Origin of the sequence: Vibrio salinus (assembly GCF_021272385.1) — a bacterium.
Lineage (GTDB): Bacteria > Pseudomonadota > Gammaproteobacteria > Enterobacterales > Vibrionaceae > Vibrio > Vibrio salinus.
Genome location: NZ_JAJSDZ010000010.1, coordinates 345,769 through 403,439, shown reverse-complemented (window position 1 = coordinate 403,439; position 57,671 = coordinate 345,769). Strand labels below are relative to the sequence as shown.

Annotated in this window: 52 protein-coding genes and 1 pseudogene (2 of these 53 only partly in view); 32 read left to right on the top strand and 21 right to left on the bottom strand. The window is 44.0% G+C overall.

Annotated features, from left to right (window positions below):
• The 3 genes from LRQ06_RS15250 to pta all read left to right on the top strand — a co-directional run.
• A protein-coding gene (locus LRQ06_RS15250; RefSeq protein WP_232767913.1) for an acetaldehyde dehydrogenase (acetylating) crosses the window boundary here: on the top strand, window positions 1–1,258 show its 3' portion. Its footprint begins 116 nt before the window's first position; only the last 1,258 of its 1,374 coding nucleotides appear in the window; the start codon falls outside the window, past its left edge; its stop codon occupies window positions 1,256–1,258.
• 314 nt (window positions 1,259–1,572) lie between these two features.
• The gene (locus LRQ06_RS15245) at window positions 1,573–2,814 is read left to right on the top strand and encodes an acetate kinase (RefSeq protein WP_232767912.1); all 1,242 of its coding nucleotides are present in this window, start codon (window positions 1,573–1,575) and stop codon (window positions 2,812–2,814) included.
• A gap of 25 nt (window positions 2,815–2,839) precedes the next feature.
• Window positions 2,840–5,017, top strand: coding sequence for a phosphate acetyltransferase (pta, locus tag LRQ06_RS15240; RefSeq protein WP_232767911.1), 2,178 nt, complete (start codon window positions 2,840–2,842; stop codon window positions 5,015–5,017).
• A gap of 52 nt (window positions 5,018–5,069) precedes the next feature.
• Here pta and LRQ06_RS15235 read toward each other — a convergent pair whose 3' ends face one another.
• The 4 genes from LRQ06_RS15235 to LRQ06_RS15220 form a co-directional block, all read right to left on the bottom strand.
• Window positions 5,070–5,939, bottom strand: a complete 870-nt coding sequence (locus LRQ06_RS15235; RefSeq protein ID WP_232767910.1) for an AraC family transcriptional regulator — start codon at window positions 5,937–5,939, stop codon at window positions 5,070–5,072.
• Between the two features lie 315 nt (window positions 5,940–6,254).
• Window positions 6,255–6,443 carry a hypothetical protein gene (locus LRQ06_RS15230; RefSeq protein ID WP_232767909.1) on the bottom strand — a complete coding sequence of 63 codons (189 nt, stop codon included), beginning with the start codon at window positions 6,441–6,443 and terminating at the stop codon, window positions 6,255–6,257.
• Window positions 6,444–6,627: 184 nt separating this feature from the next.
• On the bottom strand, window positions 6,628–7,446 hold the full coding sequence (locus LRQ06_RS15225) for a hypothetical protein (protein WP_373054855.1): 819 nt from the start codon (window positions 7,444–7,446) through the stop codon (window positions 6,628–6,630).
• A 102-nt stretch (window positions 7,447–7,548) separates the two neighbouring features.
• A complete protein-coding gene (locus LRQ06_RS15220) occupies window positions 7,549–8,310 on the bottom strand; it encodes an SDR family oxidoreductase (protein WP_232767907.1) in 762 nt (253 codons plus the stop codon).
• A 420-nt stretch (window positions 8,311–8,730) separates the two neighbouring features.
• On the opposite strand from LRQ06_RS15220, the gene LRQ06_RS15215 reads away from it, so the two are divergent.
• From LRQ06_RS15215 to LRQ06_RS15195, 5 genes are all read left to right on the top strand, one after another.
• Window positions 8,731–10,122: an NAD-dependent succinate-semialdehyde dehydrogenase gene (locus tag LRQ06_RS15215; protein WP_232767906.1), complete on the top strand. Its 1,392-nt coding sequence runs from the start codon at window positions 8,731–8,733 to the stop codon at window positions 10,120–10,122.
• Window positions 10,123–10,354: 232 nt separating this feature from the next.
• On the top strand, window positions 10,355–11,755 hold the full coding sequence (locus LRQ06_RS15210) for a glycoside-pentoside-hexuronide (GPH):cation symporter (protein WP_232767905.1): 1,401 nt from the start codon (window positions 10,355–10,357) through the stop codon (window positions 11,753–11,755).
• A gap of 5 nt (window positions 11,756–11,760) precedes the next feature.
• Window positions 11,761–12,882, top strand: coding sequence for a substrate-binding domain-containing protein (locus LRQ06_RS15205; RefSeq protein ID WP_232767904.1), 1,122 nt, complete (start codon window positions 11,761–11,763; stop codon window positions 12,880–12,882).
• 105 nt (window positions 12,883–12,987) lie between these two features.
• Window positions 12,988–15,345, top strand: a complete 2,358-nt coding sequence (locus LRQ06_RS15200; RefSeq protein WP_232767903.1) for a glycoside hydrolase family 3 N-terminal domain-containing protein — start codon at window positions 12,988–12,990, stop codon at window positions 15,343–15,345.
• Between the two features lie 74 nt (window positions 15,346–15,419).
• A complete protein-coding gene (locus LRQ06_RS15195) occupies window positions 15,420–16,145 on the top strand; it encodes a hypothetical protein (protein ID WP_232767902.1) in 726 nt (241 codons plus the stop codon).
• A 64-nt stretch (window positions 16,146–16,209) separates the two neighbouring features.
• Here LRQ06_RS15195 and LRQ06_RS15190 read toward each other — a convergent pair whose 3' ends face one another.
• Entirely contained in the window at window positions 16,210–16,758 is a 549-nt protein-coding gene (locus LRQ06_RS15190) for a carboxymuconolactone decarboxylase family protein (RefSeq protein ID WP_232767901.1), read from the bottom strand.
• Window positions 16,759–16,866: 108 nt separating this feature from the next.
• Here LRQ06_RS15190 and LRQ06_RS15185 point away from each other — a divergent pair, with 108 nt between their 5' ends.
• The gene (locus LRQ06_RS15185; RefSeq protein ID WP_232767900.1) at window positions 16,867–17,736 is read left to right on the top strand and encodes an AraC family transcriptional regulator; all 870 of its coding nucleotides are present in this window, start codon (window positions 16,867–16,869) and stop codon (window positions 17,734–17,736) included.
• 91 nt (window positions 17,737–17,827) lie between these two features.
• On the opposite strand, the gene msrB is transcribed toward LRQ06_RS15185, so the two are convergent.
• Entirely contained in the window at window positions 17,828–18,898 is a 1,071-nt protein-coding gene (gene msrB, locus LRQ06_RS15180; RefSeq protein WP_232768991.1) for a peptide-methionine (R)-S-oxide reductase MsrB, read from the bottom strand.
• A 345-nt stretch (window positions 18,899–19,243) separates the two neighbouring features.
• On the opposite strand from msrB, the gene glpT reads away from it, so the two are divergent.
• The 3 genes from glpT to LRQ06_RS15165 all read left to right on the top strand — a co-directional run bounded on the left by glpT (window position 19,244) and on the right by LRQ06_RS15165 (window position 22,435).
• Entirely contained in the window at window positions 19,244–20,608 is a 1,365-nt protein-coding gene (gene glpT / locus LRQ06_RS15175) for a glycerol-3-phosphate transporter (protein ID WP_232767899.1), read from the top strand.
• A 251-nt stretch (window positions 20,609–20,859) separates the two neighbouring features.
• Window positions 20,860–21,399 (top strand): putative periplasmic lipoprotein, encoded by a 540-nt coding sequence (locus tag LRQ06_RS15170; protein WP_232767898.1) that lies wholly within the window; start codon window positions 20,860–20,862, stop codon window positions 21,397–21,399.
• A 148-nt stretch (window positions 21,400–21,547) separates the two neighbouring features.
• The gene (locus LRQ06_RS15165) at window positions 21,548–22,435 is read left to right on the top strand and encodes a DAPG hydrolase family protein (RefSeq protein WP_232767897.1); all 888 of its coding nucleotides are present in this window, start codon (window positions 21,548–21,550) and stop codon (window positions 22,433–22,435) included.
• 80 nt (window positions 22,436–22,515) lie between these two features.
• Here LRQ06_RS15165 and LRQ06_RS15160 read toward each other — a convergent pair whose 3' ends face one another.
• Window positions 22,516–23,463, bottom strand: a complete 948-nt coding sequence (locus LRQ06_RS15160) for a LysR family transcriptional regulator (RefSeq protein ID WP_232767896.1) — start codon at window positions 23,461–23,463, stop codon at window positions 22,516–22,518.
• Between the two features lie 210 nt (window positions 23,464–23,673).
• Between LRQ06_RS15160 and nhaC the strand changes: the two genes are divergently transcribed.
• Complete coding sequence (gene nhaC, locus LRQ06_RS15155; protein ID WP_232767894.1) at window positions 23,674–25,137, top strand: Na+/H+ antiporter NhaC; 1,464 nt, start codon at window positions 23,674–23,676, stop codon at window positions 25,135–25,137.
• 96 nt (window positions 25,138–25,233) lie between these two features.
• Window positions 25,234–26,385 (top strand): beta-aspartyl-peptidase, encoded by a 1,152-nt coding sequence (iadA, locus tag LRQ06_RS15150; protein ID WP_232767892.1) that lies wholly within the window; start codon window positions 25,234–25,236, stop codon window positions 26,383–26,385.
• Between the two features lie 80 nt (window positions 26,386–26,465).
• Here iadA and LRQ06_RS15145 read toward each other — a convergent pair whose 3' ends face one another.
• Window positions 26,466–26,975, bottom strand: coding sequence for a hypothetical protein (locus LRQ06_RS15145; RefSeq protein ID WP_232767890.1), 510 nt, complete (start codon window positions 26,973–26,975; stop codon window positions 26,466–26,468).
• A 535-nt stretch (window positions 26,976–27,510) separates the two neighbouring features.
• Between LRQ06_RS15145 and LRQ06_RS15140 the strand changes: the two genes are divergently transcribed.
• Together LRQ06_RS15140 and LRQ06_RS15135 are read left to right on the top strand one after the other, a co-directional pair.
• Window positions 27,511–29,451 (top strand): methyl-accepting chemotaxis protein, encoded by a 1,941-nt coding sequence (locus tag LRQ06_RS15140; RefSeq protein ID WP_232767888.1) that lies wholly within the window; start codon window positions 27,511–27,513, stop codon window positions 29,449–29,451.
• Window positions 29,452–29,629: 178 nt separating this feature from the next.
• Window positions 29,630–30,109 carry an NUDIX domain-containing protein gene (locus LRQ06_RS15135; protein WP_232767886.1) on the top strand — a complete coding sequence of 160 codons (480 nt, stop codon included), beginning with the start codon at window positions 29,630–29,632 and terminating at the stop codon, window positions 30,107–30,109.
• On the opposite strand, the gene LRQ06_RS15130 is transcribed toward LRQ06_RS15135, so the two are convergent.
• Window positions 30,106–30,336 carry a hypothetical protein gene (locus tag LRQ06_RS15130; RefSeq protein WP_232767884.1) on the bottom strand — a complete coding sequence of 77 codons (231 nt, stop codon included), beginning with the start codon at window positions 30,334–30,336 and terminating at the stop codon, window positions 30,106–30,108. The two genes, LRQ06_RS15135 and LRQ06_RS15130, sit on opposite strands and share 4 nt — an antisense overlap.
• Window positions 30,337–30,605: 269 nt before the next feature.
• On the opposite strand from LRQ06_RS15130, the gene malZ reads away from it, so the two are divergent.
• From malZ to LRQ06_RS21065, 5 genes and pseudogenes are all read left to right on the top strand, one after another.
• The gene (malZ, locus tag LRQ06_RS15125) at window positions 30,606–32,501 is read left to right on the top strand and encodes a maltodextrin glucosidase (RefSeq protein WP_232767882.1); all 1,896 of its coding nucleotides are present in this window, start codon (window positions 30,606–30,608) and stop codon (window positions 32,499–32,501) included.
• 112 nt (window positions 32,502–32,613) lie between these two features.
• Complete coding sequence (gene pnuC / locus LRQ06_RS15120; RefSeq protein WP_232767880.1) at window positions 32,614–33,360, top strand: nicotinamide riboside transporter PnuC; 747 nt, start codon at window positions 32,614–32,616, stop codon at window positions 33,358–33,360.
• Window positions 33,357–34,088, top strand: a complete 732-nt coding sequence (locus tag LRQ06_RS15115) for a nucleoside phosphorylase (RefSeq protein WP_232767879.1) — start codon at window positions 33,357–33,359, stop codon at window positions 34,086–34,088. The genes pnuC and LRQ06_RS15115 overlap by 4 nt, the downstream gene beginning before the upstream one ends.
• A 183-nt stretch (window positions 34,089–34,271) precedes the next feature.
• Window positions 34,272–34,952 (top strand): Crp/Fnr family transcriptional regulator, encoded by a 681-nt coding sequence (locus tag LRQ06_RS15110; RefSeq protein ID WP_232768990.1) that lies wholly within the window; start codon window positions 34,272–34,274, stop codon window positions 34,950–34,952.
• A gap of 63 nt (window positions 34,953–35,015) precedes the next feature.
• Window positions 35,016–35,126 (top strand): annotated as a pseudogene (locus tag LRQ06_RS21065) (MerR family DNA-binding transcriptional regulator); the annotation flags it as partial.
• Here LRQ06_RS21065 and LRQ06_RS15100 read toward each other — a convergent pair.
• Window positions 35,126–35,446: a tyrosine-type recombinase/integrase gene (locus LRQ06_RS15100; protein WP_232768989.1), complete on the bottom strand. Its 321-nt coding sequence runs from the start codon at window positions 35,444–35,446 to the stop codon at window positions 35,126–35,128. The pseudogene LRQ06_RS21065 and the gene LRQ06_RS15100 sit on opposite strands and share 1 nt — an antisense overlap.
• Before the next feature lie 152 nt (window positions 35,447–35,598).
• Complete coding sequence (locus LRQ06_RS15095) at window positions 35,599–35,814, bottom strand: phage integrase N-terminal SAM-like domain-containing protein (RefSeq protein WP_232767877.1); 216 nt, start codon at window positions 35,812–35,814, stop codon at window positions 35,599–35,601.
• A gap of 337 nt (window positions 35,815–36,151) precedes the next feature.
• Here LRQ06_RS15095 and LRQ06_RS15090 point away from each other — a divergent pair, with 337 nt between their 5' ends.
• On the top strand, window positions 36,152–37,030 hold the full coding sequence (locus tag LRQ06_RS15090) for a hypothetical protein (protein WP_232767875.1): 879 nt from the start codon (window positions 36,152–36,154) through the stop codon (window positions 37,028–37,030).
• A gap of 328 nt (window positions 37,031–37,358) precedes the next feature.
• Here the strand turns inward: LRQ06_RS15090 and LRQ06_RS15085 are convergent, their stop codons facing one another.
• The gene (locus tag LRQ06_RS15085; RefSeq protein ID WP_232767874.1) at window positions 37,359–38,384 is read right to left on the bottom strand and encodes an IS110 family RNA-guided transposase; all 1,026 of its coding nucleotides are present in this window, start codon (window positions 38,382–38,384) and stop codon (window positions 37,359–37,361) included.
• A gap of 93 nt (window positions 38,385–38,477) precedes the next feature.
• On the opposite strand from LRQ06_RS15085, the gene LRQ06_RS15080 reads away from it, so the two are divergent.
• The 5 genes from LRQ06_RS15080 (at window position 38,478) to LRQ06_RS15060 (ending at window position 40,351) form a co-directional block, all read left to right on the top strand.
• Entirely contained in the window at window positions 38,478–38,693 is a 216-nt protein-coding gene (locus LRQ06_RS15080; RefSeq protein WP_232767873.1) for a hypothetical protein, read from the top strand.
• A gap of 162 nt (window positions 38,694–38,855) precedes the next feature.
• The gene (locus LRQ06_RS15075) at window positions 38,856–39,131 is read left to right on the top strand and encodes a putative quinol monooxygenase (RefSeq protein ID WP_232767872.1); all 276 of its coding nucleotides are present in this window, start codon (window positions 38,856–38,858) and stop codon (window positions 39,129–39,131) included.
• 34 nt (window positions 39,132–39,165) lie between these two features.
• On the top strand, window positions 39,166–39,471 hold the full coding sequence (locus LRQ06_RS15070) for a hypothetical protein (RefSeq protein ID WP_232767870.1): 306 nt from the start codon (window positions 39,166–39,168) through the stop codon (window positions 39,469–39,471).
• 342 nt (window positions 39,472–39,813) lie between these two features.
• Complete coding sequence (locus LRQ06_RS15065; RefSeq protein WP_148546934.1) at window positions 39,814–40,119, top strand: NIPSNAP family protein; 306 nt, start codon at window positions 39,814–39,816, stop codon at window positions 40,117–40,119.
• Window positions 40,085–40,351, top strand: a complete 267-nt coding sequence (locus LRQ06_RS15060) for a hypothetical protein (RefSeq protein WP_232767868.1) — start codon at window positions 40,085–40,087, stop codon at window positions 40,349–40,351. Before LRQ06_RS15065 ends, LRQ06_RS15060 begins: the two co-directional genes overlap by 35 nt.
• A 696-nt stretch (window positions 40,352–41,047) precedes the next feature.
• On the opposite strand, the gene LRQ06_RS15055 is transcribed toward LRQ06_RS15060, so the two are convergent.
• The 3 genes from LRQ06_RS15055 to LRQ06_RS15045 form a co-directional block, all read right to left on the bottom strand.
• Window positions 41,048–42,016, bottom strand: a complete 969-nt coding sequence (locus LRQ06_RS15055) for a TRAP transporter substrate-binding protein (RefSeq protein ID WP_232767866.1) — start codon at window positions 42,014–42,016, stop codon at window positions 41,048–41,050.
• A gap of 18 nt (window positions 42,017–42,034) precedes the next feature.
• Window positions 42,035–43,351 (bottom strand): TRAP transporter large permease, encoded by a 1,317-nt coding sequence (locus LRQ06_RS15050; protein ID WP_232768988.1) that lies wholly within the window; start codon window positions 43,349–43,351, stop codon window positions 42,035–42,037.
• A 63-nt stretch (window positions 43,352–43,414) separates the two neighbouring features.
• Complete coding sequence (locus LRQ06_RS15045; protein ID WP_232767864.1) at window positions 43,415–43,933, bottom strand: TRAP transporter small permease; 519 nt, start codon at window positions 43,931–43,933, stop codon at window positions 43,415–43,417.
• A 342-nt stretch (window positions 43,934–44,275) separates the two neighbouring features.
• Between LRQ06_RS15045 and uxaC the strand changes: the two genes are divergently transcribed.
• The 4 genes from uxaC to LRQ06_RS15025 all read left to right on the top strand — a co-directional run bounded on the left by uxaC (window position 44,276) and on the right by LRQ06_RS15025 (window position 49,858).
• Window positions 44,276–45,691: a glucuronate isomerase gene (uxaC, locus tag LRQ06_RS15040; RefSeq protein WP_232768987.1), complete on the top strand. Its 1,416-nt coding sequence runs from the start codon at window positions 44,276–44,278 to the stop codon at window positions 45,689–45,691.
• A gap of 76 nt (window positions 45,692–45,767) precedes the next feature.
• On the top strand, window positions 45,768–47,228 hold the full coding sequence (locus tag LRQ06_RS15035; protein WP_232767856.1) for a tagaturonate reductase: 1,461 nt from the start codon (window positions 45,768–45,770) through the stop codon (window positions 47,226–47,228).
• Between the two features lie 15 nt (window positions 47,229–47,243).
• Entirely contained in the window at window positions 47,244–48,731 is a 1,488-nt protein-coding gene (locus LRQ06_RS15030) for a UxaA family hydrolase (RefSeq protein WP_232767854.1), read from the top strand.
• Between the two features lie 383 nt (window positions 48,732–49,114).
• The gene (locus LRQ06_RS15025) at window positions 49,115–49,858 is read left to right on the top strand and encodes an FCD domain-containing protein (protein ID WP_232767852.1); all 744 of its coding nucleotides are present in this window, start codon (window positions 49,115–49,117) and stop codon (window positions 49,856–49,858) included.
• Between the two features lie 175 nt (window positions 49,859–50,033).
• On the opposite strand, the gene LRQ06_RS15020 is transcribed toward LRQ06_RS15025, so the two are convergent.
• The 5 genes from LRQ06_RS15020 to LRQ06_RS15000 form a co-directional block, all read right to left on the bottom strand.
• Window positions 50,034–50,894 (bottom strand): glycerophosphodiester phosphodiesterase family protein, encoded by an 861-nt coding sequence (locus LRQ06_RS15020; protein WP_232767839.1) that lies wholly within the window; start codon window positions 50,892–50,894, stop codon window positions 50,034–50,036.
• 140 nt (window positions 50,895–51,034) lie between these two features.
• Window positions 51,035–52,147, bottom strand: coding sequence for an extracellular solute-binding protein (locus tag LRQ06_RS15015; protein WP_232767831.1), 1,113 nt, complete (start codon window positions 52,145–52,147; stop codon window positions 51,035–51,037).
• 36 nt (window positions 52,148–52,183) lie between these two features.
• Window positions 52,184–53,008, bottom strand: a complete 825-nt coding sequence (locus LRQ06_RS15010; RefSeq protein WP_232767829.1) for an ABC transporter permease — start codon at window positions 53,006–53,008, stop codon at window positions 52,184–52,186.
• The gene (locus LRQ06_RS15005) at window positions 53,005–53,883 is read right to left on the bottom strand and encodes an ABC transporter permease (RefSeq protein ID WP_232767826.1); all 879 of its coding nucleotides are present in this window, start codon (window positions 53,881–53,883) and stop codon (window positions 53,005–53,007) included. Before LRQ06_RS15005 ends, LRQ06_RS15010 begins: the two co-directional genes overlap by 4 nt.
• Window positions 53,880–54,941, bottom strand: a complete 1,062-nt coding sequence (locus tag LRQ06_RS15000) for an ABC transporter ATP-binding protein (RefSeq protein ID WP_232767824.1) — start codon at window positions 54,939–54,941, stop codon at window positions 53,880–53,882. The genes LRQ06_RS15005 and LRQ06_RS15000 overlap by 4 nt, the downstream gene beginning before the upstream one ends.
• A 188-nt stretch (window positions 54,942–55,129) precedes the next feature.
• On the opposite strand from LRQ06_RS15000, the gene LRQ06_RS14995 reads away from it, so the two are divergent.
• On the top strand, window positions 55,130–56,257 hold the full coding sequence (locus LRQ06_RS14995; protein WP_232767823.1) for an ROK family transcriptional regulator: 1,128 nt from the start codon (window positions 55,130–55,132) through the stop codon (window positions 56,255–56,257).
• Window positions 56,258–56,380: 123 nt separating this feature from the next.
• Here LRQ06_RS14995 and glpK read toward each other — a convergent pair whose 3' ends face one another.
• Window positions 56,381–57,671 carry the 3' portion of a glycerol kinase GlpK gene (gene glpK / locus LRQ06_RS14990; RefSeq protein WP_232767821.1) on the bottom strand. Its footprint extends 224 nt past the window's final position, so 1,291 of the gene's 1,515 nt are visible here — the last part of the coding sequence; its start codon lies off the right edge, out of view; its stop codon occupies window positions 56,381–56,383.

Below are 57,671 nucleotides of genomic sequence, written 5' to 3'. Positions count from 1 at the left end.
TGTATATAGCATGGCAGAAGCAGTCCGAAGAGAGACAATTCAACTGGCACAAATGGCCGTATCTGAAACCGGATTTGGTAATGTAAAAGATAAAATAACAAAGAACGAATTTGCAACGAACGCTCTGTACCAATATATAAAAGATTTAAAAACTGTAGGGATTTTACGTAAAGATACCGAAACAAAAACTATGGATATTGCGGTACCTTTGGGCGTGCTGGGTGCATTAATTCCTTCAACTAACCCAACATCAACAGCCATATTCAAAACACTGGTAGCAATTAAATCCGGTAACGGCATTGTTATTTCTCCTCACCCTTCAGCAAAAAACTGCATTCAGGAAACCGTTAGAATTATCCATGAAGCCGCTGTGGATGCCGGCGCTCCGGCAGGTATTATCGGCTGCATGACCGAACTGTCTCTGGAAGGCACACAGGAGCTAATGCATAACAAAGATACCGCTTTGATTCTGGCAACTGGTGGAGAAGCCATGGTAAGAGCAGCATACAGCTCAGGTAACCCAGCTATTGGCGTTGGTCCCGGAAACTGCCCGGCCTTTATCGATAAAACAGCTAATATAAAAAATGCGGTGAAAAAAATTATATCGAGCAAAACATTTGATAATGGTGTGATTTGTGCGTCTGAGCAATCCATAGTCATTGAAGAAGCCATCGAATCTCAGGTCAGACAGGAAATTACAGCTCAGGGTGGCTATTTCCTATCCGAAGAAGAATCAGAAAAACTCAGTCATTTCATCCTGCGCGAAAATGGCACAATGAATCCGGCTATTGTTGGTAAAACTGCAGGCTATGTTGCCGAAATGGCAGGATTAGTAATTCCGGATAATGTTAAGTTGCTGGTTTCCAAACAATCTACAGTTAGTAAAACCAATCCGTATTCAAGAGAAAAACTGACACCGATTCTGGCTATGTACGTTGAGAACGACAGTAAATCAGCTATAAAACGCTGTGTCGAACTTCTTGAAAATGAAGGCAGTGGCCATACAGCATCGATTCACTCTGAAAACGAAAAAATCATTCAGGATTTTTCTGTTCAGGTCCCTGTATCCCGTTGTCTGGTTAATACACCAAGTGCATTAGGTGCTATCGGTGCAACCACGGAATTAATTCCTTCTATGACGTTAGGATGTGGTGCAGTCGGAGGAAGTTCAGTTTCTGATAATGTGGGACCAGAACATTTAATTAATATAAAGCGTGTCGTTTACGATTTTGATTGTTGTGTAAGTAAAGTTGCCTAAAACAATAAACTAATTTCAGCAGTAAATATGTATCATGTGTTTTTAAACAAGCCATTATTTGGCAAAAAATAAGGAAATACCCCTATCCATATTATGTATAAATATGAGAACACATGACATATTTACCGCTGAAGCTTTTATATTTTTATTATGTAAATTTTATTTCAAAACCACTTAACACTATTTAAAACTCAAAAATAAATGCGTTTGATAAAATTAAAATCAAACGATTAAATATACCTCTCAAAATACGGGACCTCAGAGAAAATAAAAAGCGAGTTGCTCCGTATTTTATTCATAGGTGATTACACGCTATGTCTGATTTAATATTAGTTCTTAATTGTGGCAGCTCATCACTTAAATTTGCTGTCGTAGACCCCATCTCCGGACATACTTGCCTGAGTGGCTTAGCAGAATGTCTCTCTTTACCACAAGCCCGTATTAGTTGGATACTCAATAACAGAAAATTCAGTCAACCTTTATGTAATGATGCAGATCACGAAATAGCACTGACCTATATGGCAGATAGCATTCTTGCCTCATCCAAAGCCATCACTGAAAAAATTTCCGCCATCGGACATAGAGTGGTACACGGAGGGGAACAGTTTGCAAACTCTGTTTTAATTAACGACAACGTTATTGACGGTATCCAGGCTTGTGCAACACTGGCTCCCTTACACAATCCAGCACATGTTATTGGAATCCGCGCTGCGCAAAAAGCATTCCCGGCAATGAAAAATGTAGCGGTGTTTGATACTGCATTTCATCAAAGTATGCCTGAATCCGCTTATCTGTACGCACTCCCATACAGTCTGTATGAAAAACATAAAATTCGTCGGTATGGCATGCATGGTACATCCCATCGATATATTACCCGCCGGACAGCCATACTACTGAACAAATCAGAACATAAAACCAGCCTGATTAGCTGCCATTTAGGCAACGGAGCTTCGGTTTGTGCCATAAAAAATGGCCGTTCCGTTGATACCTCAATGGGGCTGACACCATTAGAAGGATTAGTCATGGGAACACGGTGTGGTGATATTGACCCAGCCATTATTTTTCATCTTCACGATACCCTCGGCTATTCCGTCCAACAAATCAATACAATATTAACCAAACAATCCGGTCTGGCTGGATTAACGGAAGAAACTTCGGATTGTCGTTTTGTGACGGAACATTATGGTCATAAAGCATCCGCCACCCGTGCAATGGAAGTATTTTGTCATCGACTGGCAAAATACATCGCTGGCTATATTACGACTTTGGACGGAATACCCGACGCCATCGTCTTTACAGGTGGTATTGGTGAAAATGCATCACTGATAAGACGGCTGGTTTTAAATCGTCTGGCTTTCTTAGGTATCTATGAAAACCCGGCAGCGAATAACGATGCCCGGTCAGGTACCGAAAGCTCGATTACAACTCAGGACAGCCAGATCGCCGCATGGGTTATACCGACCAATGAAGAGCAAATCATCGCGGAAGATACCGCCCGTCTGACAGGAATATTAAAAACGGTACCCGACACAGAATATCAATGTTTAACCGACTAAATTTAAAAGAGCGGAGGAGTCTATTATGTCCCGAATCATTATGCTGATTCCAATCGGCACACAGGTTGGACTGACCAGTGTCAGTCTCGGTGTGCTGAGAGCAGTGGAACGCCAAAGACTGAGTGTTTCCTTCTTTAAGCCTATTGCCCAACCCCGCCTTGATTTCCGGCAACCGGATCTGACAACATCCATAATAGAAAGAAACAGTTCAGTTCAGGTTTCAGAACCGTTTTCAATGACATACGCAGAAAACCTGATACGTAATGAACAGACCGATGTGTTACTTGAGCAAATTGTTGCCCGCAGTAAAGATATGACAAAAAATTCGGATATTACTCTTATTGAAGGATTATTATCCACCCGCCAGCATCCATTTGCCGATCAACTGAATTTACGGGTTGCTGAAACACTGGACGCTGAAATTGTATTTGTTACGGCTCAGGGAGGTGAGAGTCCGGCGCAAATTAAGGAACACATTGAGGTAGCCTGCTCAGGATTCGGTGGCGCCAGAAATCAAAAAATATCTGGTGTTATCGTTAATAAATTAAATGAACCGGTTGATGAACAGGGTCATAGCCGACCTGATCTATCAGATCTGTTTGACGATGCTGAAGCAACCGTCCGGTCAAGAGTTAGGGTACTGCAAGTTCTGAATTCAAGTCCTATCCCCGTACTGGGATGCATCCCATGGTGTGACAAACTGATTGCTCCCAGAATGACAGACATCGCGGAACATTTAAACGCAACAATTATTCATAGAGGCGAATTGGAAAAACGGCGCATACACCGGATTGTTTTTTGTGCCCGTTCAGTGCCAAATATGATTGAACACTATCAACCCGGAGCCTTATTAGTTACAACGGCAGACCGGCCGGAAATCATTGTCTCCGCCTGCCTTGCTGCAATGAACGGGATTGAAATCGGAGCTTTGTTACTGACCGGTGGTTCAAGCCTGCCGGTTTCCATTATTGAATTATGCCAGCAGGCTCTGGCAACCGGCCTCCCAATACTCGGCGTAAATAGCAACACATGGCAAACCTCTCTGGATCTTCAAAGCTTTACACCGGAAATATCAGCAGATGATCACGCACAGTTCGATCTGGTTAGTGAGTTCATTGCTGATTATATGGACGAGCCATGGGTCGCATCACTAAAAAATGACTTGAATCTCCGCCGTCATCTTAGTCCGGCCGCTTTTCGCTATGAATTAACAGAAATGGCCCGTAAAGCGGCCAAGAGAATCGTTTTACCTGAAGGCGATGAACCCCGAACCGTAAAAGCAGCAGCAATGTGTGCAGAACGAAAAATCGCAGAATGCGTTTTACTGGGTAATCCGGATAAAATAGCCAAAGTTGCTGAACAACAGGGGGTAACTCTTGGACCGGGAGTCACCATTATAGATGAAGACGAAATACGGGATCGATATGTCTCCCGTTTAGTGGAGCTGCGCCAGAAAAAAGGAATGACTGATATCATCGCCCGGGAAAAACTGCAGGATTCTGTTTTTCTCGCCACAATGATGCTTGAAAATAACGAAGTGGATGGCCTGGTTTCCGGTGCCGTCCATACCACTGCAAACACCATCGTTCCGCCGCTTCAAATCATAAAAACAGCACCAGGAGTTTCGATTGTTTCATCAGTATTTTTCATGCTTTTACCGGATCAGGTTCTGGTTTATGGTGATTGTGCAGTTAATCCGGATCCAACAGCAGAACAACTGGCAGAAATAGCTATCCAATCAGCCGATTCTGCACAGGCATTTGGGATCGAACCCAAAGTGGCCATGATCTCATACTCAACCGGTACATCGGGTCAGGGAGCAGACGTAGACAAAGTCCGCGAAGCAACCCACATTGCCAGAAAGAAACGTCCGGATTTAATCATTGATGGTCCACTTCAATACGATGCTGCCGTCATGGAGAATGTTGCGGCATCTAAAGCTCCGGACTCTCCTGTTGCGGGGAAAGCAACAGTATTTGTATTTCCGGATTTAAATACAGGAAATACGACCTATAAAGCCGTGCAACGCTCCGCAAATCTGGTCTCTATCGGGCCGATGTTGCAGGGAATGAATAAGCCCGTAAATGATTTATCCCGGGGTGCCTTAGTCGATGACATCATCTACACCATTGCTTTAACAGCAATACAAGCCAAACAAACAGAAGAACAAACCTGCCTTGTTTCTTCAGTTAATGCTGCATAAAAAGACTGAGCCTGGTTATGTATATACCCAAATCACTCTGAGCAAATAACAACTAAAGTGATTTGGGTATATCTGATTCAGAATGCATCTGATACTGTTTAGGCGTCACACCATACTCTTTCTTAAATAAACGGATATAGTGAGAAATATTTTCAAATCCGACTTCATACGCCGTATCGGTTACTGACATGTTATTTAAATACTGCCTGGATTTATTTAATCGTAATTTCGTCAAATAATCTTTCGGGGTTTGATCAGTTATCAATTTAAATTTCTGGCTGAAACCGGAAAGAGACATGCTGACTTCTTCTGCAATTTGGGAAATCGTCATAGCATGGCCTTTTGAGGAGTTCATCAGCCTGATGGCCTGATTGATAGGATGATTCTGGTGATGGTAAATAATGTCGTAACAACCTTTGATCTTCATCAGCTCATATACGATCTCCTGACAAGTGATATCCAGCAGAAAATGAATATTAACATCATCTTCAATCAATATATCCTGAACTCGTTGATGCAGAGCACTTAAACGATTTGTAACACTTTCCAGCAGGAACGTGGTGTATTCAATGTCTTTCGTCACTGAAATATCCAGTTTATCTGCGACTTTCTGACTCACCTGGTCAATAAGAACATCACTGAATTCATATACTAAAGCACGGGTATACTCAGCCATCGACATATAAACGTTAGCGTGTGGTGGCAGCAATATAAACTCATTTTTGTTGTATACAAAATGTTCTGACCGGTTAATACTGACTTCTTTCATACCTTCAATAATGGTACAAAATCTCGGAGCATCGTACGATCGGTACTCATCACTGAAAAGTTTCGGCAAGTCATAGTACAACAAGTTAAGATTATCAGTCGGAAATGAAAACTCCGTTTCATCCACTCTGCTAAAGTTATGAATTTTATGCACACTTCCCCTCATTTCTATGATTGAAAAAATAAAAACACTGTGATCTTAAGCTGGTAATTTTTGATACAAGAACACAAGCTTTGGCACAACATCATCAACTTATACTGATGGTTATGTTATCAAGGCTTACTCTGAGGAAAGTAGATCTAGGTTATGAAACCCCAAAATACTGTATATAGAGTCCAGTTATTGTGGGCAATGACTCTTTTTGGCTATGGCTATTTATGGTAAGGAACCACGATAAATATTTAGATAAAATAAAACAGAGAGGTAGGTAAAGGAAAACATAACATCTTTTTGAATTTCCTGAATACCCTATTTTTCATCATCATCCTCAGAAGATAACAAACGAAATTCCATCACAGCGCCTGCGCATTTTAATTTAATCAAGGGGTCTTTGTTCTGTTCAAGCTGTTCTCTGAATGCCTCAGAAAGAGATTTCATGAGTTCGTCAACGGACAGTTCCAAGTCATCCATAGTCAAAAAATAATCATCTTGTTTCATATTAAGCCTACTTAGTATCAATTATCTTCGGTTTCTTTATTAATAAAAAAACCAGATGCATCTTGTAATCAGAACCAACGACGATGCAACATGGCTTATTCTCAAATTTATAGCCTCTCCAATCAACTTAAAACTATGTGCATTTCATGCTAGCAACATACACTCATGGGATAACATTCACATTTTATTTATACATTTCTGATAATTTTATCAAAATGTGAGTCATGTATTTTCTATCCTTTTCGTTTAACATCCTCAACGCTTCTACGACCAGTAAATCTCTGACATGCTGAATTTTCCTGAGTTTGTAAAAATCTGAAAACTGTTTCATTTCGCTGGAAAAATACACATGGTCTTCAAGCTTAAACCCTAGTTTAATTCTAAACCCAATGGAAACAGAAAAATGGTTAATTTTATTTGGATTTTCCAAAACAGAATACTGATATTCAGACAACCCCAGAACTCTTGATATCGTATCAATTGGTATCTGATTTTTTTCTCTGAATCTTTTTGCGGTAATCGCGACAGATCGGTAATAATCAATAGCAAACTCATTGATATCCAGGACTTCCGGGGGGAAATAATCGCTATGATCTTCAAGTTTACCGTATTGCAACTCCACTCTTTCTCTGAATGAAAAAAACGCTTCCTTTGAGTCCTCAGTTAAAATATGGCAAATCATCGTCAAAAATGTATTCAACATGTTAGCGGGCAAGCGTCCCAGACAAACCAGTGCTTCGACAGCATGATCATCCATTCCCCGGTAAAACTCTTTGATTCTAAAGCCGTAATAAAAGGCCGTCATCGGTACCATTGTTATCCAGGAAAATGCGGCAACAGTATGAATCGGACGCATAGAAGGATAACTTTGCTGCATATACCGCTTAAATGTATCACTGCTGATGCCAGTAATTCTTTTTCCCAGCTCCTGAAAAGTTAACCCTTGCGCCCGCCTGACATAGGACATTGAACCAGAAATATCAGCATTAATATTTCTTAGCATGTCATCTAAACGGGCAATCTCCTGATTGGAAACTAACCAATCATTTTTACCAACAACTTGCGACACTCAGTATCCTTATTTTTGAATTGTACAGTTTCTCATTTAATAGCCTTTAAAAAAGCCACCATCAATAAGCAAGTTTTGCCCTGTCATATGGTTAGATAAAGGCCCTAGTAATGAAACGATCGCATCTGCAACTTCATCAACTGCCGCATATTTTTTCAAAGGAATATTTGACACTTCATTACGCATCAATTCATCATAACTAATACCCTGCTGTTCTGCTTTAACTTTCATTTTCTGGATATAGGCATCAGTCATGACTCCACCTAGCGATAGGGTATTTACCGAAATTCTCCGTTCAGCTAATGAAAGAGCCATGGTCTTAGCCTGACCAAGCCATGCATGACGAAGACAATTGTTGGTCGAGTAATGTGTCAATGCAGATTTAGAGCTGAGACCGGAAATCATGACAATTTTACATCCCGGATTTAATAACTGTTGATTGATGATATTTTTTAAAAAACGGAGAGGAGTTATAAAATAATTCTTATACAACTGAAGCCATGTCTCATCATCAGGAAACACAGAATCTGAAACAGGAAATCTAGGTAAAATAAAAACCAATCCATCAAAAGTAAAATTCTTCTGTTTCAGATAGAACGTAGATTGGTCAACCGACTCTGCATTAAAAAAATCTAAATACGTTGTCTCTACCATATTACGGGTATTCAAACTTGATAAATTCTGAGCCATTTTTTCCGTATTACGGCAGGTAAGAACAAGTTCATGATCTTTTGAAAGTAACCTGGTAACAGCAGAACCAATATGGCTGGTTGCACATGACACTAAAATTCTGTTCATTTATTTTCTCAGCAAAATCTATCTATAAATAAAAATTATAATAAATTTATATTGCATATTTAAAAAATATGTTTTCTTTAAATAGTACTACGTCATTTCCCAATAAGGTTTAAACGTACTAGTAGCACGTCAAAAAATTAAAAAAATCAATTATAACAACATGATATAGATAATATGATTGAATTCATAGTTTTTACCAATTGTATATATAGATAATATTGATTTAGTCGGGCTGGATTTCTTTTTTCAGAAAACTTAAAGTAAATCCACATAATTCATAGTTATTTACCCCATTACTTTTAATAAAGAACGAGCATTTTTCTCATTCCTTACTTAAAAATTTGTTGGAAAGTAAATATATAAAAACAAAGTCGGCAAAATAATAAAACATACAAAAATACTTAAAAGGAGTGCTTATCCATGGCCTATTCAACGATCAATCCTTACACCAGTGAACTGATTCAAACCTATCCAGAAGCAACCAATGAAGAAATAGAACAAGCGATTACTCAGGCTCATGATGCTTTCATGAACTGGAGTGAAACCAGCTTTGAGAAAAAAGCAACCATTTTACAAAAAGCAGCCGACCTACTTCGGGAAAATAAAAGAAAATACGCAAAAGTATTAACTCTTGAAATGGGAAAACTCATTTCAGAAGCTGAAGCTGAAGTCGAAATTTCCGCTCAAATAATGGAATATTATGTTAAACACGCAGAATCTCTATTAGCACCAAAAATCATTGAATCTGAAGATCCGGCGGTTAAAAAAGCGTCGATTGTAAATGAACCTCTTGGCGTATTACTTGCCATCGAGCCCTGGAACTTTCCATACTATCAGATAGCCCGAATTCTTGCTCCACAGCTTTCTGCCGGTAATACCCTACTTCTTAAACATGCCTCAAATGTTCCTCAATGTGCAGCAACATTTGAACAACTAATGCTGGATGCCGGTCTTCCTGAAGGAGCCTTTACCAATCTTTATGCTACCCGTGATCAGGTTGAAATGATCATCAATGATAAACGGATACATGGTGTGGCTCTAACTGGCTCAGAAGGAGCCGGTGCTATCGTGGCTTCTCAGGCAGGCAGAGCAATGAAAAAATCCACACTGGAACTTGGTGGAGCCGATGCATTCGTTGTTTTGAGAGATGCGGATTTGGAAAAAACAGTCAAATGGGCGGTTTTCGGACGCCACTGGAATGCCGGACAAGTCTGTGTTTCATCAAAACGGATGATCATTGAAGATGAAATTTACGATAAATTTCTTGAACGTTATACCAGGGGTGTAGCCAATTTAGTCGCCGGCGATCCAATGTCACCAGATACAACCCTTGCTCCCTTGTCTTCGCAGGGAGCAGCCGATGAAGTAAAAGAAAAAATCAAACAAGCCGTTAGGTTTGGAGCCGTCGCCATCGAAGTCGGTCCGGAAATCCCGAAACAGGGAGCATTTGTACAGCCGACGATTCTAACCAACGTAACTCCGGATAATCCTGCCTATTATTGGGAATTCTTTGGTCCTGTATCTATGATTTTCAGAGCTAAAGATGAGGATGATGCAGTACGGATAGCAAATGATACCCCATTCGGTCTGGGCGGATCCGTGTTCGGTCAAGACGAGGATCACGCAGAGCAGGTTGCCCACCGTATTTCAACCGGGATGGTGTATGTCAATCACCCGACAGCAGTCAAAGCTGATTTACCATTTGGAGGAATCAAACATTCAGGCTATGGCCGGGAACTGTTAGATTTGGGGCTGAAAGAATTTGTTAACCATAAGCTGGTTGCCGTCACAGATATTGACGGTAACTTCTGATTTCTGAATAAGTCAAACAATCGAAAGGGTAGTATTATGCTACCCTTTTCTTACAGTGAAACCCTTCTCACAACGTGATTTACTTAATATAAACATTAATGCATATATTATATATTTCGTAATCACCATTTCATATTTGGTAATAGCGCTCTGGCAATCAGAACTTTTTCATTAGCTTCGCCATAGTATTTTTGTCCAATAACTGTGACTAAATGTATCCTGGAGAAAAATAATGAATACGATCAAGCTGTCAGTGAAAGAGAAGATCGCATACGGAACAGGTGATACCGGCTGTAACTTTGTCTGGCAAACCGTCATGCTGTTTCTGGCTTACTTTTATACAGATATATATGGTTTATCGCCGGCTCATATGGGCACCATGTTTTTACTGGTACGATGTATTGATGCCATCACCGACCCCATAATGGGAGCTATCGTTGACCGTACCCGTTCAAAGCACGGGCGCTATCGACCCTGGCTTTTATGGATTGCTGTTCCGTTCGGCATCGCCTGCATGGTGACATTTTACACCCCTGATTTTACGGAAACAGGCAAAATAGTGTACGCGTATTCCTCATACATTTTTCTGACTCTGATGTACACCGCAATTAACGTCCCATACTGCGCAATGGCAAATACTTTAACCAATGATTCTCAGGAACGGACATCTCTTCAGTCCTATCGTTTCGCCCTCAGTACTTCCGGAGGACTGGTTGTGGCTATGGTTGCACTGCCTTTAGTTGATATCATCGGCCAGGGTAATGTACAGAAAGGTTATTTAGGTGCTATGGCCATAATGGGACTTGGCGCTATTTTCCTGTTCTTCTTTAGTTTTGCTAATACAAAAGAACGCTGTATTCCCGAGGAAGAATCCACTGAATCCGTCTGGCAGGATTTAAAACGGTTAATGAGAAACGACCAGTGGCGAATTTTGTTTACCCTCAATGTTGTACTGTTAACCGGAGTCGTCCTGAAAGGTGCTTCGACAATGTACTATGTTAATACCGTCATGGGTCGCCCCGGATTAGCAACCGCATTAATGGTAACGGGTATGGTTGCTAATATTCTGGGTGCCATTATTTCTGCTCCTTTGTTTGGTAGCATGGATAAACCCAAAATTTACCGGATCCTCATCGTTATTTCCGGTCTTTTGTCTGCCGCTCTGTTTTGGGTCTCTCCAGACAATATATTCATGATTTTTACTCTGGTTGCACTACTTGGCCTGGTTCAGATGAGTACAACCCCGATCCTTTGGAGTATGATGTCTGACATTGTCGACTATGAAAAAACCCGTAGCCACCGTTCTTTAAGTGGCATGGTTTTCTCAACGAATTTATTTGCCATTAAACTGGGTATCGCAATCGGAGGGGCAGGTGTCGGATGGATACTGGCAGCGGCAGGCTATGTCGGAGGTGCGGCTCAACAAAACAGTGCATCAATTACCGCCATCAATCTTCTGTTTACAGTGATTCCGGGAATCATTTTTGTTTCACTTGCCTTTCTCATGTTGTTCTACCGACTGGATAATCAGCAACTCGATCATATTAAAGCAACACTGGCTATGGAAGACAAACAAACATCAGGACAGACAGAAACCGACGGTTTATTACCAAGTCACGCAGAGCAAAGTTGACATACATGAAACGGTTACTGCTTTTACTCGACAGTATGATTTACTTTGATCGCCAGGTTTTGAAAGGCATCAAAGCCAGGTTAGATGAAACCAATTTAAAAGTTCGCCTGTATCTTGAATCGGGTTCGGCGCTGGATGAGTTAAAGCAGGAACCATGGGATTATGTTATTGCCGATTACGATAAAGCGGTGTTCCGAAACATTGTGCAGACATGTAATGCAAAAGTACTGGCATACTCTAACCATCACCGAAATGACTTCACTCCCAATGCTTCGACTATTGTCATCGATAATGAGAGTTTATCCGAAGCTGCTCTGAGATGGTTTCTGGATGCCGGCTTAACGCATGTCAGTTTTTTCTCTAATGAGCAGGATGCTGAACAGCCATGGGGAAAAGAACGAAAAGAGGCATTTATCCGACAATCACGGCATATCGGTCTGGATTATACTGAGTCAGTATTCGGAGCAATAGAAACCAGACTGTTCCCTCTTGGGGTCTATTGCTCCTCTGATCGTTCAGCCCGGAAACTCGCTCAATATTGTGAACAAAACCATATCGATGTCCCGACACAGCTTTCCATTATCGGTACTGATAGTGACAATACGGAAAGAATGCTGTCACCTTTACCTCTGAGTTCTCTGGAATTAAATCCATACGAGCTGGGACGTTACTGTGTTGATACATTAATTAAAACCATCCGCTTTAAACGGCGTTTTCACTATACTTACGCCCCAACTCAGCTCTATGAGGCCGCGACAACCCGCAGTCAGGAACAATTTGACGATTTAGTTAGCCGGGCCAGTTTGTACATAAGAAATAACTTTCATATTAATATTAAAATTAAACAGGTAACCGATTTCTGTAAAACATCCAGAAAAACACTGGACTCCCGTTTTTTATCCATTCACGGAGTTACCGCTCATCAATATTTAACCAATATCCGGCTCCGGCGGGCTCAATATCTGTTACGCCATTCCACAGACAAACTGGATATTATTGCTCAACAGTGTGGTTACCCCAATCAGTCTTATCTGACTCAGGTTTTTGGTAAACAAATCGGGATCTCACCAAGCCAGTACCGGAACCACCATCAAAGCCCCCTCGTCTCGCCTGTTTCAGAAGATTAGATATTTGGTAAAGCACGGTTGATATTTGGTAATTTGGTAGTAATTACCAGAACTTAACCTTTGTTTGCGGGATATTGAAAAAAACATCAGAATGTGGTGAACATTATGCAAACCTATAAAAATCCAGCCGCCAGCATTGAAGATCGGGTTACAGACTTACTTTCCCGGATGACTCTGCAGGAAAAAATAGCTCAAATGGGCGCACAGTGGCTGATCCTGGATAAAAATGGAAATCACCGGGAACGGGATCTGGAAATGGCAACGGAACACAATAAACCGTCATTCAGAGAAAAAGTAAGCTCCGGACTCGGGCAAATTACCCGTCCACTGGGAACCCATCCGGTTCCGGCATCTCAGGGGGTGGCCGCTCTGAATGAATTACAACGATATTTAGTCGAAGAAACCCGGCTCGGTATCCCCGCCATGCCACATGAAGAATGTCTGGTCGGTCTGATGGCGAAAGGCGCCACACTTTTCCCTTCTTCTTTGAATTATGGACACACCTGGAACCCTGATTTAATTGAATCGGTCGGAAAAGAAATTGCTATTCAGTTGAAACGGGTTGGAGCCCGTCAGGGGCTGGCTCCGGTCCTGGATGTATCCAGAGATGTACGCTGGGGAAGAACAGAAGAGACACTTGGGGAAGACCCTTATCTGGTTGGCGTTCTTGCAACCCATTATGTAAAAGGACTTCAGGGAAAGGATCGTTCCATCTACGCAACACTCAAACATTATGTCGGACATTCCTTTAGTGAAGGAGCACGAAACCATGCCCCTGTCCATATTGGCTTTAAAGAGCTGAATGATCTTTTTCTTCTGCCTTTTGAGATGGCAGTCAAACTTGGTCATGCCGGCTCTGTTATGCCTGCCTATCATGATATCGACAATGAACCCTGCCATGCTTCTTACCACTTACTCACAGAAATTCTTCGCCAGCAATGGGGATTTGATGGCTTAATCGTGGCTGATTATGGCGGTGTTGAATTACTGTTTTCTCACCATGCTATTGCTTCTGATCGGGCTCATGCTGCCGCATTAGCGTTTAATGCCGGACTGGATATTGAGCTGCCAGACGATGCCTGTGCAGCCACACTTAATGAAGCTCTGGAAAAGAATCTGATTAGCGAAAACAAAATCGACGAGATCGTAAACCGGATTCTTACACATAAATTCAGACTGGGGTTATTTGAACACCCTTACACACCGATACCGGAAAACGACCTTCCATCGGAAAAAGCACGTAACCTCGCATATCAGGTTGCGGCTGAATCCATTGTTTTACTGAAAAATAACGGAATATTACCATTAAATAAGACAATCAGACTGGCCCTTATAGGAGCTACCGCCGATGACCAGCTTGCCATGCTGGGGGGATACAGTTTTCCGGTTCATTTAATTTTGAGTAGCCTGAGCAGCAAAGACAAAGTTGCCACTACAGTAAAAGAGGCACTGGAAACTCATTTCAGTCATATCAAATATAGAAAAGGATGTGACATTCTGACCAAACGTCAGGCTGGTGCGCCGGTATTCCCGGGTGATGTCGATTTAGCCATATCTCAGACCCAGACGTCACCTATTTCTCAGGACACATCCGGTATCGCTGAAACCGACAGCATCTTAAATGACTGCGAAGCTGCCATTGTATGCGTTGGCGATCTTGCCGGTTTATTTCAGACCGGAACCGTCGGTGAGGGTTCCGATACCGATTCACTAACGCTTCCTGGCGTACAACAAATTTTGCTCGACCATGCACTGGACAGCGGTAAACCGGTTATTGTGCTGGTTACCGGAGGACGGCCTTATCATCTGGGACGGGCGGAAGAAGAAGCCGCAGCGATCCTCTATGGATGGGCTCCGGGACAAGAAGGTGCCCGGGCGGTTGCCGACATACTGTGCGGTGAACTGAACCCCAGTGGCAAACTGACGCTTTCTTTCCCTAAAAGTGCCGGTGCGGTACCTTATTACTACAACCATAAACTGAAAAGTGGCGGCACGCCCATCGCCTATCATTTCGGTTCCCGCTACAATTTTGGTTTTGGGCTAAGCTATACTTCGTTTGATTACAGCGATTTCAGTATTACTGAAACTGACGTTGCCCAGACGGATACCATCAATATCACCATGACCATCAGCAACACCGGTCATTATCAGGGCGCTGATGTTGTGCAGTTATATGTGCGGGACCAGCATGCCACATTAGTCAGACCCATCCGGGAATTAAAAGGGTTTGCTAAAGTCACCCTAAAACCGGGAGAACAACGCCGGCTTCACTTTGCTTTGCCTGTTGATATGCTGAATTTTACTAACCATCAGCACCAGAGAATTGTTGAACCGGGAAGCTTTGAACTGATGATTGGCCGCTCGTCTGCCGACATCGTATTCAGAGATGTGGTTAAGGTCACCGGCAAACCCCGAATCCTACCTGAAAACTGGCGGATGATATGCCACACCCGTTGTGATTAATATCCGGTTCAAATCGGCAAAAGAGAATTATCGTATAAACGGTAATTCTCTGAAAAGTAAAGAACATCAACCAGATGAATATTGCAGTGAATACTGGTAAAGTGGCTTCCTCTTTTTATTTTATTGATATAATTGTTTCTATGAAAAATCCTTTTTTATGGCAACTACTGTCTGTCGCATTACTCAGCGGATGCACAGTCAATCCGAATGATGGAAAGCCCGAATTTCTGACCAATGCCCCCCGGTTAACTCTGGAAGGCCGACAGGGTTTTATGCCAGGTCAAAAACTACGGTTTGGTCAGTATCACGGAGGTGTCAACAAGTCATGGGTTAATGCTGCCGGTCTCGGCTTTTTAGTCAGTACTCTTGCCGATGATAAACTGCAAAGTGTAAAAGTCAGAATACAAAATGCAGACAATCAGTCCGTTTCTATTAATTATCTGCAAAGCTGTTCATGGGATCTGGCATCCGTATTAATTGACGGCATTAGCCGCCCGACGGACTTTAAGGGAAAAATACATGTAAATAATACGCTAACCTCATTTTCTGAGCCAACAAAAATCCCATATAAAAAACAGTGGTTTAACGTTGATATTAGTTATTTACAAAGCGACCACAGATATACCGTCACACTAGCTAATAAAGTGGTTGCTGAGGCCCGGTTACAGGTATATGTCGGAGGTATGTCAAATGAAGATTACGTATGGATAGACCAGACACAGCCTGAAGATATTAAACTAATGGCGGCCACTTTAATCGCCTACGCCGTAACTTATGAAACACCAGACTGCAAATCATAAAATAAACCGGAAACACCAATAAACAGAGTTAAGGCAGATAGCCCTAACTCTGTAAAATTCCTTTCTATTGATTCTTACCCATTGCCAGCAGCTCAGGGTTCACTTCCGGCTTTGTCAGGTGGTTACTGTAATTGGAGAGTGTCTTAATTGCGGCAATCAAAATGACTTCAAATACATGTTTCTGTTCAAATCCTGCCTCAAAAAATGCCCGTAAGTCCTGCTCATCAAGCCAGCCTCTTTTCTCTGTAAGAACGCGGGCAAACTGAACCAAAGCACGATCAGAATCGTCTGTTATTTTTTGATCTGCCAGTATTTCGTCAATCGTAATGTCAGAAGCGCCTTTTATTTTCCCCATAGTGCTATGTGCTACCGTACAAAAATCGCAACCATTTTCTTTGCTGATAGCCAATAATGCGAGTTGCGACTGTTGAGGGGAAAGCGATAATTTATCGAGCATTCTGGTCAGAGTCAGATAAGCTTCAACTGTAACCGGTGCTTCTGCCATAAAAGCAAAAAGATTAGGGACGAACCCATAATTATTCCTAACCTGACTTAAAATGGCTTTACCTGTTTCTGATGAATCCGATACGGTGTGAAATTTGAAATTGTGCATCCTTAACTCCTTGCGTTGCCATATATATGGAAAGTTCAGGTACACTTTATCGCTCAATAATTGTATGATGAATGCTCAATCGTTCTGATTCTTTGCTCATTCGTTCATATGGAAGCGTTCTCAAGTCTTATACAACAATTTCAGTTTCATACCGAGGTTTATCATAATGCCCGGCTTTGCGGAAACTGGAAATTAGAACAACACCGGACAGATCAAACCTGTTTCCACCTGATAACAGGAGGGCATTGTTATTTAAGTATTCCTGATTACGGAGACACTGTACTGGAATATGGCGATCTGATACTTTTTCCTAAAGAACCCCAACACTCCTTATTTAACACAGAGTTACAAACATCACAGGAGGGAACACAGGATACCGACTTATTATGTGCCAAAGTTGACTTCGGGCACTCTGGTGTCGAAGCTTTGCTTAAATCACTGCCACACGTACTCATTCTCAAAAATCAGGAGACCAATTTCTGGTTAAAGCCCATACTAAACCTGATTATTGCAGAAAATACGCTCCGGCACAGAGGAAGTGACGCCATATTAAACCGTCTGTCAGAATTGATTTTTATCTATTCCCTGAGACATTACCTCAACCAAAATCCAACCGAAGTATCTCTGCTTGCCCTCTACGCAGATACCCGCTTGTCTTTGGCTGTTGATGCCATCCACACGCACCCCGGAACAAACTGGACTATCGATAAACTGGCGCAAATTTCTGCCATGTCCCGAACCCGGTTCGCAGTGTATTTTAAATCCCGATCCGGGTGGACGGTAATGCAATATATAACCTGGTGGAGAATGCAGGTGGCACTTGGACTCTTAAAACAGGGAGAAAGCGTCAGCACGGTTTCTTATCAGGTCGGATACCAGTCAGAGTCCGCATTTTCAAGAGTATTTGCCAAACACTTCGGCTGTAATCCCGGAAAAGCCAGCAGACAATTCCGTTCGGGGACTAAATCAGACATCTGATTAAATTATCCGGATGACTTTAATCAGACCCGGACAACAAACCTCACTTTTCAATTTTCCATGCAAACTGAGAATCATCAGACTGATTAGTTCAGTTTACCCGGTTAAACAAATACAAATAATTACTGTACCCTTCTTGTTGCATGTTTTCTTTTGCGATAAAACGCATCGCGGCAGAATTCATACAATAACGCAATCCGGTTGGGGCCGGCCCGTCGTCAAATACATGACCTAAATGGGAGTCACCAAAACGACTCCGAACTTCTGTCCGGGGATAAAAAAGATGGTGATCGGTTTTCAGTTTGATATATGCCTCGTTAATTGGCTTGGTAAAACTCGGCCATCCGGTACCGGATTTATACTTATCCGTCGAAGAAAAAAGAGGCTCTCCGGTCACAACGTCAACATAGATTCCATCCTTTTTATTATCCCAATATTCATTATGGAAGGCCCGCTCTGTTCCTTCTTCCTGCGTAACATGATATTGAAGGCTGGTCAGTTTCTCACGTATTGTTGCCTCTGAAGGCTTCACATAGACTTTAACCTCAGAGAGCGTTTTCTTTTTATCTATCATTTCCCGTAACGTCACCGGGTTCTCTTCGCGCTCTTCGCCAAAAATGGTATCCAGATACTGGTCACGACCTGAACGGTAGCGATAGTAGGTATAACGAATTTTATTTTTTTTATAATAATCCTGATGATATTGTTCTGCCGGCCAGAATTTTTCAAAACGTATCAATTCCGTCTTCAATGGTTTTTTATAAATTCCCAATTCATTAATTTCACGGATAAAATTCTCCGCTACCGTTTTCTGCTCATTATTACGATAAAAAATAACAGGCCGGTACTGACTTCCACGATCCACAAATGATCCCTGATCATCCGTCGGGTCAATATGGCGGAAAAACTGATCCAATACCTGTTCATAACTCACCAGTTTAGGGTCATAAGTCACATTAATGGTTTCAACATGACCGGTTTTTCCTGATGACACCTGCTTATAGGTAGGATTATCAATCTGACCTCCGGAATAACCCGAAACAACCTCAACAACACCATTCAGTTTTTCCATATCAGATTCCGTACACCAGAAACAACCGCCGGCAAGCGTCGCAATAGCGTAACGACCGGATTCCGGATTCGCCCGTACCGATGTCATCATAGCGAGAATTATCAGGAGTACCGGGCCAACACCTGTCAATATCGAACGAACTTTCATACTAACCTCTGAACTCATTATGCGTTATTCAGTTAGACGTTTGAGCCGCAAAAAAATTACACCTTATTTTGCAAATAAACAAAAATTTTCTTTCGAAACAAAAAACCTGATCTTGATAATAAAATCAGTCGAAAACACTATATAAAACGTGCCTTAACTCATATTTAAGACAAAACAAAGAATAAATCAGATGAATATCTCATTCATATTTTCATTTATGAACCATAATAATTTCGTTCGAGCAAAAATAGAAAAAATACGATAACAAATAAAATTACAGGTGAATGTATGTATAGTATATTTAAGCCTAAGGCTCATATTTCACGTCTCCCCGGCGACAAAATAGACCCAACCTATAAACATCTGAGAATTCAGTTATTCTTTGGCATTTTCTTTGGCTATGCCGGTTATTACCTGGTGCGCAAAAATTTTAGCCTTGCGATGCCGTTTCTGATTGATCAGGGATTTTCACGAGGCGAACTGGGAGTCGCCCTGTCGGCAGTTTCCATCGCATATGGTCTGTCAAAATTCCTTATGGGCAGTGTTTCTGATCGATCAAATCCAAGATATTTTCTCAGTTTCGGCCTAATGATGTCTGCGGCTGTCATGTTTTGTTTCGGGTTTATTCCATGGGCAACAAGCAGCGTCACAATGATGTTTATTTTACTGTTTCTTAATGGCTGGTTTCAGGGAATGGGATGGCCGGCCTGCGGCCGTACAATGGTTCACTGGTGGTCCCGCAAAGAACGTGGCGGACTGGTTTCCGTATGGAACGTTGCTCATAATGTCGGAGGTGGACTGATTGGTCCGATTTTCTTGCTGGGCCTGTGGCTGTTTAATGATGACTGGCACACCGCATTCTACGTTCCTGCATTTTTTGCTGTTATGGTCGCCATTTTTATCTGGGCAACATTACGTGACACACCTCAGTCCTGTGGTCTTCCTCCAATTGAAGAATACAAAGATGATTATCCCGATAACTACAGCGCCGAAAACGAAAAAGAAATCTCAGCCAAAGACATTTTTTTCAAATACATTTTCAATAACAAATTATTATGGTCAATTGCTATTGCTAACGCTTTCGTTTATCTGATCCGTTACGGTGTGCTCGACTGGGCACCAACTTATCTGTCAGAAGCAAAACAATTTAGTGTCGACAAATCCTCATGGGCCTATTTCCTGTACGAATGGGCAGGTATTCCCGGAACACTTTTATGTGGCTGGATTTCAGATAAATGGTTCAAAGGACGCCGGGCACCTGCCGGTATTCTATTCATGCTGCTCGTCACCGTTGCGGTCATGGTTTACTGGTTCAATCCGGCCGGGAATCCGGCAATAGATATGGCAGCATTGATATCTATTGGCTTTCTTATCTACGGACCGGTCATGCTGATTGGCCTGTACGCACTGGAATTAGCCCCCAAAAAAGCAGCAGGCACCGCAGCAGGTCTGACTGGATTATTTGGATACCTCGGAGGGGCTGTCGCAGCAAATGCAATCTTAGGTTATACCGTCGATAATTTTGGCTGGGATGGCGGTTTTACATTGTTAACGTCTGCCTGCATCATTGCCATTTTGTGTCTCTTATATGCCTATTTCGGTGAGAAAAAATATCACGAAAACAAACTATCGAATGCAGAAACCATTGCCTAGGATCTCAATGATATAACTTTGAGCCGTAACATGAGCAATCCGTTACGGCTCAAAACGACTAAACCCTCAAAAATAAAGAGACTCCCCAAAAGCATTCTCAGTATAACTGATTAACATAAATGCCTTTTTTATGCTCATATTGTATTTAAACTTGCATGCAAAATACATCACACTATATGATTTGTAGCCATTATGATTTTTCCTGATAAACAGAAGATGATAGTGGAATTACTATTGTTTTTGAGGTACTTATGAAAAAAAACATTATTCTGGCTATTACTTTTTCTTTGATATTTTTGTTATCCGGTTGTTCATCTGCACCAACAAGAACCGTTCCTGTACCAGCAGTACCTCTCACTCCTCAACTAAAAATGGGAACATTAAATTTTTCTCTGAGCGAAAATCACAAAGCAAACATCACTTACCACACGCAGCAGGAGATGCACGCTTTTATCCTGTCTCAGATAAAAGCAGATCTGAATGAAAAGTATATCCTCACAGACAGTCCCGAAGCAGATATTATCAATATAAACATTGAATATGTCCGTCAGTTTATTGGTCGTAAACTGACGGACTCTCTGGGTTATCCGACATTAAACTACTCTATTGAAATCGTACGTAAAACCAAAGTTATTTACCGTCTGGAGAAAAAGCATCAAGCCTTTAACGCAGGGATAATGCCGAATATAGAAGTTCTATTTGGCGTTATGCGGAAAAAATCACATGAAAAGATCTTTATGAAAAGTATTGCCAACACCATTTCTTCACAAATAGCACAACTTTTAAAATGACAATAATGATACTAACGGGTACAGTAATAAAAAGGTACCCAATAACCTGTCGGTCTCTTATCCATTAGAAAATGTTTGCGAGAAGACAATAGTACCGAAGCGACATAAGAAAGGGCCTTTTACCAAATCAACCTAAACAGAGGTAATTATGGACTCCAACGATTTACATAATGGCAATGACGACCATTTGCAATATGCGCTAGAAAGAACCGCAAAACAGATTTTGTCTGAGGATGAAAAAGAACGTCCGTATGCAAAATATTTTTTCGACAAAATACCTCAACCCGATCCACACCATTATCAACTTATGGATACACCATGCGACCCGGCACAAGCCCTTTACCCAGAAGATATGAATGATCTTCTGAATCCGGGAGATCTTGCTATTGAAACAGGCTGGTGTAACCTGCCAAATGGCACCGGTTTTATTGCAAACCGAAATATTTACTCCGACATTACCGCTGAAATGATCGACTGGTGGTTTGCCTGGCACCCATTAGATGATCTGCGTTACCGAATCTGGTATCCACCTCAACATGCTGGAATATCCGTTAGCCCGGAACATCAAATAAAATTACTCGATTCATCCATTCCAATGCAAGAAAGAAACTGGGGAATTACTCATCATGCAATTGAAGATACCAACAATGGCATGGAACAAGTTGATATTCACTTTATGTCACCTCAAAGTTTCGGTTTTGATATGACTCGTTGGAAGTCACCAGATGTAGAAACTTTTGCTGGGGGACAAGGCTGGTCTGTCCCAGCAGGCCAGGCGGATAAGGCCCGGAAATCACCCTCCCTGATGTGCCATATTTTTCGCCAGACTGACTCAGGGCTGGAGCACAGAACCCGTTTCTGGATTGGATACCACTTTGTTGATGGAAAGCCAAAATCTATATTACCTCCAGGCCAGGCCATTCCAGAAAAAGTGATAAAAGGACTTGCACAACATAATGTGTGTGAATTTACTCGTTTTAAAACTTTCTTACCAAGAATATATAAAGAATTCGGAGAAAAAATCATCACAACGTAAGATTAACAGACATACTTTCCATTGGTTCTCTTGAATAAAACAGAGAACCAATTTCTGTTTCTTGCTAAAACTGGTTTAATTCACCCATAAGCACAAATTTCTTCCGGCGACAAACTGACAATTCCCGGTGTTTCATCAATAAAGCTGAACAACTCAGAAATAATGTATCTCAACCGCTCAGTAATGTACTCACGATCCCGGTAGGCTATATAGATATTCTGCTCTTTGTACACTTTTCCTTCAAACAATACAGTACACTTGTCGGCCTGTAACAGACGGATACTTTCAGCCGGAAGCAAAGAGATGCAACGCCCCTTTTCTGTTAAAGTGGCAGCCAGATCAAACGAATCAACAGAAACACGGCATCCAACCTGACAGTGTCCATCCTGCCCGTTTTCAGTCGTCCAGGAGCAATTACTTTCTACCTCATAATGACGGGAAGAATTATTGTTAATACCGGCATATTGCCCGAGTTGTCCGGGATGAGCCGGTATTCCGCCATTGGCAGACAAATACGCCCTCGATGAAACAAAATATTTTCTTAGCGTAACGAGTTTTCTGGCAATTAACGACTGATCCTGGATCTCCATCGGAGTAATTAAAATATCAAAATCCCCCATGGTATAGGTCAGACTTGGATTAATAGTAATCACATCAATTTCAATGTCTGGTTGCTCATCCAGAATACGGGGAATCACACTAGCGCAAAGAGTGCGGGAAAAGGAATGGGAAACACCAAGCTTTACTGTTCCTTTAAGTTCTGTTCGCTTACAGCTTAGTTGCTCAATAGAATATTCCAGTTTATTCACGATTTGTCTGGCAGTTGACTTAAACGATACACCATCCGGAGTAATCCGAATCACACTACCAGCCTTCTGAATCAATTTAATTCCTAAATCTTTCTCCAAAACTTTCACTCTGCGACTAACCGTTGAGGGACTGGTATCACAAACAACCGCCGCCTGAGTTATGCTGCGTGTTTTACAAACAGACAGAAAAATTTTCAAATCATTGATATTTACATTCACATCAGTATCTCCGGGTGCAATTAATCAGAGGTATTGCATAATCTGCAATCGGGTATTGCAGTTAATGTGTAGCTAAGTTACAGCCAATGGATAGACTGATATGCAAAGTTGCTGACAATCTGCTCAGTCAAAAATATCAGGGATAGGCAACTTCATAAAGACCAATATTGGTAAAATTACAAAAACAGGAATCCAAGGAAGACTAAAGCAATGACGCAAACACAACACAAAATGTCCAAACTGGCAGCATTTACTCCGGTAGTCGCTATGCTGATTTTACTGGGAGTCGGCTACGGTCACTTTCACTGGAGGCCAGAACCTCTGTTAATTATTGCAACCGTCATAGCAGGCCTTATTGCTAAATCAGCAGGCTATACATGGGATGAACTTCATGAAAGTATTCTGGAAAAAATTCATCAGGGAATGTCTGCCACACTTATTCTGATTTCCGTCGGTGTTTTGATCGCAACCTGGATGTTCTCCGGAACCATCCCAATGGTGATCTACTTCGGAATGCAGTATATATCACCGGAACATATACTGGTTATTGCCTGCATTGGATCGGCCATTATTGCGACAATGACCGGTACCAGTTGGGGGGCTGTCGGTACAGTAGGAGTCGCCTTTATGGGTATCGCAACCGGTTTGGGTGTTTCACTTCCTGCAACAGCTGGGGCGGTTGTTGCCGGCGCATTTTTTGGTGATAAGATTTCACCATTGTCGGATACGACCAATCTGGCACCTCTGGCAGCCGGCTCCACCCTTTATGAACATATCGGACACATGCTATATACCACTATTCCAGCGCTTTTCCTTTCACTGATTGTTTACTTCTTTGCCGGCAACAGCAGCATGGTCGGCGCAGAAATTGCGACTCCGGAAAAAATGGAAACCATGCTATCAACCCTGAACCTCATGTTTACCTGGCATATTGCTTTGTTGATCCCGGTTCTGATTGTTCTGGTTGGTGCCATTCGCAAATGGCCATCCCTTCTGGTTATGCTGGGTGCATCAGCGGTTGCTTTTATTATGGGGATGACGATTCAGGGATTTGATGCAAAATCAGGCTTTACTGCGATAGTCAAAGGCTTTAATGTTGCAATGGTACACAGAGAAGGTTTTGACAGCGGCAACGTCATCTGGGAAGTCACCCGCCTGATTAACCGGGGTGGAATGATGAGTATGATGGGAACCTGTCTGATCGCATTTTGTGCCTTCGCTTTTGCAGGTGTTATGTCAAAATCAGGCGCGCTGGATGTCATTCTGGACACTATGCTGAAAGGTGTTAAATCAAATGGCGGTTTAATCTTAACAACCGTTATTTCCTGCATCACAATGGCAATTGTTACTGGTTCATCCTATCTTTCTATTTTAGTTCCGGGCGAAATGTACCGGGATGAATTTAAACGCAGAAAACTGGCCGCCAAAAACCTATCACGAACTCTGGAAGATTCAGGTACTGTCACCGTACCATTGGTTCCCTGGTCAATGGCCGGTGTCTATATGGCGTCCACTCTAGGGGTATCGGTTCTGGACTTCGCACCATGGGCGGTATTCTGCTATGTCGGCTGGGTTTTTGCTCTTATCTATGGCTATACCGGCATTGGTATTGCAAAAGATGAAACGTCCATCGCTGATGAAGAAACGCAAAAACACCCGGCAATGGCAAAATAAAATCTGTCCGGATATTTTTTAACCTGCCGGCTCAATATCTGAGGCTTTCCTGAGTAACAATGTAGCTGGCATGACTGGTTCAACGGTAATTATTTGATGTTTACACTTTTAAAAAACGCCCGTCTCTACGCTCCGGAATCTCTGGGAGTCGCGGACATTCTGATTGCGGGGAAAAAAATAGCAGCAATAGGAAAACTGGCAGACAGTGTTCAATTGCCTGATCTGTCCGTTACCGATCTGGATGGGCGTATTGTAACACCGGGTTTAATTGACCAACATGTCCACCTGATTGGCGGCGGAGGTGAAGCTGGGTTTTCCAGCCGCACGCCAGAAATTCAGGTATCCACAATTGTAAAACATGGCGTTACCTCAGTCCTTGGTTTACTGGGCACAGATAGTGACACCCGTCAGCCGGCAACCCTGTTTGCTAAAACTCAGGCGCTCAATGAAGAAGGGATCAGTGCATGGATGTTAACAGGGGGATATAACTTCCCGTCACCGACCATGACCGGAACCGTTCGTAATGACATTCTTTATACCGAACATTGTATCGGCGCCAAGCTGGCCATTTCTGATCACCGGGCCCCACATATTAGCTATGAGGAATTAATCCGGCTGGCGTCAGACTGTCGTATTGCCGGTATGCTCTCGGGCAAATCGGGAACAATGACCATTCACCTGGGTAATGCTCCCTCTCGTTTGGATCTATTATTCAGAGCCAGCAAAGAATCAGCCATTCCACCCCAGCAATTTATTCCGACACATACAAACCGGCATAAAGATCTCTTTGAACATGCATTAATCTGGGCTGAACAAGGCGGCCGAATCGACATTACGACCGGGTTTGCTACCGGTAATCAGGCCGTCAATACGCTGAATGCTTTGATTGCGGCCCGGGAAAAGGGCATTGCGGAAGAATCCATCGCTGTGTCTTCCGATGCTCAGGGCTCCAAACCTGTATTTAATGAACGCGGGGAACTGTCCGGAATCGGAGTCGCTGAACAGAATGAGTTACTGGAAATCATACAGGAACAGGTAAAATATGGTTATACCTTATCCGAAGCACTAAAACCTGTGACCAGCACTGTTGCAAACTGGCTTAAACTACCAGGTAAAGGCCAGATTCAGACCGGATATGATGCTGATTTACTAGTTCTGGATGACGAACTGACTCTCCAGCAAACATGGGCGAAAGGCCAATGTGTTTTCCGGGATAAGAAGTCTCTGATTCACGGCATGTTTGAGTAATAGGAAAAACGTTGCAACCAACCACAGACCCTAGCCATCTGATCATCCGGATGACTAGGGTGCAGCGATAACAAGTTACATTATTTATCCGGAAATACCGTATCTCTCCGGCTTACAGAACTCAGATACCGATAGTATCTGAAAGACTGAATAGCCCGGTAACCAAAAGCACCGCTGATTAAGCCACTCATAAAGACACTTAACAATCCCCATACCGGCAGGGAACTTATCGAACTCATCACAGCAAGCACATAATGAATGAAAAAGCTGGCCATCATAAGAATCAGTAAATTAGGCGATCCCGAAAAATACAGCTGATTTTCCGAATCCAGATAGCATTTTTTTATCTGGGCACTGAAAAACACATATCCAACGCTCAGCCCCAGTAGTATTGCAACAAGCCATAAGAAAATCATAACCGGCTCTGCACTCATCGAGTCCATGGACAAAAAGAGAAACAAAACCGGTAATAAAATCAGCCGCTCTGGTTTAACCGAATAATCGGATAAAGCGGTATACCCAGTTCTTAATAAATAATAAAAAATCAACCAAACCCAAAAAGGCGTATGAGAAATAATAGAACTCAGCATAAAATAATTCCCCCACTTCGTATCTCCATATCCTATGAGATAATCATGAAGTCCCACGCTTAAAAATGCTACGACAGGAACCAGACAGACACCTGACACAACGAATTAAATAATTGATTTTATTAAATAAAAACATCGATCCAGTTTTTCGGTATTTCCCATCGAAATAACGATTGTTTTCAAAAGCACCTTCCCACCAACTTTAAACTTTTTCCTCAAAAGAATCAGACAAATCACAAATGCAACCCAACCGGAAAACAATACCCACCAGATTGCATAAAAATTGAACTCTTCAGGCGATTTAAAAGATCTGAAACATTCGAAAAAGAAAAGTTTCTACTGGTATCAGAAACTGATCCGGCATAGCGAATTGAGTACGTAAAACCCAACGACATTCTGATCTTATCTGCCACTGTTCACAGCGGCGTCATGTAAGAATTTAAATCAAATACTCAACTTGTTGATAATACTCTTAGTTGCACATATAATCCCCACCCAAATTTATCATATTAATTGCTTGGGGAAGCTGAAGCATATGCTAGATGCAGACAGAGGGAAAAAAACAACCACAGCCGTTAGAAAACACATTTTAACCGCAAAAGCAAAGCTTGCCTTACTTATTGGCGGATTGTTTTCCATCGTTTTAATTTCTATTTCGACGATCTCATACCATAATTTTAATGTTGCCTCCGTTAATAACTACACTCACAAACTTAGGTCTCAGGCATTCTTAATTTCCAATGCTGTTGAACAAAAAATTACAGGGTATTTTTCATCATTATCTGTACTGCAAGACAGCCTGCCAATCGACCATTCCGGCATTACCGATCAGGATCTGCTACTAAAAAAATTATTAAAATTCAAGAACGACTTTAATGTAATCAGTGCTTATGTCGGACTGAAAGACGGACGGGTTTTTGCCTCAAAAAACAGAGGGTTTATAAATGGACTTAATGCTCGTAAGCTAAACCGGGAATGGTTTCTACGCGGTTTTAATGGCGATAACAATATCATTACAAAACCTTATATTAATAACAACGGCAACTATGTCATGGCTGTCGCCGTCCCTGTCCGCCGAGATGGACAGGTCGTTGCCATTCTTTCCACGAATATTCCGTTAAATACCATTACCAAATTTGTGGAGCAGCTAACCTCAAGGAATCAGTTATTTGTATCCCGGAACGATGGCTTTGTTCTGGCCTCAAAATATCCGGAATACATTGGGAAAAATATTTTTACAGTCCGCCCTTCTTATAAAGATTATAAAGATCAGCCATCCAGCTCCCATTCTTATGTTTTCAAAGGTGAAAAATACTTTGTCAGTTCGGTTAAACTTAAAAAGCTTGGATGGAATGTCTGGCTTTGGGATAAATGGGACAATATTGAACAGGCATCCCACAGCAATTTAAATATATCCCTATTGCTGGCCGGGGGGTTCCTCATCATTTCTCTTATTGCTATTTATACACTGGTCCATAAGTTAATGTACGTCCCTATCGGAGGTGAACCCAGAGAAATCGAATCTCTGGTCAACCAAATTGCGAATGGTGACTTGACACATATACCGCCAGAAAATTCTCACCGGGTTGGCATATACAAAGCGATCATAACCATGGCAGAAAACCTGAAGCAGGTTATCTCAGATATCAACAACGATTCTGAGCAGTTAAACGACATATCACAACAACTAGGCAATTCGTCAGGCAAAGTGGATGAATCTTCCAAATCTCAGATAGAAAGAATGGAGCAAATTGCTACCGCGATGAATGAAATGACGGCAACAGTTGCTGATGTCGCCCAAAACGCCATCGAAACATCAACCTCATCAGACGATGCTAACGACAGTACAACATCCGGACTAACGGCCGTAAACAACGTCAATAATGAGATAGCTCAACTCGCTTCTGATATTTCAGATGTTCATGACGTGATAGCAGAACTTGAAGAAAAAAGTAACAACGTTGGTAACATACTGGATGTTATTCGTAGCATTGCCGATCAAACCAACCTTCTGGCTTTAAATGCGGCCATTGAAGCTGCCCGGGCAGGAGAAGCGGGCCGGGGATTTGCCGTTGTTGCCGACGAAGTCCGTGATTTGGCCAGTAAAACCGCGAATAGTACCAACGAAATACAGGAAATGATCGAAGCACTACAACAACAATCTTCCCGTTCATTGAAACTCATGATCAAAAATGCGGAAAATGCAATAAAAACGCAGGGAACATCAAAAGAAGCGCAAGATTCACTACTGACAATAGAGCAAAAAATTTCGGCCATTAAAGATATGAACAATCAGATTGCGACCGCAGCGCAACAACAATCTCAGGTGGCTTCGGATATCAACCAAAGTATCGTTCATGTTAACGACTTAACAGTCAGTAATTCGGAAGTCATTCAGGAAAACATTGCGATTGCAGATAAATTAAATCAAATGGCAAACCGTTTAAGTGATACAGTAGATCAATTTACAATATAAACAAATATCAATAACCTGCCGTATTGGCGGGTTATTGATATTCCAATCATAATAAAAAGGATTTATATAGGTTTTCAACCTTCATCGGTAACCCTCTATTGAAAATGATCTTGTGAATTTCTGTTAGAACACCCAATATAAATCATCTTATTATTGAATCTTTTTTAGGAAATAAATCATGGAGCATCGTATTCGAGCCGCAGGAATTCTTCTTTCTGAATCTGCTGTGCTACTGGTTAAGGTTAAAGATTCAACCGGAGAATACTGGATTCCGCCAGGTGGCGGATTTGAAAATGGTGATATGAGCACAAAACAGTGCCTGAAGCGGGAATTTAGGGAAGAAGCCGGTATCAATATTGAAGTCGGTGAACTCATTTGTGTCAGAGAATTCCTGGAGACCTCGCCAGAACGTTACAATGCTGAATTCTTTTACCACGTCAATCAATTTTCAGGCCACCCCCACACCGACAACCTAAAAGGCCTAAACGATGAAGAATTTATTCAGAAAGTTGAATGGATACCTTTCAGTTGCTTAACAAAAATCAGAACTTATCCGGCAGATATAGGAAAATTAGTTTCTTTAATCAGTGACAAGCAGTTTTCTGTCCATCTGGGCAGTTACCGGCAGGGAAAAGATGAAATAACAAATCACCTTTAATCTGTCAGTGAAAATGGCCGACACTTTTCATTAAAAGGAAATTTTGCTCTTAAAACCGTAATTCTAAAAACACTGATTATCCTCAAAAAAGTACCACGTCTGGCAAAGGCAAACGCATCCAGAATAAACTGCCCCCAATGCAACGTGCTTAATGCTCTGAAATCACCGCACTCAGGACAGGCTGGTCTGACATAAACGTAGAGAGTCAAATCAAACTCCCAGTCCATACAACGCCCAAATACGGTCAATATTGTTTAAAATACGGTACACATCAGATTGTGTCTCCTTACACCGCTTATCTATTTGTGTCTGTAACATTAAAACTCGTTATCATTAAGATAGTTACATTAAATTACAGGAATACTATCTTTGACTACGCCCTGAATTTTGGTACTAAGGATGAGTTCGTTACTCATGTAATGATCTAGTCTGAACGTAAGCACCGGACAAACTCTATCCGGTTTATTTAACGATTCAGCATTGGGAGAGTATCACTATGTGTCTGCCGTTTCTTTACCACGGACAATCCACAGATTGGGTTTCACAAACAGATCATAAACTTACCGTCAGGCTCGCAGTGGAAAAAGCATGGTTATTTCAAAAGATACTGGTACGCCATGAACCCGATAATGAAGAGACACTGACAGAGATGCATCCTCAGGGCTCAACCGAACACCTGACTTTCTGGGAAGCCAGCTTTGAAATAAATACCGACCGGGATATCACCCATTACGCCTTTAAGTTGCTGACCGGGAAAGAACAATTCTGGCTGGATGCGAAGGGCGTGAGCCGGCGCATTTCGCCAAAAGAAACCCACTTCAAATACAATGCCGTCAACAGGCCACCGGAATGGATCAACCAACAGGTGTTTTATCAGATTTTACCGGACCGGTTTTGCAACGGGAAACCGGAGATCAGTGTCAGAAACGGAGAATCCAGCCCGGTATTAGGAGGCAAAAAGCCGGTCGCCAAGCAATGGGGGGAACCGGTCAGTTCCTATGATACTAGTGGTGGTTGTGAATTTTATGGTGGCGATCTTTATGGGGTAGGACAAAAAATAGATTACCTTCAGTCTCTGGGCATTACCGCCATCTATCTCAACCCGATTTTTACGGCCCCGAGCAATCATAAATACGATACTTCGGATTATATGACCATTGATCCGCACCTGGGAACAAATGAAGACTTCGCCTTGCTTTGTAAGGATCTTCATCACCGGAAAATGAAAATCATATTAGATGCTGTATTCAACCATACCTCTGCAGAACATCCCTGGTTTAACAAAAGCGGACAGCATCCAATGTCAGGAGCCTATCAGTCAACCGAATCCCCTTACCGAAACTTTTACTCTTTTGACGGAAACAGTCAACGTTACCATAGCTGGAAAGGGGTGGACTCATTAGCTGTGCTGAATTACAAAAATAAGCAGCTACGAAAATACATTTATCAGGATGATGATGCTGTCATTAAACATTGGTTGAAACCGCCTTATTCCATTGATGGTTGGCGATTTGATGTTATTCATATGCTGGGAGAGGGGAAAGGCGCTAAAAATAATGCTCACTACGTCAAAGCATTCAGAAAATCGGCCAAGCAGGTAAATCCGGACTGTTATATTCTCGGTGAACACTTCTATGAAGCCACCCAATGGTTGCAAGGCGATCAGGAGGATGGCTCGATGAATTACTATGGCTTTGCTCACCCAGTCGGGGCGCTGCTCACCGGGCTCGACATCGCCGGTCACCCGGTTCACATCAGCGTTACCAACTTTCTGGACTGGCAGACCGAAGCGAGGGCGAAGATTCCCTGGCCCAATCAACTGGCTCAGCTCAATCAACTGGACAGTCACGATACTGCCCGCTTTATGGAACGGGTGAAACACAACGCCGGACTTTTCAAACTGGCAGCCGTGTTGTTATTCACGTCCGTCGGTACACCCTGCCTGTATTATGGTACAGAGCTGGGAATGTCTGGCGGAAGAGATCCGGATAACCGTCGCTGTATGCCATGGGATGAAGTAGAACAGTCAGAATATATCTCGTTTTTCAGACAATTAATTCAACTGCGCACCGATAACATTGCGCTCCAGAAGGGAGATTACGTTCCCCTTTACCGGGATGACAACGGTTTTGCCTTCGCCCGGCAGTTTCAGCGCCATTGCGTCATTTGCGTGTTCAATGTCAGCCAGAAAACCCGGTCTTTCACCATTCCGGTCTGGCGGCTCGGACACCTGAATCACCGGTATCGTTCACCGCTGACCCGGAAAACCTTCCTCTCGGCTCAGGGCGTGCTCACCGTCAAAATCACCCCCATGTCGGGCGACATTCTCATAGTCTGTTCCCAGCAGAATGAACAGGCATCATTATCTGGCGGCGGGAAAACAGACCAGTAAAATGACAAAAATATGATCCTGTTCCTGTCAGGGAGGACAAATGTCCTTATCCGGATTTGAAGACAAACTTTATGATCAACATACCTGAAACGTCATCTTAAAGGACATCATTATGGATCTGATATCATTATTCGATATTAATAACACGCTCGTGACGATCCCGATTGGCAGTGGCTACGCCATGAGCTGGATTGAAGCGTTTGGAACCGTATTCGGTTTACTCTGCATCTGGTTTGCCAGTCAGGAAAAAACCATCAACTACTTTTTTGGCCTACTGAATGTCACGCTGTTTGCCATGATTTTCTTTCAGATTCAGTTGTACGGTTTATTAATTCTCCAGCTTTTCTTTTTCTGCGCGAACATTTATGGCTGGTACGCCTGGACGAAACCCAATGCCGAAGGCGACACACTCGAAGTCCGCTGGCTCAGCAAACAAAAACTGCTGCTCACGACCGTGATTAGCCTGATTGCCATTGGCTTACTCACCCTCTATATCGATCCGGTGTTTGTCGCGCTCGCCAATCTGGTGGTTGAAGGGATGAATCTGTTCGGTGCAGGCTTATCTCACGCCGCGCTCGAACCGGATGCCTTCCCTTTCTGGGATTCTGCAATGACGGTTCTGTCCATCGTGGCTCAGATTCTGATGACCCGAAAATACGTCGAAAACTGGGTACTTTGGGTGGCGATCAATATCATCAGTGTCGGCGTGTATGCCGCTCAGGGTGTGTATGCGATGTCGGTTCAGTACGCCATTCTGATGTTTATTGCCGCGAATGGTACCCGTGAATGGGCACGCACAGCAAAAAGCAATCATGAGAAACAGACCGGTGAAACCGAGCTTAACGAGGTGAAAGCATGAGTAAACAGCCCCACATCTGCGTTGATGAGACCCAGGTTGCCTCTCATGTTATCGTCTGTGGTGAACCGGACCGGGCGAACCGGATTGCAGCTCTGCTCGATAACGCCGAAATGATATCCGAAAACCGCGAATACCGGCTGTTTACCGGGCAGTACAAAGGCAAGCCCGTTACCGTCTGCAGCACCGGTATCGGCGCACCATCGCTGATCATCGCGCTGGAAGAGCTCAGACAATGTGGCGTCACTCATATCATACGTGTCGGATCCGCCGGTGCTTTGCAGGCCGACATTCAACTCGGTGAGCTGATCATCGCTGAAGGTGCAGTCAGAGACGAAGGTGGTTCAAAAGCGTACATTCAGCCGACGTATCCGGCCTGCGCCAGTTTTTCCCTGTTAAAAGCGTTGGATAGCCACTTAATGAGTCAGGCAACGCCCTGTTACCGTGGCATTGTGCGCTCGCACGACAGTTTCTACACCGATGAGGAAGACGAGATTTGTCAGTACTGGAGCCGCAAAGGCGTGTTAGGCGCCGATATGGAAACGTCCGCGCTGCTGACCGTCGGCCGTTTGCGCGGGCTTGAAGTGGCATCGGTCCTGAATAATGTGGTGCTATTTCAGCAGGACGTCAAAGAAGGGGTGGATCAATACGTGAACCATGCTCAGGCGATGATGGAAGGCGAAAAACGGGCGGCCATCGCCGCACTGGAAGCGTTGCATCAGCAAGGCTGAGCGAACACAAAGAAACACGCTCATCTAACCATGCGGTCTGCTTCGTTTTGAAGCGAAGCAAGCCGCATGGTTTCTTCAGGCACCATCCACCGTCGCGTCAGCCGCGACACTGACGGAAATATTTGCTATGTTCAGCCTGATGATGCACCTGCATTTCTGATATCACTGAAGAGCGAGTTTTCTATGAAAGTCAGTCCCTACACCACCGGCCGCTTCGGGTCTTTTTTATCGGCTAAAAGCCAGGCATTCAGCGACCTCATCTACCAATGTCAGATTCGCAGCGGGTACGTGGACGCCGGGTATGAAATACTGCGTCAGGGTGAAAAGCTGGAGTATCTTTATGTTGTGCCAGGGGGCCGGGTATCCATGAGCATCGTGGCGGCCAACGGGCGGCGTTTTCAACTCGGCGAAGCCAACTGCGATGATCACATTTTCGGTGAAATGGAGTATTTCACCCAAACGCCTTGCCAATGGACCGTCACGGCCGATGAACATCTTCAGATGGACACCATTTGTCTGACCAAACTGACTCAGGCGCTGCACCAACATCCGGAGATGATGTTCTTTTTTGCCGCAGCACTGGCAGAAGACTATCAGGATTCGCTGGACATCTACACCAACCGCCTGCTGCACCCCATCACCTACAACATTGCTTACGATTTATTAATGCAAAAGACCACGACCGCCGCGCTGGGCGGGTTTGATCGGGTCAACCGGGAAGCCGAACGCTTCGGCACCTCCGGTCGCGTGTACCGCCGTGCCGTCAAAGAGCTTCTGGATAAAGGGCTGGTCGAAAAAAGTGCGCAGGGGCTGGTGATCGCGGATGAAAAGAAACTCATCGAATTTTTAGAAAACGATGAATAAAGAGACAATAATGTCCGTCATGAATTGGTAAACTGTTACGCACACGGACTGTCGTAGGGAATCATGATGAACATAAAGGCGTTTGCAAAGCTGACCGGGCTGAATGCGCATACTATGCGCTACTATGAAAAAATGGGGTTTCGTGTAGCCAGAGATGCCAACGGACATCGTTCCTATACGAAGAAAGATCTTAAATGGATCAAATACTTAATCCGCCTGAAGGTGTTCGGGTACTTTTTACCAAGAGCATTAGGGAGGGAAGGGCCAATGCCTTGCTTGTTATCATTTTTCTGTATTGATGATGCCTTTTTAATCTGTAATTTAAGCGGGGTAATTACCGCAGGACTGAGTAAAGTCATCCGATCTTTTTTGCCTTTTTCATCTCTCACTGTTAAAGATAAATTATTCAAAGTAAGATCTTGCACTCTGATCCTCAAGCACTCATTGACTCTAAGCCAAGAACCATACAGTAATGAAAATATCGTGTGATTCACCCCCGATAGATGCGAGAGAATCCGTTGTATTTCGGTAGGCGTTAGTACGCTTGGTAGTTTGCGTGTTTTTTTGCGTAGGTAAAACCTAAATTCCCTAGCGGCGTTTGTAAAAATTGATTGTAAAGATAAGCAATTGTGTTGAGCGCTACTTTTTAAGTGTTGATTGCTACGTACTGCTCGTTAGCAAGATAAGAAAGAAAACCCGTTACTTCTTTTTCTCCTATATCTTTTGGATGTTTTAGTTTGTTGAAGCGAATAAAGTATTTAATCCAATATAAGTGAGCCTTTTCTGTTTTGAGACTGTTCCCCGCATTCGCATATATCGTCGAATTTCTTCTAAAAATTTGCTTGCCATCTCTACGCCCCATAGCTGTATATTTATACAATTTATTGAATTTAAATTCGATTTGAGTATGAAAAATGGCTTATTTTGTTGAGAGTTCAGTCTCGCTATTGTCAATAGAAGATTTAATAAGTTATTGTTAATAAAAGGATTGACACTACCCCTTCCTGGGATAACGCGCATTGTTAAAAAATGATAACGCGCAGTCTCGTTTTTATGTGATGGCAGAATGTACAATATGATGTATATTCTATAGTTTTTAATGAGTTATGGTCAGTTGATTAAAAGTCAGGCAGACAGAAAAACGAGACTGCCTGTTATTAAGAATGTTAGGTGAAAGAAGATAGGAACATCATAGAAAAATGATAAATAAAATAATCTCCAATTTTTATAGCAATACGAGATTCAGCTCTGATAACGAAGTAGCGTTATTTCGAAAGTTTGCATTAGCTATACAAGCCGAATCCAGTGCGACGTTCATCGATGAGACTCATGGTGGCGGTGTGTGCAATGTAAATTTTACGAGTCCTACAAATAAAAGCGAAACTTGTGAAATCTCGGACTTATTGATTCTTTCGTATTCTCAACTTAGTAACGAGTGGAGAGCGACATTTTGGCAAGCTAAAAAACAAGGCGTATCAAAATGGATAAATGTTGCACAAGATGGTTCTCAACTCGACTTTAAAGGTCAGTTTAATCAATGGGATTTACTTAGTCGTCGACCCGACGTAACAGGTGTTAAAGGTTTTCATCCACCAAAAGATATTCTTAGTGGCTTTAGTTCTCCTTCTATTGGGACATATGGTGTTTTCTATGAAAAAGGTGGTTGTATAGAACTAGCACACTCAATAGCCGAGTTTATATCCTGTCCATCTCCAGCAACTAAAAGCCCAACTTTAGCGATTAATGGTTATCTCTCAAAATATTCGATGTATGAACATGAAATGATCAACACATTAACCTTAAAAGGATTTCTTGAGGGCTTGTTTGATTTTAAAATTGGAGCAAAGCTAAATAGTAAAGATAGTACACATCGATGGCTATTAGAGCGTGTCCGTGGAAAGTTAAAATCACAAGAAAAGCTACCTTTCGTAAACCATTTAGACCACATTGAAGAATTTCTAAACCATGATGTATCAGACATAATTGAGTTTGATGACTTTAGTGCTGGCTTATCTATTTTGTTGGTGAATACGGATGGTGAAAAATCACCTAACAAAGCATTTAAGAGTGATTCGTAACGCTTGGCATTTTCGCTTCGCTCAAGTATAGCCAAGCGTCACTCACACCTTAATGCGGCTACATGGATTCCCCCGGTTGTCAAACATCCGCTAAATTTCAAGTGATGGTTTTGGACTGCCGCTCTACATTCGGTCTTTATATCGATGATTCGCAACATCGTGACCCTGATGACTTTGCGCGACTGCGGTGCCTTATTCGTTAGATGACATCTAATGTGTCCGCCGCATTAACAGGCTCTCCGCAAGTGGTCTTAACCTATCTCCATCCATTGCGTCTGCTATGACCCGGTTGGTGTTCTCTTGTTACTTTGCTTGAGTTAATGGTTATTTAAGCTACGTAATTTTCATATTCTGTTTGGTTGTGTAGTAGAGACCATATTATTCGAGCATTTTTTGCCGCGAGTGCCACAATCGCCCGATTCATTCCTCGCCGCTCTAACACTCCACGGCACCATTGACTGAGCCTATCTTGTTTGTCACCTAAATTTGCAATTACAGTTCGCGCACCATGGACAAGTAAAGTACGTAAATACTTGTCGCCATGCTTGGTTATTCTCCCTAATCTAGTTTTGCCACCTGTGGAATATTGTTTGGGAACCAATCCAAGCCAAGCAGAAAAATCTCGGCTTTTATCAAATTGAGAGCCATTACCAATAGAGGCCATAATAGCTGTTGCAGTTTGTGGGCCAATTCCTCTGACCTTCATAATACGTTGAACGTTATCACTTACCTTTGAAAAGGCATCGAAGACTTGCTCAGTATCCGCAATACGTTGGTTGAGTTGTTCAAGATGGTAGTAAGCATCTGCAATAACGGTTCTAGCTAGGTGTGGAAGTTCGTTTTCTGCGTCTTCCAGTATGGTAGGGACTTGCTTCATTAATGAAGAGCGTCCAACCGGAATGATGAGACCAAATTCAGAAAGTAAGGCGCGAATACGGTTCATTAGAGCAGTACGTTCGCGAACCCAATGCTCGCGCATTCGATGAACGGACAGTATGGCTTGTTGCTCAGGAGATTTTACTGGGACGAATCGTGTAGATGAGTGTTGGACAGCTTGGCAAATAGAAACAGCATCATTAAGGTCATTTTTACCTTTAGTACGATGTGGGATGACATATTTAACCGCCATAATACGAGCATCATGTCCTAATTTATTAAGCGTTCTCGCCCAATAATGTGCACCGCCACACGCTTCAAGTCCTATACGTATAGGTGGCATATTTGCTATGGTAGTGAGTAATTTAGAGCGAGTAACAGATTTATGAAGAACTACTTTACCTTTCACGTCAACGACATGAATACTGAAATGATTTTTCGCTAAGTCTATACCGCAAAAATAAGAATGATCAGACATGGTGCCTCCAGTGTTAATAATTACCACCTAAGTGTGGTAGATCCTCGGGAGGGGGAATCCATGTCATTCGTTATGTGTTTATGGAATATCATAATGAAAGTCGAAAATACGAAAGATCGGGTAAAGGTTGAAGCAATAAGAAAATGGTCTATTCAACTTGTCAGTGAGGGGCGAGTTGAAGAGGTTAAAAATTGGGATGCTAAGTCACCTTGGCACAATTCAAAGTTTTCTAATTTGTCAAATAATATTGAATGGGTTGTATATTGGGCAGATCAAGCTTGGCCTGGTGAAGTAAAATTACTTAAGTAGCGACAAAGTCATAGTGCCGTAGGAGCACACATAACTACACGCACTATTCGACCCGATTCCTTGGCAGTTTTGGTATCAATTGACTGCGGTGTTTACGGTGGTCAAGTTAGCATTAGCGCAATCGGGCGCATGTGCTCGGCGTTATGCGTTTCGAGGAAATTTATGTCAAAAGTAACATTGAAAGGCTTTATTCTAGTTCCAGAGCTAGATCTTGAGTTGGTGAAAAGTGAATTGGAGCACCATAAACGTCTCACTCTGGAAGAACCCGGTTGTGTTACCTTTAGTGTCACTGAAAGTCCAGAAAACCCTCTCCGTTTTGATGTTTACGAAGAATTCACGGATAAAGTTGCGTTCGAGCAACATCAGAAAAGAGTTAAAGCTTCACGTTGGGGTAAGGTCACTGTGAACGTTGAGCGTCATTACGAAGTCTTTGAATAAACGCATAATTGGGCGTTATGTGGGGGAAGTGGAAATGAAAATCAAAACTCCGATCTTTTTTTTATTGATGCCGACCGCCGTTTTCGGGGGTATGTGGATATATGAAGCATTTGATACTGGAAGAGCTATGGATCAGGTGTTTGAGTCATACAGCCCAGGTTCCAGACTATTAGTTTGGATCGGCACAATGTCTGTAGCTGGTTTTCTCAACAGCTTTGCTTTGGATAATTTTTATCCTAATTACCAAAATAAGGGCCCAACAGAGCAAAGGTATATCCACATAATCGGTTTTGTACTCTGCTTTGGCTTAGTTAGTTCGATTAGCTGGATGCTGTTCTAACGGGGGGCTGATTTAAACTCCATATAACAAGCAGCTGCTGTCGGACTGGCAAAAGCTTCGGGTGTTTCCCATTGGCAAAGAGCGGTTCACTGTCCGGGGATTTCAGATTTTGTTAGTAAGTGATTTGTTGTTTTGTAGCAGTAAGTTAATCGTTAATTAGGTAGTACTGCGATCAAGTTTTGCCATAACAAGCAGCAGCATGTGACCCGATTCTTAGGCGGTTTTGGTATCAATCGGCTGCGGTGTTTATGGTGGTTAATTTAGCATCTGCGTAATCGGGCGCATGTGCTTTGGCGTTATGCGTAGCCCACAAAATCAAGCAATTAGAAGGAGTTAATGTTTATGATTACTTGTTACGTCAGGTATGTAATTGACCCAAAGAAGGTCAATGAGTTCGAAGAATACGCCAAAATGTGGATTCCACTTGTTGAGAAGTTTGGTGGTCAACATAATGGCTACTTTCTGCCATCTGAAGGCGCAAACAATGTAGCTTTGGCTCTTTTTACGTTTGAAAGTTTGTCAGCTTATGAAGACTATCGTACTAAGTCTCAAAATGACCCTGAATGTATTAAAGCTTTCGAGTTTGCCGATAAAGTGGACTGCATTATCAGCTATGAGCGCAGCTTTTTTAGACCTGTGCTCGGTTAAAGAAGCTACGCATAACTGGGCGTTAGGGCTATTGAAAGGGATAATGATGACAAAGAACAATAACCACATAGAAGATAATGAACTAACAGATCCAGATCCGTTAAGTGCATTCGTAGTTGCTCTTGGTGCAATTGGTTCAATTGCACCATTTTTTCTGTCATCGAATATCGATATTGCAATAAGAAGCGTATGGAGCGACAAAATAACTGAAATGCGATTAGAGATTCAATAATGGGTATGAAACGTCCTTGAATGAGCTTAGGGGGTATCTTAAGCCTTTAGAAATCCTATTTTTATCCAATTGCTCTCCAAATACTAATTCTAACAAAAGAAATCCAATGAATTCTCATGCTTCTTTTGGCTCCGTACAACTTCTGTTTACTCGCACCGGACACGAGCGGTGGAGGGAAATAGAATCCGTTATCCATGAAACCATGGATTCACTAGCACAGCTCAGAATTTGGTTTTTTAATATTAATTAGTTTTATGTATAACTGAAGAAGAGCAATTCGTTGTTTATTCCAGTCTATTTTGAATTCATTCTCGCTGAGCGTTTTGGCTTGTCTCGATCGCAACATGTGTGTATCCCTTTATGGTTTAACATTTTTATTACTAATGAAACCATTTACACACAAAAAACACGCCTCGACCTAAACAAATTTTTAACCAAAATTAAATCTAAAAATAATTAATAATATTGTTATATAGTATTTTACTGGTGATTTATTATGAAATTTATTTCCAATTAAGCATAACAATCATGATAAGATTACGTACACTTAATAAACAGGTTGCATTGTGGGTAAAGAAAGCGGGTAAAAGGGAAATCGGGCGTGCTGCTCGGAACAAGACAGCAAAGGCGTTTTGAAAGCAAAAAAATCTGGAAACAGATGCCCGTTTCCAGATTGAAAGTCCGGTATACCGGAGACTACTTGGTTGACTGAATTTGATCGAGTAATGGAACCAGTGTTGGATTGTCAGCACGAAATTTGTCATACACCGGCTTAACCGCGTCCTGGAACTTGCTAATGTCACTGTCGACAAACGTAACATCATGTTTTTTCAGATCCTGAGTCGCTTTTTCGACGTATTTCTTCCAATTTTTTTCCTGTACTTTCACGGTTTCCTGAGCGACTTTTTGGATCGCATCACGCTGGGCCGCCGTCAGAGAGTCCCAAACCGAAGTCGAGACGACAAGCACATCCGGTACCATCGTGTGGTGGTCTCTTGAGTAGACTTTTTTCACTTCATAATGGCGTGAAGAGTAATAAGATGGAATGTTGTTTTCTGCACCATCCACAACCCCCTGCTGCATCGCAGAGTAAAGTTCGCCATAAGGCAGAGGCACCGGTGTACCACCCAACGCTTTGATGGTATCGATGGATAAGGCCGAGTTTTGTACCCGGATCTTCATGCCTTTCAGATCCGCCGGTGTTTTAATGGGTTTGCTGGTGTAGAAACTCCGTGATCCGGCATCAAGGAACGCCAGACCAATGAAGCCCGCTTTCCGGGAAGAAGCCAGAATTTGCTTACCGATAGGCCCGTTCAGGACTGCCTCATATTGCGCTCTGTTCTTGTAAAGGTAAGGCAGCGACAACAGTTTGTAGTCCGGAGAAAAGGTATTCAGGGTCGCGGCACTTGCTTTCGTAAATGCGATGGTGCCATTTTGTACCATTTGCAATCCTTCAGACTCATTGCCTAAGGTTCCGTTAGGATAGACTTTGACCCGGATTTTCGCTTCTTTCTTCACATGTTTGGCAAACCATTCCAGCGACTGGTGAACCGGATGCTCTGTCGGCAGCGCGTGTGAAAGTTTTAATGTTGCTGCGTAGACATTGCCTCCACCAATTAAGCCAGAGACCGTGCATGCAAGTAGTAGTTTGTTTAGCGTTTTCATTTCACGTTCCTATGTAAGTTATTTATAGCCAGCCAGATGAGGTAGCCATAGTGATAAGGAAGGGATTAAAGTCACAAGTGCCAGTGTGGCGACCATGATGATGAACAGCGGAACCAATTTAGGGACCACTTGTCCGAGTTTTGTTTCGTAGACACTGCAGCCAACGAACAAGGCAGTACCAACAGGTGGTGTACAAATACCAATACACAGGTTGAACACCATGATGATACCAAAGTGAATAGGATCAATGCCGATTTGCGTCGCAATCGGTAAGAAGATCGGCGTAAAGATCAGGACGGCCGGAGTCATGTCCATGAATGTTCCGATGATAAGCAGGATAATATTCATCAGAAGAACAATCATCAGCGGGTTGCTGGAGGCTTCTAAAATAAAGTCCGAGATGAAGGTAGGAATATCGGCATTCGCCATCGACCATGACATCGCGGAGGACGTTGCCACCATCAGCAGAACGATGGACGTTGTCACCACACTGTCAACCAGTAGCGGGAACAGATCTTTGGTTTTCAGCTCTTTATAGATGAATCCCAGAGCCAGACTGTATACCACCGCAATGGCAGACGCTTCTGTTGCTGTGAAGATCCCGGCCAGAATTCCCCCCATGATGATGACAACCAACCCCAGACTTGGCAACGCATCTAAAATGACTTTACTGGCTTTTTCAGTAAACTCGTATTTTTCTTTAGGGATATTATTTTTTGAACCGAGCAAAAAGATACCCAGCATGATGCCCAGCCCCATTAGGATGCCCGGAACATAGCCTGCAATAAACAGGTACTGAACAGAGGTACTGCTGACCAGTGCATACAGAATCAAAATATTGGATGGCGGAATCAGCAGTCCGGCCGGGCAGGACGAAACGTTCACAGCCGTCGAAAAGTCTGCCGGGTACTTATGTTTTTCCTGCAATGGACGCATAATGCCACCCACCGCCGCCGCTGAAGCCGTTGCCGAACCGGAGAGTGCACCGAACATCATGTTTGCAATGACATTGACGTGTGACAACGCGCCGGGAAGACGGCCACCAAACAGCATTGCGAAATTGATCAGCCGGTTTGCCAACCCACCCCGGTTCATGAGGTTACCGGCCACAATAAAGAACGGGAGAGCTAACAAGCCGAAGTTATTCAGCCCATTGGCCAGCTTTTGTGAGATAAGAATGGAGGTTTTATCGATCGGAAAGTCGACGAAAACCGTTAAAAATGCGGCGAGCCCAATCGAAAACGCAATGGGAACACCCAGTACCAGCATAACAGCCAGAGTACCGAACAGAATCACAACCGGAAACACATCATAGAAGAGATCCGGCGCATTCATTAAAAAATCTTGTGAGAATAACAAATCTGTTAACGTCATAGTGTTTATTCCTACTGCAATGCTCTACGCGCGGTGTGCGTTGCGACTCATTAACTGGTAAATCGCCTTTAAAATATCGAGAGTCCCAAAATAACTGATGAGGACACCAGCGATAGGCACGACGAGATAAACATAACCAATCAGTAAATGCTTACCTGCAATTGCAATTCCCGGGGAAATCTGACCGTTAGCAACGGTGGTTTCGACCAATAAATAGCCGCCATAAATAAATGCCACCGAAGAAAGGGCAACCACAATGGTATTCGTGATAATTGACAGAACCTGACTGCCTTTTTCACCGTATCTTGATGATAAAAGCTCCAGTGCCAGATGGCGTTTAATTGAGAAGGTGTAAGCCCCCCCTAACACACCAATCCAAATCAGCAGATAACGCGATAATTCATCGGTAAAGTTGGCAGGGTCGTTCAATACGAACCGGGTAAAAACCTGCCACACAACGGCGATTATCATGGCTGCCATAAATAAGGTGAGCAGTATGCGCAACACTCTATCTATGTACTGGTTAATTGAATTTATGTTCATTTTACTCTTGCTCACTTACTTATATTTCATTTTAGCTGTTCCTAAGCACTCGGTTTCATTTCATGCTTTTGGGGTTAATTAAGAACCACATTGGTGTAACTAATACGTTTGAGATATAATACATGTCGGTTTTTTTAAAAACCGTACCTCGCTCAAAGAAACACTACTTTTTGTATAACAATTACTAAAATTTAGATCTGTATAACAAATCTATAACGATAACTGGGGTTTAATGCGACTTAGATCACTTATCCTACCTAGTTTGGGATGTAAGTGACTTGAATAACCCCATTTATGGTGTATATTTGGAGAATAATTGGTATGACAAATAGTGGCAATAATATGACAACCTTTCTTTCAGAAGACTTTTTATTACATAGTGAATTTGGTCGTCGTTTGTATCATGACGTCGCAGCTGACCTTCCCATCATTGATTATCACTGCCACCTACCGCCAGAGCAGGTTGCCGAAGATTATCGCTTTAAGAATCTAACGGACATCTGGCTACGTGGTGATCACTATAAATGGCGGGCCATGCGGAGTAATGGTGTCGCTGAGCGCTTTTGTACCGGCGATGCCTCCGATCAGGAAAAATTTTTAGCGTTTGCGAAAACCGTTCCGCAGACCATCGGAAACCCGATTTACCACTGGACTCACCTTGAACTGCGCAGACCATTTGGTATAACCGATTTGGTGTTGAACAAGCAGACCGCCGATCAGGTATGGGGTAAATGCAACGAGATGTTGGCCAGCCCGGAATTCAGCGCCCGATCCATCATGCAAAAAATGCGGGTAGAAATGGTCGGTACAACCGATGACCCCATTGACGATTTGAGTGCTCATCAATGTGTGGCCTCTGACCCCGATTTTCCGATTCAGATGCTGCCGAGCTGGCGCCCGGACAAAGCGTTTAATATCCATCTCGACACCTTCTCTGACTACATGACGTCTCTGTCCAAAGTGGCAGATATTGACATTCGCACCTTCTCAGACCTGTGCTCAGCACTGGATAAACGCCTGCAGTACTTTGCTGACCACGGCTGCTGCATCAGCGACCATGCTCTGGACACCGTTTGCTACGAAGAAGCCACCGGAGACCAGCTTGATGCCATTCTCGCTAAACGTCTCGATGGTCAGGAAGTATCGGAGCTGGAAGCCGCTCAGTTTAAAACAGCGGTGCTGGTCTATCTGGGCAAAGAGTACGCCAAACGTGGCTGGGTTCAGCAATACCATATCGGAGCAATGCGTAATAACAACGAACGCATGTTCAATTTACTGGGTCCGGACACCGGCTTTGACTCGATTAATGACGGGTTGGTTGCGCTGCCTCTCTCCCGCCTTCTCAATGCATTGGATCGTGAAGACGCGCTGCCTAAAACCATTTTGTACTGCCTGAACCCCCGGGACAACGAAGTATTGGCCACCATGTGCGGTAACTTCCAGGGCGGTGAGATTCAGGGCAAGATTCAGTTCGGGTCCGGGTGGTGGTTTAACGACCAGAAAGACGGCATGGAGCGGCAGATGACTCAGCTTGCTCAGCTCGGACTGCTCAGCCGCTTTGTTGGCATGCTGACCGACAGTCGTAGCTTCCTGTCCTACACACGGCATGAATATTTCCGCCGGATACTCTGCCAGATGATTGGTCATTGGGTGGATAGCGGTGAAGCACCGTCAGACTTTAATCTGATGAGCCGTATCGTGTCTGACATCTGCTACCACAATGCTAAACACTATTTCGGCATTACCACAAAAAAATAAGATCCGAACAACTTCGTTATAGCTGGTGAGGCCGATGATTCACCAGCTATCAGAACGTGACATAGGTAAATACATAATGAAACAATTAAATCGTGATACATATGCAGGTCCTTCTTACCCAACCTCCATCATTCAGTTTGGCGAAGGAAACTTTTTGCGCGCGTTTCTTGACTGGCAGATTGACCAGCTCAATGAACACACGGATTTTAATGCCGGCGTGAGTGTTATCCGCCCGATAAGTGCTGACTTTCCGCCGAGTTTAAATACTCAGCAAGGCCTTTACACCACCGTCATTCGCGGTTTAGACCAGTCTGGCGAAGCCGTCTCTCAGTCCCGGATTATCCGTTCCGTGAACGAAGAAATTTCGGCAGTGCGTGAATTTGACAAAGTCCTGGAACTGGCGAAAAACCCGGATACCCGCTTTGTGTTTTCCAACACAACGGAAGCCGGTATTGCCTATGCAGAAGGCGACAAAATCGACGACATGCCACCGAGCAGCTATCCGGCAAAACTGACCCGAATGCTCTGGGAGCGTTTTAATCACTTTAGCGGTGCGTCAGATAAAGGCTGGGTCATCATCCCCTGTGAACTGATCGACTACAATGGCGACGCTCTGAAAAAAATCGTGCTGCAATACATCGATATCTGGAGCCTGCCGGCTGAATTCCGTCAGTGGGTTGAAACGGCCAACACATTCTGCTCAACACTGGTTGACCGCATCGTAACCGGTTATCCGAAAGACGAAGCAGAACAACTTGAAGCCGGATTCAACTATCACGATACCTTCATTGTGACTGCCGAAAATTTTTATCTTTTTGTCATTCAGGGCCCACAATGGCTGAAACAAGAACTGTGTCTTGATCAGCTCAGCGACGATAAGGCGTTAAACATCAAAATTGTGGACGATATTAAGCCTTATAAAGAACGGAAAGTGGCCATTCTTAACGGTGCTCACACCGCGCTGGTTCCGGTTGCGTTTCTGGCAGGCATCGATTCCGTCGGCGAAAGTATGCAGGATGAACAAATTTCAGCGTACCTGAAAGAAGTGATGTTTGGCGAAATCATCCCAACGTTATCACTGCCTGAAGACGAGTTAATGGCTTTCGCCCGAGATGTGGAATACCGCTTCAAAAACCCGTATATCCGGCATATGCTGCTATCGATTGCGCTGAACAGCATGACCAAATTTAAAACCCGTATCCTGCCTCAGCTTCTGTCATATTGTGACACCGAAGGAAAACCGCCGCGTTACCTGAGCTTTGCTTTGGCTGCGTTAATTGCATTCTACCGTGGGCAACGCGGTGAAGAATCCTATCCTTTGGCCGACGATCAGGTTTGGCTGGATTTTTACGCGCAAGCCTGGGAAAAAGTGGCACTCGGAGAAATGAATCACCACGAATTGGTTTCTGACGTATTAAGTAATAAAGCGCATTGGGGTCAGGATCTGACGGCGATCCCTGAACTGGCGGCAACCGTGGCTCAGCATGTTGAGTCAATCTGCCATCTTGGTATGCGCAAAGCCTTGGCGGCCTGTTAAGGTAAGGGGATAATTGTGAACTCGCTATTTAAAATTCATACGTCCGACAATGTCGCGGTCGCATTGTGTGACTTGGTGGCTGGTACAGAACTGGCCCTTGATGGCCAGACTCTGACGCTGATGGAAGATGTTCCTCAGGCTCACAAGGTGGCGCTTAAGTCATTCAAAGCCGGTGAGCAGGTCGTGAAATACGGCTGCCCCATCGGCCACGCTACCGTGGATATTGAAATAGGAGCTCGTGTTTATCAGGAAAATATTCGCACCAACTTAAGCGATCTTGACGACTATGAATACACTCCGGATTTTCAGTCCGTCAGTTCGTCGCTGGACAACCACCCTGTCAATATCTATCGCCGGGCAAATGGCGACATCGGCATCCGTAACGAGTTATGGATAATCCCGACGGTCGGCTGTGTCAATGCCATGGCCAATATGATGAAAAAACAGCTCGAATCGGAAGTTGATATGACCGCGATTGATGGGGTGAGAGTGTTTACCCATCAGTATGGTTGCTCTCAGTTAGGTGATGACCATAACAATACCAAGCTACTGCTGCAGAATCTGGTGAAACATCCCAATGCCGGTGCAGTGCTGGTCATTGGCCTGGGGTGTGAGAACAACCAGGTCAGTCAGTTTAAAGACTCACTGGGTGAATATGATCACGACCGCGTCGAGTTCATGATCTGTCAAAAACACGATGATGAAGTGGCTTACGGGGTAGAATTGCTGAAGCAGTTGTATGACAAAATGCGGACCGACCAACGTGTTCCCGGTAACATCAGTGAACTGAGGTTTGGCCTTGAATGTGGTGGCTCGGATGGGTTTTCCGGCATTACCGCAAACCCATTGCTGGGGCGCTTCTCCGATTACCTGATCACGCATGGCGGAACAACGGTATTGACCGAAGTGCCTGAGATGTTTGGTGCCGAGCACATTCTGATGAGCCGTTGTCAAAGCGAAAAAACATTCGATCAGACGGTGTCGATGATCAATGATTTTAAACGCTACTTTATCGCGCACAATCAGCCAATTTATGAAAACCCGTCTCCGGGTAACAAAGCCGGTGGAATCTCAACATTGGAAGAGAAATCACTGGGTTGTACCCAGAAAGCCGGCCGAAGTCAGGTCATGGATGTCCTTCGCTACGGTGAGCGGTTGCAGCGTCCCGGCCTGAACTTACTGAGTGCACCGGGCAACGATGCCATCGCCACATCAGCTCTGGCCATGGCGGGATGTCATATGGTTCTGTTCAGTACCGGGCGGGGCACACCCTATGGTGGTCCGGTGCCGACACTGAAACTCGCCACCAACAGTGATCTGGCAAAACGGAAACCGCACTGGATTGATTTTAATGCCGGCGCATTGGTGGAAGGCACCTCGATGGATACCCTTCTGGAGCAATTTGTCTCAACCGTTGCCGGTTTTGTTAACGGAACACAAACCCGAAATGAAATCAATGATTTCCGGGAGATCGCCGTGTTTAAAAGCGGTGTCACTCTTTAGGTGTTTATAATTAACGGTACAGGCCTGTTATAAAAATATCCTCCGGCTATGCCTGAGGGTATTTTGGGCTTACTTTTCAAACCATTTTCTTAATCTGAACGATGGCGGATGATTTTCTGAGAGATTGATTGTGAAAGTGCATGATTACCCGCATTTTTCACTTTTCAAAAACAAGGAAAATGATTGGGATATATTACATATACCTAAAACAACAACACCCGCTAATCTGAGCCCTAAACAACTAACTTATGGAAAAAAGGAAATAAATTACATTTGTTCTTTCTCTGAGACCCCGTTTGCATTTTGGTATGCTTTCTTTAGCATTTAAAACATAGTCTATGTTAGTATTATTGGTATAATAAGTTGTTTTAAGGGGAATGAATATGGAGCCAAATGTAAAACTGTATCAGAAGGTTGCTAATCATTTTAAAAGTGATATGACTAATGGAGTTTATAAAGTCGGGGATATGCTACCGGCGGAACGCTTACTTTCAGAACAGATGAAAGTAAGCCGCACTGTAATCCGCGAAGCCATGATTATGCTAGAGGTAGAAGGTTTCGTCGAAGTACGTAAAGGATCAGGAATCCGGGTTATCCGTACTGACGCTGGTCCCTCGACAAAAAACGACATCAGTGGTGATCTTAATTTCATGCTCACCTGTGGTCCTTTTGAACTTTTACAAGCCCGACAATTACTAGAAAGCAGCATTGCCGAGTTTGCGGCAACTCAAGCAACTAAGCAGGATTTGGTTGCACTGATGAAAGTTCAGGAGAAAGCAAAGAGCAATGATTATACCCGCGATTCATACTGGGATAGCGAGTTTCATATTCAGTTGGCACGCTGCACTCAAAATTCAACCATTGTGCACATCGCAGAACTATTATGCCAACACCGGGAAAACAATCCCTATTGGCAGAAACTCCATGAGCACATTGAAGATAATCAAATTCGCAGTTGGTGTACTGAACATGATGAAATCGTGGCAGCTTTAGTTAAGCGAAACCCGCAAGAAGCAAGACAAGCTGTTTGGCAACATATTGAAAATACGAAAAAAATGCTATTTGAAGGCTCCAGTGATGATTATGATCGTTTTCTCTTTGCGGAAAGTCCCAATCTCACCTATTGAGCATCCATTCTTTCGGACAGCAGTAAGAGAATGTTAATACATCAGAGTCCCAAATTATGACAACCGTAGGGTCTTGCTAAACGGTTCAACTTTTGAGCATATCTTTCCCCAAGTAAGATAATTTCCAGTCTCCCGCAATTAAAACGGGAGACTGGTATTCAGCACAAGACAACTTTTATTGACCGGAACTCAGTGGATTGTCATTATCCCTCTCAATCAACCACTGACCCAATTGCTCCGGATAATCGGTTTGCAAAGCCCCGACCCCGGCATCAATTAAAGTGCCCCAGATGGCCTCCGGATCGCGGAGTGCTTTCCCGTCGGCAAATCCCAGTACATTCACCGGATCCAGTGTATTCAGCCAAATCCGGTAATCCAGCTGCTGTAACAAAGGTTTTGCGGCACGAAACTCCTCTAAATCTTCAAAGGAAAACTCAATCATTTTCGGTTGCAGGTCAGATAAAGCACGCATCAACGGCTCAATTTTTCCCTTCGGTGCATGCACCAGCGGAATATGCATGACTTTACGGCATAACTGAGCCAGTTCCGGCGTCACCGCTTGTTCATCCGGGATAAATTTTGATTTAACGATCACCTGATCCAGCATTTCAAGTTGCTCTATCGCATCGACAATCGCCGGTAGCTGCGCCGGAAACTTAGCATCCACATTCACAATAATGCGCCCGCGGGCCAGCTCAAGGACTTCGGATAACAAAGACACCCGCTGCTGTGAAACCACCTGAGAAGCACCATCACTTTCATACAGATACAATTGCTGAATCTCTTCGAGTGAAGTTTCAGCCACCAGACCGCTGCCGGTGGTGGTCCGGTCAAGTGTGGCATCGTGAATGACCACAAACTCTCCGGTTGCACAAAGCTGGGTGTCAATTTCAACGATCTGAGCCCCAGCCTGAATCGACGCTTCAACGGCGGCCAGAGAATTCTCTGGCGCCTGATGCCAGATGCCACGGTGGGCGATAATCAATACGTCAGGATTATTGCGGGAAAAATCCAGTGTTTTGGTTGTTAATTCCATAAATTATTTCCGGTTTAAATATACAAAAGACGAATGAATGAAAAGACGTTCATTCAAAAATATTGATTCAAAATTGCTGATCCAAAAATGTTGTTCCAAAAACAAGCGGATAAGCGCGCCATCCTCCGGCGCGCGATATGTCAGTCATGCAAACTGACTTCATTAATAAAGCCGGCTTTGATGGCATCAGATAGCTTCTTGTTCGCCCAGTCCGTACTCTTTTGTCGTTCTTTGGCGCTCAGCAGAGAGAACGCATCGCTGGCCTGCGGGTGCTGCGGTGCAGACCCATAAACCCGGTTCAGCTCAGATTGTGTCTGGCTGCTGGTCAGCCAGTGAATAAACACCAGCGCAGCAGCCGGATGAGCAGCATTGCGCGGAATCGCAACCACATTACCGCCCCCCGGCATTTTGATGGCAGGAATGTAAAATTTCAGTTTCCCGGACAACTCCCCTTTCTTTTGTAACCCCGCCAGCTGATCTTCCCAGGCCGGAGCTAATGCCAGCTCACCACCATTCACCCGGTTCAGACTGTCAATATTTGATACCGTAATGACATAATCTGATTTTCTGTGGTTAAACCAGTCCCACACCGGCTGAAATGCCTGCATCACTTGCTGAGATGGCTCTGCGGTTTTAAAATCAATCTCCGGTAACATATTCCGGGCGATGGACTGAATAAATCCCGGACCGGATCCACCATTTTCGGCATTCAGGCCAAAACTTCCCGGATGCGCTTTGATATAAGCAGAAAAGTCCTCTGTGGTTTGCGGCAAATCTTTTTCTGCAATCAATAACGGATTATAGGCAATACCGGTCTGATTGCCCCAAAACGCAGGGGCCATCCCATGGTTATCGACCCCTTCAATCTTGTAACGCAGCACCTGTCCGTCAGGCAGCCGGTTTTTCAGCGGCCCGGTCAGCACCTCTTTGGCTTTGATCTTTGCCAGATCAGAACCCGATAAAGAAATGACATCGATATCCCCTTGTTTACGGTTCTTTTCAACTATCAGTTTCTGCAGATTACTCTGATGCCCGCCTTCAGTGATCCGGACTTTAATCCCATACTGTTTTTCAAATGATTTCACCGTCTCTCTGAAGCGATCCTGAAAATACCACTGATACCAGACCACCGTTTTTTCAGCTTTTGCCTGCGTCAGAACTTCATCCCAGCGCATGCCGGACAGATCTTTGGCTGAAGATGCCACTGACCAGCTTAAAGCAGATGCAGCAAGCAACCAGATTAACTTTTTCATCGTTTACTCCTTAAAATGATGCTGTTCATCGTGCCATTAGCCTTTTCCGGTAATGGCGACTGTATTTCTGTTCTTCAGAAGCCTTTCAACAACGAGCATTAAAAGGACATTCGGAATCACAAGAATCAGGGAGACAACCGCAGCGTTAGGCCGGACAAAGTTGTACCCGAGATAGGAATAGAGAATGGTTGGCACCGTTGTAAAATCGGGTGAACCAATAATAAATGCCAGTGCAAACTCCTCGATACTCATAATAAAAATGATGATAAAACTGGCGACAAATCCGGGCTTAAGCACCGGCAGATAAGCCGTGCGGAACGTGGTCAGCGGTGAAGCACCCAAGTCGCGGGCGGCATCAATCAAATCCTGCCGGACCAAAGCAAACGAAACCGAGAGAATCCGGATTGCATAGGGCATGAATAAAACCGTATGGCCGACCAGAATACCGGTAAACCGGGAGTGCAACCCCAGCTGCAACAGTAGTGAAGAGAAAAAGATGCCAATCACAAATCCCGGAATTACCAGCGGAATCAGCGTCAACAACTGTGCAGCCTGCTTACCGGGAAAATTAAATCGTCCGAAAGCCCAGGCCGTCGGGAAAGCCAGCGTCATGCACAGACATGCCACCAGCGGTGCCAGCGTATAGCTATTGATCAGTGCGTCCGGCAGGGACGTCGTTGTCCAGACCATTTTCCAGCGTTCAAACGACAACACAGGCGGTAACATATCGGGATAAGCCCATGCGTGATGCGGGTCAACCAGTGACCACAACACCGCCATCGCAAACGGAATGACCAGCCAGAGAAAACAGAGCACAATCAGAACCCACATCACACACCGGTTCAGCCATGGATGATTCATTTTCTCGCTCCTCTGTGAATCAGTTGCTGAGATAGCAAAGCAAGCAATAAAGCTCCCGCCAGAGAAGCTGCCATCAGAACCACCGCCACAGTCGCAGCCTGATTCCAGCCATCCGCCGCCTGCGATTGCACCCGGTACATGAGCTGAGCCAGAGAATTCACCCGTGTTGGACCGGCAATCACCTGAAAAGAATAATCCCCGGCCGCGCCGATAAAGATGATGATCATCGCCGCCTGTAATGCTCTCACTGTCAGCGGTAAAATGACGCACCGGAACCGCCGCCATGGACCAGCCCCTAAATCCCGCGCCGCATCGATAATGTCTTCACCAATGGTTTTGACCGCATCAGAAAGCAGCAACAAAGCAAATGGCATCTGTTTCCAGACCTGAAGAATAATCACCCCGATCCCCATGGAATCATTCTGCATCCGCAGCGGACGTTCCGTGATACCAAGATGAACCAGACTCAGGTTTAAAAACCCGTTAAAAGAGATGAAGTTCACATACAGAAATGCCGCGACTAATCCATGCACTAATAACGGCGCTTTCAAAATACCGGCAATGAATGATGAACCAGAGAATGGCTTTCTCAGCCAAAGCGCCAGCGGATAGGCCAGCCCGACAGAAAGCAATGCACTGGTCATCGCAATTTTCATCGAATAAAACAGCGCGTTGTGCAGCTGAGCATTCTCAGTCAAATGGTGCCAGTAACGAAACGTCAGCCCGCTTTCCCCGGAAAAGTTGTAATACCCCAGTGACTGCGCCACCGTCAAAGAGAAAATAACAACCATAAAAACCAGTATCAGTCCCAGTCCCGGCAGAAGCATCAAATAAGCCAGAGCGGTTTGGCCGGACAGCTTCGGAGAAAGTTTCATGCGTCCTCCTGCAAAAAGTGGATGGCGGTTGCAGGAATATGAAATGCGTATGACTGTCCTTCCTGCACCTGACGCGTTCCCTGAACCTGAATACGAACCGACAGGTCATCTTTGCCGGACGTGAGCATAAAATCCGTCAGGTTCCCCAGGAACGTTTTGGTCGTCACCTGAAGTTGCAGGTGATTCTCAGCCGCATGGCCAAACTGCATATTTTCGGGCCGCCAACAGATTTGAGTATGCCGGCTGACCGGTGGCTGCTCTGAATGTACCCATAACTCTCCCAAAGCAGTCCGCACCCGGTAACGATGATTTTCCTGCTGTTCAAGCACTTCACCCGGCAAGATATTCGCACCGCCCACAAAATCAGCGACAAACCGATTGACCGGGCGGTGATACACCGACTCCGGCGCGCCTGTTTGCTGAATCCTTCCCTGATTCATCACCACCATCCGGTCGGACATTGCCAGTGCTTCCGATTGATCATGGGTGACATAGATCGCCGTAAAACCCAGAGATTTCTGTAATTTCCTAATCTCCAGCCGGACAGAATCCCGTAACTTTGCATCCAGATTAGACAACGGCTCATCAAACAGCATCACGCCGGGCCGGTTCGCCAGTGCCCGGCCAAGCGCCACACGCTGCTGCTGCCCGCCGGACAATTCAGCCGGCAGTTTATTCAGCTGACTTTCAAGAGACATTTGCCCGGCAATCTCCTGTAAACGCTGTTTTTGCTCAGCGACAGACACTTTCGCCTGCCGGAGTCCGAATAACAGATTCTCTGCAACAGTCAGGTGAGGAAACAAAGCATAAGACTGAAAACACATTGCTGTATCCCGCTTCTCGGGTGGCAACCGGTGAACACACTGACCATTCATCCGGATATCACCGGATGTGACCGGCACAAATCCGGCAATCGTTTTTAACAGCGTCGTTTTACCGCAACCTGAAGGCCCCAGCAGCGTGATAAATTCACCACTGCGAATATCCAGAGAAATCTCCTGCAATGCAGTAAAGTCTCCGAAGCTGACGCCCAGTTTATCAATGACTACCTCTGTCATTTCATTCCTCTTTCTGTATCAATCCGCGTCTTTGCATTTGCTGTACGCCTAATTAATACACTTAGTGTGTAATAATAATGTTTCAGCATTATTACACTTGATTTGTAATAATGAATTTCAGCTTGTAAACTGGCACTTATCAAAATAAATAAGCTGAAATGTTGTCGCGAACGGATAGCCGTAAAAAGATGAATCAAGCCACGTCAGAAAAACTCAAACTCTCCGCTAATGAAAGAATGCTGCTGAATATTGTCCGGTGTGCACCGGGAATTGCCCGTTCTGCCATTGCTGCAAAAACGAACCTAACCCAGCAGTCGGTCCACCGGCTTCTGGAGGGATTAATTCAGTCAGATTTTATTGTGCTGGGTGAACTGGTCAGTCAGGGCCGGGGGAAACCCAGCCCCGGCATCAGCCTGAATCCGGATGCCTGTTTCAGTGTCGGCGTTTCCTTAAATACGGATACGATTCAGATCATGCTGCTTGATTTTTGCGGCACACCACTGACAAAAACCAGCGCGCCTTTTCCCCCGGCAAACCGGACTCAAACACTCAACTGGCTCAAAGATCAACTCGCTCAATGGAGAGAAATGTATCCCCGGATACAGGGAAAAATTGTCGGCATCGGCTTATCGGTTCCCGGATATTTCACCGGGAAAAAAGGCTTTATGAAGCCTTCCCCGCCACTTTCCGACTGGCAGGAAACCGATCTGTTACAGGAACTGGAAACCATCCTGAATTACCCGGCATGGATCCTCAATAACGCCACCACCGGCGCGATTGGCGAATCGTTATTTGGTGCCGGATTAAGGCATGACACCTTTGGTTATTTATCATTCAATTATGGTTTTGGTGCCGGGATTGTGATTCACGGGGAACCTTTCTTCGGCACGTTTGGTAACGCGGGTGAAATCGGACGTATTTATACCCGGGAAGAGATGCCAATGCGCCCGGCCCTGAATGAACTCATCAAGCGGCTGGCTCAACACGGCATCATGATCCATTCTCTTTCGGAACTCCGCCAGCATTTTTCCCCCGGCTGGCCGGGTGTGGCCTCGTGGGTTGAAGACGTCACACCTTGTTTGTTCCGGGCCATCAATACGCTGCGCGGTGTCATTGACCCCGGCGCCATAGTTTTGGGAGGGGAACTTCCGCCAGCACTGGGAGAATTGTTACTGGCCTCGGTTGAGCGGCACGATACAACCCGCCACCATGATATTTCGGTTCGTCCGGAAATATTTGTCAGCGAAATCAGCAACGATCCCTGTTTATTCGGTGCTGCACTTTTTCCGCTCAGAGACACGTTTTTCCGCCACTAGTTTTTATTTAAGCTAAGAAGAAATAAGCCCAATACATCATTAAAATAATAATAAAAAGCGATACTCATTTCTGAGCATCGCTTGTAAACGGTAAATGAATGGTAATAACGGCGTGAGCCGGAATTACATGTCTTTTACAGCATCACACCAGGCCAGCACGCCTTTCACTGCTCTGCGCCATCCGTTGTAACGTTGCTCTCGTTTTTCTTCATCGTCATGAGGAGTAAATACACGATCAATTTCTGCTTTGTCTGACACTTCATCAAGACTGCTCCAGAAACCAACGGCCAGACCGGCAAGGTACGCCGCACCTAGGGCTGTCACTTCCGTTACTTTGGGTCTCAGAACATCTGTATTCAGAATATCGGACTGGAACTGCATCAGGAAATCATTCGCAACTGCACCGCCATCAACTCTCAGCGTTTCCAGTTTAATACCGGAATCCGCCTGCATTGCATCAATCACATCCCGGCTCTGATACGCAATACTTTCCAGCGTGGCACGAATAATGTGGTAAGAATTGGTCCCTCTGGTCATACCAACAATGGTTCCCCGGGCATAAGCATCCCAGTATGGTGCACCCAGCCCAGTGAAAGCAGGTACAACATACACCCCATTAGAAGTATCCACTTTGGTTGCAAAATACTCAGAATCTTTGGCATCATCAATCAACCGCATTTCATCACGAAGCCACTGAATAGATGCCCCGCCCATAAACACCGAGCCTTCCAGCGCATAGGCAACATTACCATCCGGTCCACAGGCCAGTGTTGTCACCAACCCATTTTTTGACGTGACTTTTTCCTCACCAGTATTCATCAGCAGAAAACAACCGGTTCCGTAGGTATTTTTTGCCTGACCGGCATTCACACACATCTGACCAAATAAAGCTGCCTGCTGATCACCGGCGATGCCCGCAATCGGAATCCGGGTTCCTCCCTTACCGCCAATATTGGTTTTTCCATACACTTCAGATGACGGCTTAACTTCCGGCATCATGGCAAGTGGTATATCCAGAGTATTTAAAATCTTTTCGTCCCATTCCAGTGTATTGATATTGAATAACATGGTTCGGGAGGCATTTGTGTAGTCAGTAACATGAACCCGGCCCTGAGTCATTTTCCAAACCAGCCAGGTATCAACCGTACCAAACAATAACTTACCGGCTTTGGCCAGATCTCTGGCACCATCGACATTATCCAGAATCCATTTCACTTTTGTTCCTGAGAAATAAGGATCCAACACCAACCCGGTATTTTCCCGGATGTAATCCTCAAATCCGTCCACCTCTTTCAGAGTTGAACAAATATCGGCAGTACGCCGGCACTGCCAGACAATCGCGTTATATACAGGCTTACCCGTTTCTTTATTCCAGACAATCGTGGTTTCACGCTGGTTTGTAATACCAATACCG

Excerpts from the sequence above, each read along its gene's own strand:
- LRQ06_RS15205 (WP_232767904.1), top strand. The coding sequence starts at position 11,761 with ATGAAACGGTTACTGCTTTTACTCGACAGTATGATTTACTTTGATCGC.
- LRQ06_RS15195 (WP_232767902.1), top strand. The coding sequence starts at position 15,420 with ATGAATATTGCAGTGAATACTGGTAAAGTGGCTTCCTCTTTTTATTTT.
- malZ (WP_232767882.1), top strand. The coding sequence starts at position 30,606 with ATGTGTCTGCCGTTTCTTTACCACGGACAATCCACAGATTGGGTTTCA.
- LRQ06_RS15170 (WP_232767898.1), top strand. The coding sequence starts at position 20,860 with ATGAAAAAAAACATTATTCTGGCTATTACTTTTTCTTTGATATTTTTG.
- LRQ06_RS15070 (WP_232767870.1), top strand. The coding sequence starts at position 39,166 with ATGAAAATCAAAACTCCGATCTTTTTTTTATTGATGCCGACCGCCGTT.
- LRQ06_RS15080 (WP_232767873.1), top strand. The coding sequence starts at position 38,478 with ATGAAAGTCGAAAATACGAAAGATCGGGTAAAGGTTGAAGCAATAAGA.
- LRQ06_RS15075 (WP_232767872.1), top strand. The coding sequence starts at position 38,856 with ATGTCAAAAGTAACATTGAAAGGCTTTATTCTAGTTCCAGAGCTAGAT.
- LRQ06_RS15130 (WP_232767884.1), bottom strand. The coding sequence starts at position 30,336 with ATGGACTGGGAGTTTGATTTGACTCTCTACGTTTATGTCAGACCAGCC.
- LRQ06_RS15245 (WP_232767912.1), top strand. The coding sequence starts at position 1,573 with ATGTCTGATTTAATATTAGTTCTTAATTGTGGCAGCTCATCACTTAAA.
- LRQ06_RS15230 (WP_232767909.1), bottom strand. The coding sequence starts at position 6,443 with ATGAAACAAGATGATTATTTTTTGACTATGGATGACTTGGAACTGTCC.
- LRQ06_RS15090 (WP_232767875.1), top strand. The coding sequence starts at position 36,152 with ATGATAAATAAAATAATCTCCAATTTTTATAGCAATACGAGATTCAGC.
- LRQ06_RS15165 (WP_232767897.1), top strand. The coding sequence starts at position 21,548 with ATGGACTCCAACGATTTACATAATGGCAATGACGACCATTTGCAATAT.
- msrB (WP_232768991.1), bottom strand. The coding sequence starts at position 18,898 with ATGATGACATCGGTACGGGCGAATCCGGAATCCGGTCGTTACGCTATT.
- LRQ06_RS15085 (WP_232767874.1), bottom strand. The coding sequence starts at position 38,384 with ATGTCTGATCATTCTTATTTTTGCGGTATAGACTTAGCGAAAAATCAT.
- LRQ06_RS15045 (WP_232767864.1), bottom strand. The coding sequence starts at position 43,933 with ATGAACATAAATTCAATTAACCAGTACATAGATAGAGTGTTGCGCATA.
- LRQ06_RS15190 (WP_232767901.1), bottom strand. The coding sequence starts at position 16,758 with ATGCACAATTTCAAATTTCACACCGTATCGGATTCATCAGAAACAGGT.
- nhaC (WP_232767894.1), top strand. The coding sequence starts at position 23,674 with ATGACGCAAACACAACACAAAATGTCCAAACTGGCAGCATTTACTCCG.
- iadA (WP_232767892.1), top strand. The coding sequence starts at position 25,234 with ATGTTTACACTTTTAAAAAACGCCCGTCTCTACGCTCCGGAATCTCTG.
- pnuC (WP_232767880.1), top strand. The coding sequence starts at position 32,614 with ATGGATCTGATATCATTATTCGATATTAATAACACGCTCGTGACGATC.
- LRQ06_RS14995 (WP_232767823.1), top strand. The coding sequence starts at position 55,130 with ATGAATCAAGCCACGTCAGAAAAACTCAAACTCTCCGCTAATGAAAGA.
- LRQ06_RS15140 (WP_232767888.1), top strand. The coding sequence starts at position 27,511 with ATGCTAGATGCAGACAGAGGGAAAAAAACAACCACAGCCGTTAGAAAA.
- LRQ06_RS15135 (WP_232767886.1), top strand. The coding sequence starts at position 29,630 with ATGGAGCATCGTATTCGAGCCGCAGGAATTCTTCTTTCTGAATCTGCT.
- LRQ06_RS15060 (WP_232767868.1), top strand. The coding sequence starts at position 40,085 with ATGAGCGCAGCTTTTTTAGACCTGTGCTCGGTTAAAGAAGCTACGCAT.
- glpT (WP_232767899.1), top strand. The coding sequence starts at position 19,244 with ATGTATAGTATATTTAAGCCTAAGGCTCATATTTCACGTCTCCCCGGC.
- LRQ06_RS15110 (WP_232768990.1), top strand. The coding sequence starts at position 34,272 with ATGAAAGTCAGTCCCTACACCACCGGCCGCTTCGGGTCTTTTTTATCG.
- LRQ06_RS15025 (WP_232767852.1), top strand. The coding sequence starts at position 49,115 with ATGGAGCCAAATGTAAAACTGTATCAGAAGGTTGCTAATCATTTTAAA.
- LRQ06_RS15010 (WP_232767829.1), bottom strand. The coding sequence starts at position 53,008 with ATGAATCATCCATGGCTGAACCGGTGTGTGATGTGGGTTCTGATTGTG.
- LRQ06_RS15095 (WP_232767877.1), bottom strand. The coding sequence starts at position 35,814 with ATGGGGCGTAGAGATGGCAAGCAAATTTTTAGAAGAAATTCGACGATA.
- LRQ06_RS15200 (WP_232767903.1), top strand. The coding sequence starts at position 12,988 with ATGCAAACCTATAAAAATCCAGCCGCCAGCATTGAAGATCGGGTTACA.
- uxaC (WP_232768987.1), top strand. The coding sequence starts at position 44,276 with ATGACAACCTTTCTTTCAGAAGACTTTTTATTACATAGTGAATTTGGT.
- LRQ06_RS15015 (WP_232767831.1), bottom strand. The coding sequence starts at position 52,147 with ATGAAAAAGTTAATCTGGTTGCTTGCTGCATCTGCTTTAAGCTGGTCA.
- LRQ06_RS15225 (WP_373054855.1), bottom strand. The coding sequence starts at position 7,446 with ATGCTAAGAAATATTAATGCTGATATTTCTGGTTCAATGTCCTATGTC.
- LRQ06_RS15000 (WP_232767824.1), bottom strand. The coding sequence starts at position 54,941 with ATGACAGAGGTAGTCATTGATAAACTGGGCGTCAGCTTCGGAGACTTT.
- LRQ06_RS15185 (WP_232767900.1), top strand. The coding sequence starts at position 16,867 with ATGGAAGCGTTCTCAAGTCTTATACAACAATTTCAGTTTCATACCGAG.
- LRQ06_RS15050 (WP_232768988.1), bottom strand. The coding sequence starts at position 43,351 with ATGAATGCGCCGGATCTCTTCTATGATGTGTTTCCGGTTGTGATTCTG.
- LRQ06_RS15145 (WP_232767890.1), bottom strand. The coding sequence starts at position 26,975 with ATGCTGAGTTCTATTATTTCTCATACGCCTTTTTGGGTTTGGTTGATT.
- LRQ06_RS15020 (WP_232767839.1), bottom strand. The coding sequence starts at position 50,894 with ATGGAATTAACAACCAAAACACTGGATTTTTCCCGCAATAATCCTGAC.
- LRQ06_RS15065 (WP_148546934.1), top strand. The coding sequence starts at position 39,814 with ATGATTACTTGTTACGTCAGGTATGTAATTGACCCAAAGAAGGTCAAT.
- LRQ06_RS15210 (WP_232767905.1), top strand. The coding sequence starts at position 10,355 with ATGAATACGATCAAGCTGTCAGTGAAAGAGAAGATCGCATACGGAACA.
- LRQ06_RS15005 (WP_232767826.1), bottom strand. The coding sequence starts at position 53,883 with ATGAAACTTTCTCCGAAGCTGTCCGGCCAAACCGCTCTGGCTTATTTG.
- pta (WP_232767911.1), top strand. The coding sequence starts at position 2,840 with ATGTCCCGAATCATTATGCTGATTCCAATCGGCACACAGGTTGGACTG.
- LRQ06_RS15055 (WP_232767866.1), bottom strand. The coding sequence starts at position 42,016 with ATGAAAACGCTAAACAAACTACTACTTGCATGCACGGTCTCTGGCTTA.
- LRQ06_RS15220 (WP_232767907.1), bottom strand. The coding sequence starts at position 8,310 with ATGAACAGAATTTTAGTGTCATGTGCAACCAGCCATATTGGTTCTGCT.
- LRQ06_RS15115 (WP_232767879.1), top strand. The coding sequence starts at position 33,357 with ATGAGTAAACAGCCCCACATCTGCGTTGATGAGACCCAGGTTGCCTCT.
- LRQ06_RS15035 (WP_232767856.1), top strand. The coding sequence starts at position 45,768 with ATGAAACAATTAAATCGTGATACATATGCAGGTCCTTCTTACCCAACC.
- LRQ06_RS15215 (WP_232767906.1), top strand. The coding sequence starts at position 8,731 with ATGGCCTATTCAACGATCAATCCTTACACCAGTGAACTGATTCAAACC.